Annotated in this window: 41 protein-coding genes; 23 read left to right on the top strand and 18 right to left on the bottom strand. The window is 68.8% G+C overall.

The genetic code is table 11. The features are described 5' to 3' along the window. A partial coding sequence (locus tag Amac_RS47060; protein ID WP_155360959.1) for an MFS transporter occupies positions 1–616 on the bottom strand: 616 nt, incomplete at its 3' end. A 283-nt stretch (positions 617–899) separates the two neighbouring features. Continuing rightward, positions 900–2,597, bottom strand: a complete 1,698-nt coding sequence (locus Amac_RS47055) for a WD40 repeat domain-containing protein (RefSeq protein WP_155360958.1) — start codon at positions 2,595–2,597, stop codon at positions 900–902. 494 nt (positions 2,598–3,091) lie between these two features. On the opposite strand from Amac_RS47055, the gene Amac_RS47050 reads away from it, so the two are divergent. After that, complete coding sequence (locus Amac_RS47050) at positions 3,092–4,177, top strand: questin oxidase family protein (RefSeq protein ID WP_155360957.1); 1,086 nt, start codon at positions 3,092–3,094, stop codon at positions 4,175–4,177. Between the two features lie 47 nt (positions 4,178–4,224). Here Amac_RS47050 and katG read toward each other — a convergent pair whose 3' ends face one another. Continuing rightward, complete coding sequence (gene katG / locus Amac_RS47045) at positions 4,225–6,456, bottom strand: catalase/peroxidase HPI (RefSeq protein ID WP_155360956.1); 2,232 nt, start codon at positions 6,454–6,456, stop codon at positions 4,225–4,227. Between the two features lie 34 nt (positions 6,457–6,490). After that, the gene (locus tag Amac_RS47040) at positions 6,491–6,928 is read right to left on the bottom strand and encodes a Fur family transcriptional regulator (RefSeq protein WP_155360955.1); all 438 of its coding nucleotides are present in this window, start codon (positions 6,926–6,928) and stop codon (positions 6,491–6,493) included. Positions 6,929–7,146: 218 nt separating this feature from the next. Here Amac_RS47040 and Amac_RS47035 point away from each other — a divergent pair, with 218 nt between their 5' ends. From Amac_RS47035 to erm, 3 genes are all read left to right on the top strand, one after another. Next, positions 7,147–7,899: a hypothetical protein gene (locus Amac_RS47035; protein ID WP_155360954.1), complete on the top strand. Its 753-nt coding sequence runs from the start codon at positions 7,147–7,149 to the stop codon at positions 7,897–7,899. Between the two features lie 106 nt (positions 7,900–8,005). Continuing rightward, the gene (locus Amac_RS47030) at positions 8,006–8,353 is read left to right on the top strand and encodes a DUF6247 family protein (protein WP_155360953.1); all 348 of its coding nucleotides are present in this window, start codon (positions 8,006–8,008) and stop codon (positions 8,351–8,353) included. Positions 8,354–8,644: 291 nt separating this feature from the next. Continuing rightward, complete coding sequence (erm, locus tag Amac_RS47025) at positions 8,645–9,457, top strand: ErmE/ErmH/ErmO/ErmR family 23S rRNA (adenine(2058)-N(6))-methyltransferase (RefSeq protein ID WP_155360952.1); 813 nt, start codon at positions 8,645–8,647, stop codon at positions 9,455–9,457. Between the two features lie 34 nt (positions 9,458–9,491). On the opposite strand, the gene Amac_RS47020 is transcribed toward erm, so the two are convergent. The 3 genes from Amac_RS47020 to Amac_RS47010 all read right to left on the bottom strand — a co-directional run bounded on the left by Amac_RS47020 (position 9,492) and on the right by Amac_RS47010 (position 12,400). Further along, entirely contained in the window at positions 9,492–10,856 is a 1,365-nt protein-coding gene (locus Amac_RS47020; protein ID WP_170323012.1) for a cytochrome P450, read from the bottom strand. Positions 10,857–10,972: 116 nt separating this feature from the next. Then, the gene (locus tag Amac_RS57595) at positions 10,973–11,305 is read right to left on the bottom strand and encodes a cysteine hydrolase family protein (RefSeq protein ID WP_344447852.1); all 333 of its coding nucleotides are present in this window, start codon (positions 11,303–11,305) and stop codon (positions 10,973–10,975) included. A 252-nt stretch (positions 11,306–11,557) separates the two neighbouring features. Continuing rightward, positions 11,558–12,400 carry an SDR family oxidoreductase gene (locus tag Amac_RS47010; protein WP_155360950.1) on the bottom strand — a complete coding sequence of 281 codons (843 nt, stop codon included), beginning with the start codon at positions 12,398–12,400 and terminating at the stop codon, positions 11,558–11,560. A gap of 76 nt (positions 12,401–12,476) precedes the next feature. On the opposite strand from Amac_RS47010, the gene Amac_RS47005 reads away from it, so the two are divergent. After that, a complete protein-coding gene (locus tag Amac_RS47005) occupies positions 12,477–13,085 on the top strand; it encodes a TetR/AcrR family transcriptional regulator (RefSeq protein WP_155360949.1) in 609 nt (202 codons plus the stop codon). Positions 13,086–13,142: 57 nt separating this feature from the next. Continuing rightward, positions 13,143–15,128, top strand: coding sequence for a P-loop NTPase fold protein (locus Amac_RS47000; RefSeq protein ID WP_155360948.1), 1,986 nt, complete (start codon positions 13,143–13,145; stop codon positions 15,126–15,128). Between the two features lie 34 nt (positions 15,129–15,162). Here the strand turns inward: Amac_RS47000 and Amac_RS46995 are convergent, their stop codons facing one another. Further along, positions 15,163–16,125, bottom strand: a complete 963-nt coding sequence (locus Amac_RS46995) for a hypothetical protein (RefSeq protein WP_155360947.1) — start codon at positions 16,123–16,125, stop codon at positions 15,163–15,165. 115 nt (positions 16,126–16,240) lie between these two features. Here Amac_RS46995 and Amac_RS46990 point away from each other — a divergent pair, with 115 nt between their 5' ends. The 3 genes from Amac_RS46990 to Amac_RS46980 are packed head-to-tail and all read left to right on the top strand — an operon-like array spanning position 16,241 to position 18,840. Beyond that, the gene (locus Amac_RS46990) at positions 16,241–17,278 is read left to right on the top strand and encodes a hypothetical protein (protein ID WP_155360946.1); all 1,038 of its coding nucleotides are present in this window, start codon (positions 16,241–16,243) and stop codon (positions 17,276–17,278) included. Positions 17,279–17,317: 39 nt separating this feature from the next. After that, positions 17,318–17,983: a hypothetical protein gene (locus Amac_RS46985; RefSeq protein ID WP_155360945.1), complete on the top strand. Its 666-nt coding sequence runs from the start codon at positions 17,318–17,320 to the stop codon at positions 17,981–17,983. Next, entirely contained in the window at positions 17,974–18,840 is an 867-nt protein-coding gene (locus Amac_RS46980) for an inositol monophosphatase family protein (protein WP_155360944.1), read from the top strand. The genes Amac_RS46985 and Amac_RS46980 overlap by 10 nt, the downstream gene beginning before the upstream one ends. Here the strand turns inward: Amac_RS46980 and Amac_RS46975 are convergent. Further along, complete coding sequence (locus Amac_RS46975; RefSeq protein ID WP_155360943.1) at positions 18,739–19,383, bottom strand: DUF1045 domain-containing protein; 645 nt, start codon at positions 19,381–19,383, stop codon at positions 18,739–18,741. The two genes, Amac_RS46980 and Amac_RS46975, sit on opposite strands and share 102 nt — an antisense overlap. A 32-nt stretch (positions 19,384–19,415) precedes the next feature. Continuing rightward, complete coding sequence (locus Amac_RS46970) at positions 19,416–20,624, bottom strand: ArsB/NhaD family transporter (protein ID WP_170323011.1); 1,209 nt, start codon at positions 20,622–20,624, stop codon at positions 19,416–19,418. Between the two features lie 60 nt (positions 20,625–20,684). Between Amac_RS46970 and Amac_RS46965 the strand changes: the two genes are divergently transcribed. After that, positions 20,685–26,375 carry a WD40 domain-containing protein gene (locus Amac_RS46965; RefSeq protein ID WP_155360941.1) on the top strand — a complete coding sequence of 1,897 codons (5,691 nt, stop codon included), beginning with the start codon at positions 20,685–20,687 and terminating at the stop codon, positions 26,373–26,375. 203 nt (positions 26,376–26,578) lie between these two features. Here the strand turns inward: Amac_RS46965 and Amac_RS46960 are convergent, their stop codons facing one another. Next, positions 26,579–27,262: a gamma-glutamyl-gamma-aminobutyrate hydrolase family protein gene (locus Amac_RS46960; RefSeq protein WP_155360940.1), complete on the bottom strand. Its 684-nt coding sequence runs from the start codon at positions 27,260–27,262 to the stop codon at positions 26,579–26,581. A 357-nt stretch (positions 27,263–27,619) separates the two neighbouring features. Here Amac_RS46960 and Amac_RS46955 point away from each other — a divergent pair, with 357 nt between their 5' ends. The 3 genes from Amac_RS46955 to Amac_RS46945 all read left to right on the top strand — a co-directional run bounded on the left by Amac_RS46955 (position 27,620) and on the right by Amac_RS46945 (position 30,216). After that, the gene (locus Amac_RS46955) at positions 27,620–28,735 is read left to right on the top strand and encodes a globin domain-containing protein (protein ID WP_155360939.1); all 1,116 of its coding nucleotides are present in this window, start codon (positions 27,620–27,622) and stop codon (positions 28,733–28,735) included. 96 nt (positions 28,736–28,831) lie between these two features. Continuing rightward, entirely contained in the window at positions 28,832–29,908 is a 1,077-nt protein-coding gene (locus tag Amac_RS46950; RefSeq protein ID WP_155360938.1) for a WD40/YVTN/BNR-like repeat-containing protein, read from the top strand. After that, entirely contained in the window at positions 29,908–30,216 is a 309-nt protein-coding gene (locus Amac_RS46945; protein ID WP_155360937.1) for a ubiquitin family protein, read from the top strand. The genes Amac_RS46950 and Amac_RS46945 overlap by 1 nt, the downstream gene beginning before the upstream one ends. Here Amac_RS46945 and thyX read toward each other — a convergent pair. The 5 genes from thyX to Amac_RS46920 all read right to left on the bottom strand — a co-directional run bounded on the left by thyX (position 30,213) and on the right by Amac_RS46920 (position 36,155). Then, on the bottom strand, positions 30,213–30,923 hold the full coding sequence (gene thyX, locus Amac_RS46940; protein WP_218041705.1) for an FAD-dependent thymidylate synthase: 711 nt from the start codon (positions 30,921–30,923) through the stop codon (positions 30,213–30,215). The two genes, Amac_RS46945 and thyX, sit on opposite strands and share 4 nt — an antisense overlap. A gap of 63 nt (positions 30,924–30,986) precedes the next feature. Continuing rightward, positions 30,987–31,772 (bottom strand): ABC transporter permease, encoded by a 786-nt coding sequence (locus Amac_RS46935; RefSeq protein ID WP_155360935.1) that lies wholly within the window; start codon positions 31,770–31,772, stop codon positions 30,987–30,989. Then, entirely contained in the window at positions 31,769–32,677 is a 909-nt protein-coding gene (locus tag Amac_RS46930; RefSeq protein WP_155360934.1) for an ABC transporter ATP-binding protein, read from the bottom strand. The genes Amac_RS46935 and Amac_RS46930 overlap by 4 nt, the downstream gene beginning before the upstream one ends. A 43-nt stretch (positions 32,678–32,720) precedes the next feature. Then, positions 32,721–33,821, bottom strand: coding sequence for an amidohydrolase (locus Amac_RS46925; RefSeq protein ID WP_155360933.1), 1,101 nt, complete (start codon positions 33,819–33,821; stop codon positions 32,721–32,723). A gap of 201 nt (positions 33,822–34,022) precedes the next feature. Further along, entirely contained in the window at positions 34,023–36,155 is a 2,133-nt protein-coding gene (locus Amac_RS46920; RefSeq protein ID WP_155360932.1) for an anthranilate synthase component I, read from the bottom strand. Between the two features lie 269 nt (positions 36,156–36,424). Here Amac_RS46920 and Amac_RS46915 point away from each other — a divergent pair, with 269 nt between their 5' ends. From Amac_RS46915 to Amac_RS46880, 9 genes are all read left to right on the top strand, one after another. After that, positions 36,425–37,960, top strand: a complete 1,536-nt coding sequence (locus Amac_RS46915) for a CocE/NonD family hydrolase (protein WP_155360960.1) — start codon at positions 36,425–36,427, stop codon at positions 37,958–37,960. 120 nt (positions 37,961–38,080) lie between these two features. After that, on the top strand, positions 38,081–38,278 hold the full coding sequence (locus tag Amac_RS46910; protein ID WP_155360931.1) for a DUF3311 domain-containing protein: 198 nt from the start codon (positions 38,081–38,083) through the stop codon (positions 38,276–38,278). Beyond that, on the top strand, positions 38,275–39,870 hold the full coding sequence (mctP, locus tag Amac_RS46905) for a monocarboxylate uptake permease MctP (RefSeq protein WP_155360930.1): 1,596 nt from the start codon (positions 38,275–38,277) through the stop codon (positions 39,868–39,870). Before Amac_RS46910 ends, mctP begins: the two co-directional genes overlap by 4 nt. 285 nt (positions 39,871–40,155) lie before the next feature. Continuing rightward, on the top strand, positions 40,156–41,298 hold the full coding sequence (locus Amac_RS46900; protein WP_155360929.1) for an AI-2E family transporter: 1,143 nt from the start codon (positions 40,156–40,158) through the stop codon (positions 41,296–41,298). A gap of 434 nt (positions 41,299–41,732) precedes the next feature. After that, positions 41,733–42,371, top strand: coding sequence for a tetratricopeptide repeat protein (locus Amac_RS46895; RefSeq protein WP_155360928.1), 639 nt, complete (start codon positions 41,733–41,735; stop codon positions 42,369–42,371). A gap of 256 nt (positions 42,372–42,627) precedes the next feature. Next, positions 42,628–43,362 carry an ABC transporter ATP-binding protein gene (locus tag Amac_RS46890; protein WP_218041704.1) on the top strand — a complete coding sequence of 245 codons (735 nt, stop codon included), beginning with the start codon at positions 42,628–42,630 and terminating at the stop codon, positions 43,360–43,362. Between the two features lie 14 nt (positions 43,363–43,376). Further along, positions 43,377–44,213 (top strand): ABC transporter permease, encoded by an 837-nt coding sequence (locus Amac_RS46885; protein ID WP_170323010.1) that lies wholly within the window; start codon positions 43,377–43,379, stop codon positions 44,211–44,213. 66 nt (positions 44,214–44,279) lie between these two features. Beyond that, positions 44,280–44,405: a hypothetical protein gene (locus Amac_RS57590; RefSeq protein WP_281356412.1), complete on the top strand. Its 126-nt coding sequence runs from the start codon at positions 44,280–44,282 to the stop codon at positions 44,403–44,405. 48 nt (positions 44,406–44,453) lie between these two features. Beyond that, on the top strand, positions 44,454–46,250 hold the full coding sequence (locus Amac_RS46880; RefSeq protein WP_155360925.1) for a serine/threonine-protein kinase: 1,797 nt from the start codon (positions 44,454–44,456) through the stop codon (positions 46,248–46,250). Positions 46,251–46,469: 219 nt separating this feature from the next. Here Amac_RS46880 and Amac_RS46875 read toward each other — a convergent pair whose 3' ends face one another. Together Amac_RS46875 and Amac_RS55660 are read right to left on the bottom strand one after the other, a co-directional pair. Beyond that, on the bottom strand, positions 46,470–47,915 hold the full coding sequence (locus Amac_RS46875) for a WS/DGAT/MGAT family O-acyltransferase (RefSeq protein ID WP_155360924.1): 1,446 nt from the start codon (positions 47,913–47,915) through the stop codon (positions 46,470–46,472). A 10-nt stretch (positions 47,916–47,925) separates the two neighbouring features. After that, positions 47,926–48,972, bottom strand: a complete 1,047-nt coding sequence (locus Amac_RS55660; protein ID WP_218041703.1) for a peptidylprolyl isomerase — start codon at positions 48,970–48,972, stop codon at positions 47,926–47,928. Positions 48,973–49,208: 236 nt separating this feature from the next. Between Amac_RS55660 and Amac_RS54175 the strand changes: the two genes are divergently transcribed. Then, positions 49,209–49,456, top strand: a 248-nt coding sequence (locus Amac_RS54175; RefSeq protein WP_170323009.1) for an IS110 family transposase, incomplete at its 3' end; no start/stop codon positions are given.

Genomic DNA, 49,456 nt, shown 5'->3' with positions numbered 1-49,456 from the left:
TGCGTTTGCTGGAAAATATCGCCCCCGCGATGAAGCAGGTCACTATGTTCACGCCGAGCAGCCAGGAGAGAGACGACGGCCCATAGCTGGAGGCGATGACGCCGCCAAGCAGGCCGCCTAGTCCGACGCTCACGTTTCTGACGACATTGGTCAGGGCGAACCATCGGTCCAGGTCCTGGCCCCGGCTGATATCGGCCACATACACCGGCCAGGCCGACCAGTACAGCTGATCCGCAATCAGCACTATGGCCGATGCCGCGATCAGTGTGATGACGTCATGGACCCAGAAATACGAGATGTAGCCGAGGGCGGCTACCACATTGTTGGCGACGAGAATGGATGCGGGCCCCCACCGGTCGATTCCGGATCCGGCCAGCAGCGCGGCCGGCATTGCCAGCAGGGTGGCGATCGTGAGGGCTGTTCCGATCCAAGACAGGGAAAGGTCGGTTGAATTGTCGAAGAAAATGATGGAGAAGGGCAGGAACATGCCCGCGCCGATTCCATCGATCAGGACCGCTATGATGACCGTTCTGTAGCCACGCAGCATGGGCAGCCCGGCCGCCGACAGAATTCTCTGCAGACGGGGTAATCTGCCGCGATTGACGGTCCTAGTCACGCCTCATCCCGATCGTGGATACGTTTCAACGGTTTGCGCAGCCTCAATTGCAGGGCATGCGTAGGTTCCTTGTGCACTCGGACGGCAGGCGTCCTCCCATTGGGCAGCCGGCTCTGGGCTCCCCAAGGGCTTATCCAGGAACTCCGGGCCGCGGAGGCTGGCACGCAATTGGACGTTCTCGCGGTAGGCGATGGCCACAAGATCGATCGCCAGGGTCGGCGAAGGCTTATGAGAAGCCTCTTGGGCTCATCTGTACGCGCAGCTACGCGAGATCCGAGACTCGCTACCCGCTGGTGACGGGGACGGCACACTCGTATGCCTGCCCGTCATACGAGCTGCCAAGGAACACATCGTGCCGGGGGTCATACGCCAGCGAGCTGATGCCAGACGCGGTTGGGCGGGTGAGCGCCGCCCACGTCCCCGTGATGCGGTCGAAGATGCCGATGTGACCGTCGTAGGTTCCGGTTGCGATCCAGCGAGCATCGGCGCTCGCCGCGATGCACTTGATCGAGTGCGTGTAGGGCGTGTCGATAACGGTCGCAGTGAAGTCGGCTGACCAGATGCGTAGCTTCAGGTCCCGGCTGATGCTGGCGAACTCTCCACCGCCCAGGCCGACACAGCCGTTCGCTATCTTGTCGTGGGCACGGTGGATCGTCTTCACCAGGGTGAGATCGTCCTTGTCGAACCAGGTACAGCTACCGTCCGCACTGACCGAGAAGATGTAGCGACCAGACGAGGCGACGCCTTTTACCGCGTTGTCGTGGAGTTTTAGTTCGGCCACGTAGTCGATGCCGTTGTTCGATCTGCAGAAGACAAGCCCTTCACCGGTGTAAGTGCCGACGATTACGTGGTCGAGATCGTCTCTCTTGAAGGAGACTCCACAGTTCAATGGTGATCTGTGCTGGTGGATCGGCAGTCCGGTGAGCACGTCGAAGATTATTCCCAGCTGTCCACCCGTGATGAGCCGATCGGCGATGGGAGCGAAGAAGTTGCAAAGACTGCCTGGCCGTGACAGCTCTTGGTTGTCTCGCCACACTATACCGGCATCACCCACGGTGATTCGCCCGCTTTCATGGGCGTATATGGCATTTAGGCCGTAGGTCGGCGCTACTTCTCTGCCGATCCACCTGTCCTGCTGGTAGTCGTATGATTGATACGTCGAGCCGAATGTGCCGAGGACTATGGACGAGTCACCGGCGAAGGCACAGGACCGGGGCCAGACCTCCGCGGGAAGATTCGTCGAGACTTTCGGACGTGGAAAACCGGAACTGATATCCCAGATACGCATGGTTCTGTCATAGCTCAGGCTGACCAACAGGTTCTTTTCGATGCCGATCGCGAGACGTTTGATGCCGGCCGCATGCGCGTCCACCTTCGTGACCGATTCTCCATCGAGCACGATTAGCTGCCCGTCGTCGTTTCCCGCGTAGATCACTCCATTCGGGTGGATCGCGATGGTGTCCGTCTCGACTCCGCCCAGGTCGATGTCCTGCACCAACAGGCCGCTCACGAGTGACCAGCGCTTGATCGTCCCGTCGTCGCTGGAGCTGATGACCTGGTCCCCGCCATGGTTCCACTGAACGCTGATGACGTCCGCGGTGTGGCCGGTAAAGCAATGGAGCAGCTCGCCGTTGTAATCGAATACACGTACCCGGTAATCACGCGAAGCGGTCGCGACCATACGCTCCGTCGGGTGGAAGACCGACATTTCGACGTCGTCTTCGTGATCTCCTAGCACTGCCATCAGCCGGAGGTCTGGCACCGACCAGAGGCGAGCAGAGTAATCGCTGGACGATGATACAAGCAGCCTCCCGTCAGGACTGAAAGTGCACTGGTTGGCAAGGTGATCGTGGATGACACGGGACACCGCTTCGCCCGTCTTCTGATTCCACAGGATGACCCGATTGTCGTAACCCGCTGTCGCGATAAAGTCATCCCCATAGGCAGAGATACCGCTGATCGGGCCAGCGTGTCCTATCATGATAAACTCCTTCTGAGCGGATTATCCACACCTTCGGTGGATGGGCATGACAGAAATCGGGATGGCTATGGCATAACCCGGGTTTCCTGCAGGGAGTTGTTGAGTGAGGATGCGCGCGACATCTTCGCGTCTATGTTCCGACGCGTCTTTCGCGGTTAATCGCGGTGCGGTCCGTTATGTCTCTACTGCTAGGTTTACTCAGATTTAACCACCTCATGACAGAGGCTGCAATATGCCGGATCAGCAAGATCAATTCGGGCATTACGGCATCCCGATGCCCAGACAGTGATGGTCGGGTATATATACATATAGACCCGCCATTCGGAAATAAGTACGGACCCGGGTGAACCGTTCTCACCACTTCACGCCGGGCGCCACGACCGTGGAACCCGCAGGCGGACCAGGGCGCTGACCTGCTCCTGGCAGGCCGCAACCTGACGGCCGGGCCGGCGATCAATACGGCAGGGCTGTTGATCTTGTCTTAGTTTGGACCTATGGACATCGCAGAAGGGCACGTGGCCGATCGTCATGAGCCACCGGATCGACTGCTGGACGCCCTGGATCGGCTCCGGGGTACGGGGGTGGAGTTCGCGGGGTTTCTTGCCAACCATGGGCCGATGGCCGCCGAAGCGCTGATAGCCATGGGCGCGGGCGACGTGGTTCCGGACTGGGTTGACGCGTATCGTGCCAAGCTGGAGCCGGAGCCACCGGCAGGGCGGCCGATCAAGGCTGACGAATGGCGGTCCGCGACCGGGGACATGCGGCGGCTCGGGGATTGGGTGGCCACCTTCCGGCGGGAGCTTGGCGAGGCCCCATGGCGGCAGGTCCTGGTGACGTGGTGGCCGAGGCTACTGCCCGGGATGGCTGCCAGCGCTACGCACGGTGTCATCCGGACCGCGCACATCGTCCGGGTGCTCTCCGCCGCCGGCGACCCTCCCCCATGGCCGCTCGTCGACGAGTTCGCGCACGGCCTCGCGTTCTGGGCCGCGCGTTACCAGCCGCTGCCCGGCTCGCCGGCTCTGAACGGCGCCTTCGGCCCGGCTGACTCGATCGCGCGCCTGCCCCGCATGGACTCGGCGGAGCCTTCGTCCGGGGCCGGCATCGGCGGACGGCTGGCCGCGCTTGTCCGAGTCCCGCGCTTCGCTGAAGGGCTTGACGCCTACGGCGCCCCCGCCGATCCCGACGTGGCCCTGGATCGGCTCATCGCGGCGGCCGCGCGCGTCCTCTGGACCCGTCCGGACGCGCCCATCGCCTTCTGCCACGCGGTCACCGCTCCGGCCGCCGCCCGGCTCGTACTGCCGTCACTGCCGGTCGAGCTCCATCGGCCCACGATCGCGGCAAGCTGGCAGATCATCGGCGCGATCATCACGGCGTTCGCCGCGGACGCGGCAGGCGACGGTCTCTACCGGGAGGACCCGCCCGACACTCCCGACCGGGCGGTGCTGCTCCGGCGCGCGGTCGAGCACGGCGACGAACACGTCATCAAACTCACCGAGGCGGCCCTACGCGAATACAGCCGGACCAGGGACCCGGTCCTGCTCCATGCCGCCGAGGCCTTCGTCAAGCGAATGCCCCGTTGACAAGGACGTCCAGGCCGGCCGGTACCGGGCCGGCCTGGACGTCGTGATCAGACCAGGTCGAACCGGTCGAGGTTCATGACCTTGGTCCATGCCGCGACGAAGTCGTTGACGAACTTCTCCTTCGCGTCATCGCTCGCGTAGACCTCGGCGAGCGCGCGCAGCTCGGAGTTCGACCCGAAGACGAGGTCGGCGCGGCTGCCGGTCCACTTGACCTCGCCCGTGGCGGCGTCGCGACCCTCGAAGACGTTCGCGTCCCCGGACGTCGCCTGCCACGTCGTGCCCAGGTCGAGCAGGTTGACGAAGAAGTCGTTGGTCAGGGACCCCGGGGTCGTGGTGAAGACGCCGAGCGGCGACTGCTGGTGGTTCGCGCCCAGGACGCGGAGGCCGGCGACGAGGACCGTCAGCTCGGGGGCGCTCAGGGTCAGCAGGTTCGCCCGGTCGATCAGCAGGTACTCAGCCGGGAGCCGGTTGCCCTTGCCGAGGTAGTTGCGGAACCCGTCGGCGGTCGGCTCCAGCGCGGCGAACGACTCCACGTCGGTCTGCTCCTTCGACGCGTCCGCGCGGCCCGGCGTGAACGGGACCTCGACGTCGAAGCCGGCGTCCTTGGCGGCCCGCTCGACGGCCGCGCTGCCGGCGAGCACGATCAGGTCGGCGAGCGAGACCCGCTTGCCGCCGGTCTGGGCGTTGTTGAAGGCCTCCTGGATCCCCTCCAGGGCGCGCAGCACCGTCGCCAGCTGGTCGGGATCGTTGACCTCCCACCCGCTCTGCGGCTCCAGGCGGACGCGCGCGCCGTTGGCGCCGCCGCGCTTGTCGCTGCCGCGGAAGGACGAGGCCGACGCCCACGCGGTGGACACCAGCGCGGACACCGGCAGGCCCGAGGCGAGGATCTGACCCTTGAGCTCGGCGATCTCCTCAGCGCCGACGAGTTCGTGCGTCACCGCGGGGAGCGGGTCCTGCCACAGCAGCGTCTCGGCCGGGACCTCCGGGCCGAGGTAGCGCACGATCGGGCCCATGTCGCGGTGGGTCAGCTTGAACCACGCGCGGGCGAAGGCGTCCGCGAACTCGTCGGGGTCGGCGAGGAAGCGCCGCGAGATCTGCTCGTAGACCGGGTCCACGCGGAGCGCGAGGTCGGTCGTCAGCATCGTCGGGGCGTGGCTCTTCGACGGGTCGTGGGCGTCGGGGACGGTGCCCGCCCCGGCGCCGTCCTTCGGCTTCCACTGGTGGGCGCCGGCGGGGCTCTTGGACAGCTCCCACTCGTTGCCGTACAGGATCTCGAGGAAGCTGTTGTCCCACGTCACCGGGGTGTTCGTCCATGCGCCCTCGAGGCCGCTGGTGATCGCGTCGCCGCCCTTGCCGGTGCCGAAGGCGTTCTTCCAGCCCAGGCCCTGCGCCTCGATCGGGGCGGCCTCGGGGTCGGGGCCGACGTTCTCCGCCGGGCCCGCGCCGTGGGTCTTGCCGAAGGTGTGACCGCCCGCGATCAGGGCGACCGTCTCCTCGTCGTTCATCGCCATCCGGCGGAACGTCTCGCGGATGTCGCGGGCCGCGGCGAGCGGGTCCGGGTTGCCGTTCGGGCCCTCCGGGTTGACGTAGATGAGGCCCATCTGGACCGCGGCGAGCGGGTTCTCCAGCTCCCGGTCGCCGGTGTAGCGCTCGTCGCCGAGCCAGGTGGACTCGGGACCCCAGTAGACGTCCTCGTCGGGCTCCCAGACGTCCGCGCGACCGCCGGCGAAGCCGAAGGTCTTGAAGCCCATGGACTCCAGGGCAACGTTGCCGGCGAGGATCATGAGGTCGGCCCACGAGAGGCTCTGGCCGTACTTCTTCTTGACCGGCCACAGCAGGCGGCGAGCCTTGTCGAGGTTGCCGTTGTCCGGCCAGCTGTTGAGGGGGGCGAAGCGCTGCTGGCCGGCCCCGGCGCCGCCGCGGCCGTCGCTGATCCGGTACGTGCCCGCGCTGTGCCACGCCATCCGGATGATGAACGGGCCGTAGTGGCCGTAGTCGGCCGGCCACCAGTCCTGCGAGGTCGTCAGCACCTCCGCGATGTCCTGCTTCACCGCCGCGAGGTCAAGGCTCGTGAACGCCTCGGCGTAGTTGAACTCCGCGCCGAGGGGGTTGGCCACGGCGGGGTTCTTGGCGAGGATCTTCAGGTTGAGCCGTTCCGGCCACCACTGGCGGTTTCCGCCGCCCTGAACCGGGTGCGGGGCGCGCCCGTGCGCGACCGGGCAGCCCTCCGCGCCCTCCGTCTTCGCGTCTACGACGATTGCATCATGGTTATCAGACATGAGAATCCTTCCGGGACTAGGCCGACCGCGGTGCTCAGGCGCTGCGGGCGGTGGAACAGTCGGGGCATAGGCCCCAGTAGACGACCTCTGCCTCGTCGATCACGAAGCCGTGGTCGTTGGACGCGGTCAAGCAGGGCGCGTGACCGACCGCGCAGTCGACGTCGGCGACGACGCCGCACGACCGGCACACGATGTGGTGATGGTTGTCCCCGACGCGTCCTTCGAACCGGGCCGGGCTGCCGGGCGGTTCGATACGGCGCACGAGTCCCGCCGCGGTGAGCGCGTGCAGGGCCTCGTACACGGCTTGAAGCGAGATGTGGCCCAGGCGGTCACGCACCCCGGAGGCGAGCGCCTCCACGTCGAGGTGGTCACCGTCGCGGACGGTCTCGAGCAGGGCGACGCGGGCGGCCGTCACCCGCAGGCCGGCACCGCGCAACTCTTCGGCGGTGGTCGGGATCCTGGATGCGGTCATGGCGCGCAGCCTGCCTTCATAAACACGAACAATACAAGATAACGAACACTCCAAGTCTAGTACCTCTTCAGGCGACGTTGTCCCGCCCCCACCTCTTGACACACACCTGCCGCCTCGCCGAGGCTCACGGGGAGCAGGTGTCGCGACCTCGGCGGCTATAAGGGGCTGTACGGGCTGAAACGTCGACTCTTCACGAAGGGAAGACGTGGATGCACCCCATGCTGCGACGGCTGGACGATCTCGCCGCCCATCTGGCCACGCGCGGTGACGTTCTCGCGCTACTCGGCGTCGGTTCGGCGGGTTCCGAGCACGACCGGCTCGACGAGCACTCCGACCTGGACTTCTTCGTCGTCGTCGAGGACGCCGCCAAGCCCCGCTATGTGGATTCCATCGACTGGTTGCAGGCGCCCTGCCCAGTGGCGTACAGCTTCGCCACCGACCAAAACGGGCGCAAGGCGCTGTTCACCGACGGGATCTTCGTCGAGTACGCGATCTTCACGGTCGACGAACTACCCAAGATCCCCTTCCACGGCGCGCGAGTCGTCTGGCAACGCGACGACGCCCCCACCGACCTGGCGAATCGCGGCGCACCACCCTCTGGCCCGCAGTACGACACGGTCGAGTTCCACCTGAACGAGGCCCTGACCAACCTCTACGTCGGCCTCCACCGCGAACTGCGCGGCGAGCGCCTGACCGCAACCCGCTTCATCCAGTCGTACGCCATCGACCGAGTGATCGCCCTGCTACACCTCACCTCCGCCCACCCTCACCCCCGCCGCGACCCGTTCGAACCCAGCCGACGCGTAGAGCAGGCATACCCACCGGCCGTGCTGCCACTGGCCGAGATGGCCCCCGGCTACGAACACAACAGACAGGCCGCCACAACCACCCTGACCTGGCTAGAGAAACACTTCACCGTCGACCCCGTAATCGCCAACGCCATCCGAGAACTCCTATCCGACCCTCAGTAAGCCCCCTGCGATTACCTTGATCACTAGAAGTTCCGCCTAGCCGACACGTCACACCAGTGAATTGACGTAACCTCTGAATCGGGCCAGCGAAAGGGGGGACTGCCTCATGACCGCGCAACCGCATGAGCCGGTGAACGTGAGCGCACCCGTGCTGGATAAGAACTTGGGTTCGATCCGCGTGGCGTTGACCGTGCCGCAGGACCGGGAGGCTTTCGACGCGGGCCTACGCATGGCACTGGATGAGGTGCGGGCCACGCTCGATCTCGGCAAGCTGAACGAGTTCATCCATACCTGGTGGCTGATCGCCCACGACTCCATGCACGACCGCGCAGGTCGCGAACGCATGTATGAGCACGCCGCGCGAGTACAAGAACTCGCCGACCGCGGCCAAGCAGTGCCCCGTGGAGACAGAACCTGGCGCGAACTACTCGCCGAGCGTGGAGTGCAGGCATAGGTGTACGCGGCGAGGTCTACATCGTCCGCGTTCAGTGGCTCTCGATCGCATAGCACGCTGACAGGTGGACGATTGACCAGGCCGTGAGCCACTTTCGGTGACGGTCACGGACGCACCGTTCCGGAAAATACGTCGCGATTTCAGGGGATCCTTCGTAGGGTGATCCGCATGTACTGCATCTGTTTCATGCGTATGCGCAGCAGCCGGGCTCTGGCTCGCTAGCTTCGCGGGACGCGAGCCCAGGGCCCGTCGAGATTCCATTCATCTCGAGGACCCGAAAGGGCTTTTGCTGTGGCGCAGGACTTCGCGCACGGGAACTATTCGTATACCCAGAAGAAGGCCAGGAAAAGTGGTGGCGGTCGCACGCCCAGGGATCGGGCGCGGCGGGAGTTCTCGCAGAACTTCCTGGTCGATCGGCATGCCGTAGAGCAGGTGGTCAAGGCGGCGCGGCCGAGTGGTCTCGTGCTTGAGCCCGGGGCCGGAGAGGGAGTGCTCACGATGGCGCTGGCCAGGGCGGGCGCCACGGTCGTGGGGTACGAGATCGATCCGCTGCTGGTGGCCAAGCTCAGAGCCAAGACCAAGCTTAGGATCGTCAAGGGTGATTTCACCGCGGTACGGCCGCCGGGCGAGCCGTTCGCGGTTGTGGGGAACATCCCGTACTCGATCACCTCCAAGATCGTCGACTGGTGTCTGCGGGCGCCGGAGCTGACCTCGGCCACGCTGCTCACCCAGGTGGAGTACGCCCGCAAGCGCAGCGGCGACTTCGGCAGGTGGAGCCTGGTGACGGTGGAGAGCTGGCCGTGGTTCTCGTGGGAGCTGCTCGGCAGGATCGGCAGGGAGAGCTTCCGGCCCGTTCCCTCCGTCGACTCGGCGATCCTGCGGATCGAGCGACGGCCCGAGCCGCTCGTCGACGATGGCCACGCGTGGCAGGAGCTGGTGGAGCTGGGCTTCTCCGGCGTCGGCGGCTCGCTGTACGCCTCACTCAACCGGCATTACGACGGAGTGGGCGCGGCCTTCGCCCGGGCGGGTATCGCGCGTGGCACGGTGGTGGCGTTCGTTCATCCCGACCAGTGGGTCACGCTCTTCACCGCACTGCACCGCTGAGACGAGCTTGACCGCCGCCCGCGCAGGACGGCGGTCAACCGGCTGATGACCGGTTCCACAGCTTGGTGACGGTGCCGGTGACCGGCCCGGGGGCGGAGGCGTTGCCGCCCGTGCTGACCATGATCGGCTTCTTTGGGAACGCGGTCGCGCCGGATTTGATGCGGTAGTCGACCTCGGTGGTGAGCAGTTGTGGTCTGCCGGAGGCGAGGATGAGGGCGAGTGTCGTCCTGATCTGCAGGTCCGCGAAGGATGCTCCGAGGCAGCGCCGCTGGCCGACGCCGTACGGCAGGAACGCGTACGGCGAGGGGCGGGCGTCGGTCCAGCGCGACGGGCGGAAGGCGCCGGGATCGGGGAACGCCACCGGGTCGCGGTGTTCGAGCAGCGGGGCCGTGAAGGCCAGCGCGCCACGCGGGATCGGCGGCGCCCCGTCGATCTCGACGTCCCGCGTCACGCGTCGCGGCAGGGAGAGCGGCACGGTCGGGATGAGCCGCTGCGACTCCCTCACGACGGCGTCCAGTTGTTCCTCGCTGGAGACCTCCAGGTCAGGTGTGCCGAGGATGGTCAGCAACGCCCACGTCATCGACATCGCGGTGGTCTCGAACCCGGCCGCGAACAGGCCGTGCAGTTCGCCGGCTATCTCCGGCGTGGTCAGCGAGTCGCCGTTCTCGTCGGTGGTGTGGCAGAGGATGGACAACGCGTCCGGGCGGGGTTCCTCGGCGCGCTTGCGCTCGATGATCCCGGCCAGCCGGTCGTAAACGCCGGCGACCTGCCGGGTCCACTTGCCGTACGGGGTCCAGTCGCGTTCCTTCTGGTACATGAAGACCATCGGGTTCAGCGTGGCCTGGAGCAGCCGGTGGACGGCGTGGGCGAGGGCGACGTTCTCCTCGTCCGGTTCGAGGCCGAGCAGGCAGGTGAGCATGTTGGCCCGGGTGACGTCGAGGAATTCGGCCGCCATGTCGAACGGCTCGCTATCGGACGCGGCGAATCTGGTCCGCTTGAAGGTGTCGGCGAATACCACCGCGTAATGCTCCATCGCGCTTTTGTGCACGACGGGCATGAGCAGCTTGCGCGCCCGACGATGCCGCTCCCCGTTGAAGGTGATGACGGCGTCGAACATCCGCGACCAGGGCCGCCCTTCCGGCAGCGTGAAGAGGCCATCGCTCAGCCGATGAAAGGTGTCGTTGTCGGTGAAATACCGCCGGATCGCCTCCTCGCCCCTGAGCAGGACGACCGACCCGTTCCCACCGGTCAGCGGTACGACCGGCCCGGGAAACTTCGGTGCGACCCGATCCAGCGCGTACCAAGCGGAATGCCGTAGAAAACGAAGATTATTAAGGATGGGAATCCCACCAGGTCCCGCCGCGTCCATCCGCAGCGCGGTGTCGAACATTTTTGCCATGCCGCACGCATCCGTTCCCTCCTGCGGAGCGTAAGCGCACGGCAATCCCCCATCAAGAACGCTCCGTGTTGCTTCTCCCTCACATTCTCGTCCCCGCATTATGAGATCGGTCACCCTCAGAGCAGCGTGAGGATCTGATCGGTGGTGCCGGTCTCGCCCAGTACGGGGAAAACCCTGGTCACGCCGCGTTCGTGCGCCCCAACGTCGAGGTCGGTTATCGCGTCCAGGGCGATCGTCACGTGATAACCGGCGTCGTAGGCGTACCGGGCCGTGGACTCGACGCCGAAACTGGTCGCGATCCCCGCGATGACGACCTGCGTGACGTCCCGCTCGGCGAGCCGCGCGTCGAGCGGGGTGCCGGCGAACGCGCTCCATCCCCGCTTCGTGATCCTGATGTCCCCGGGCTGCGGCGCGAGCCCGGGAACGATCTCGAGCGCGTCCGCCGGAATCGGCGCCCTGGGCCGGCCAAGCTCCGTACGCCCCGGGGGGCGGGTCGTTCAGGTCGGCGCTGACCAGAGCCACCGGGAGGCCATGGCGGCGGAACGCCGAGGCGAGCCGGGCGGCGTTGGCGACGATGCCGCCGATCGGGTGGACGGTGGGGTTGCTAACGGTGGCGTGCTGGAGATCGATCACGAGGAGTGCGGTTGTCGGGTCCAGTGCGCTGATGGGCATGGTCACGTCTCCTGTTGTCGGGTACGGGGTCAGCTCGCGGCCATCGACAACGCGGTGTGGCCGGTGGACACGGCGGCCACGGCGCCGCCGTCCACGAGGAGGTCGGTGCCGGTGATGAACGAGGCGGCGTCCGACAGCAGGAACGCGGCGGCGGATGCGATGTCGTCCGGAGAGCCGAGGCGGCCGGTGCCGGAGCCGTCGACCATCGCTCTCATGAACGCGCCGGAGGGTGAGGCCAGCTCCTGCCGGCCCATCGCCGTGGAGATGACGCCGGGGCTGATGGTGTTGACGCGTGCTCCCTTACGGCCCCACTGTGTGCTCGCGGCGCGGACACGCACCTGATTGGCCCGCTTGGCGAAAGAGTAGGCATGGCCGGGGGACGCGAACGCGCCGGGGGAAGCGGCGGGGAGGTTCAGCAGCTCGCCGGTGGGGGTCGTCGCGAGCTGGATCTCCACCTCGGGGGGCAGGGGCGGCATGAGATGCCCGGACATGCTGGCGATGACCAGACCGGCCCCTCCCGGGGAGACGACCTCGGCGAACTCGTCCAGCACGAGCGCGACGCCGAGCAGGTCGACCCGCAGGATCGCCTCCACGGGCGCCTGCGCCGGGGAGAGCCCAGCCGTGTGGAGCACCTGCGTGACCGGGCCGAGCCGAGCCGCGGTACGGGCGAGCTCGTGGACGGACTCCCCGGATGAGACGTCCACGACCTGAGTCGTGACGTCGTGCCCTTCGTCGCGGAGCGCGCCGGCGACCGCGTCCAGCGCCGCCTCGTTGAAGTCGGCGAGCAGAACGCGCTTTCCGGGCCCGATCCTGCGCGCCGCCGCGACGCCCATCCCGCCGGTTCCGACCACGACCAATACTCCGTACGCCATGTCTGTGACTCCAATCCGAGATTTCGAGACGACACGTCTCGTAATGGAGACTACCGGAGGTGCCTACGCTGGTGTCATGTCAAGTGGCCGCAAGCGCAGCGAGGCTTCGCGGCTGGCGATTCTCGAAGCGACCCGGTTCCTGCTCGCGGCTGTGGGTTACGAGCGGTTGACCATCGAGGGGATCGCCGGCCGGGCCGGGGTGGGCAAGCAGACCGTCTACCGCTGGTGGGGTTCGAAGAGCGCCGTGGTCGCCGAGGCGGCGTTGAGCGGGGGCCTGTCGCAGCAGGTGGAGCCGCTCCCCGACACCGGTCATATCGCCAACGATCTGCGCGAGTGGTCGCGCGCCTGGGTGGCACGGCTGACGTCGCCGGAGGGCTCGGGCCTGGTCCTGGCCCTGACCGCCGCCACGGTGGACAACCAGGAGGTCGCGGATCGTCTGTACCGGCACTTCACCGAGCCGCACGAGACGTCGCTGCTCCAGCGGCTGGCAAGCGCCCAGCGGGCCGGGCAGATCGACTCCGACGCCGACCTGCCCACGGTCGCCTCGACCCTGGTGGGCTCGCTGCTGTACCGCGTTCTCGCCCGGCAGCGCCCGCCCACCGCCGACGACGCGAACGCACTGGTCGCCCTCGTGCTGAAGGGCTGCGCACCCCAGCACGAGGGCGCTGATGCCGTACGGCGCTGACGCGCGAGGCTGAGCCACGCCATCCTGTCGGAAGGACGTGGACAGGAGGCTTCAGGGATGGTCGCCGATGAGCGCAGCCAGGAGTTCGATGAGCTCGTCAGGCGGGTCCTGGAGGAGCCGGAGTTCACTGTCGCCATGGCCGGGGAGCACGCGCCTTCGGCGGCTGACCTGCGGGCGGCGGCGCTGGCGCAACGAGGGGCCCTGCTTGGCCACGCGCGCGCCGCGGAGCAAGAGTACCGGGAGGCCGCCGGCCGGGCGCAGAGCGTATGGAGCCGGCGGCGGCGAGTGCGGGTGATCTTCTGGGCCGGTGGGGCGTTCGCGCTGCTCGTCGCGCTGGCGGCCATCATGACGGGGGCGTGGAATGACGAGTTCAAAGCGGCACTGATCGAAAATCGGCCGGTGTCGATGATCGGGGTCGTGGGCAGCGGCATCGGCCTGCTGCTGACCTCGATCGTCATCGCGGCGGTGGCGGGGCGCGTGGCCTTCGCCCTGTTCTCCCTCTTGCCGCGGGTCCGCGCGGGGAACGAGTCAGCCCGCTACTCCTGGAGTGCCGACGTCGCGTTGTTCGTGATGACCGCCCTCGTGGTCGCGGGGGCCTCCGCCGCGGATCAGCTTTTCTGGCAGATGGCCCACAACCGTCCGGCCGGGGATGATGACGGCTACGCCTGGGGCACGCCGGTCAGCCTCATCGTCGGGGCGCTGTTCGTCGCGCCATATCTGCTGTTCTTGCAGGCTTCAGAAGGCGCGGGAGTTCAGGTGTGGCGCCGCGGGCTGCTGGCCCCGGACAACCAGGACGCCGAGCGGCTGCGCGCGGCCTGGTGGGATTCGGTGGCCGAGGCGCTGCGCGGGTTGCTGCGCGCCCAGATCGGCGCCCACATCACCCGCCGCCACGCTTTGACGCTGCACCTCAAACAGACCCCCGGCCTGCGCCAGGTCCGCGGCCTGGCCTTCCACGTCTCGACCGCCGCCGAGGAGACGCTGACGGTGGTGGCCAACGGCATGGACGGCGGGAGCATCGCGCTGTCGGGCCCGCGCGGCGTCGGCAAGACCGACCTGCTGCACGCCTTCTGCGGCGACGGCTCCGAGCGGCTGGGCCTGGTGATCTCCGCGCCGGTCGTCTACGAGCGACGCGAGTTCATGCTCGGCCTGTTCGCCCAGCTGTGCCGGTCGGCGATCGCCGCCGAGCTCAAGACCGCCGCCGGGGCCGCCGCCAAGCACCTGGAGTGGATCCACTACCTGCAGACCCGCACCAGCGAGGCCAGCATGAACGCGGGCTGGCAGGGCTTCGGCATTTCGGCCAAACGCGGCGGCAGCCGGGCCCGCCAGCCGCTCACCTACCTGGAGATCGTCGACGCCCTGAAAGGTTTCCTGCACACGCTGGCCGACGAACTCACCACCACCGGCCTCAAACCCCGCGGCCTGGTCGTCGGCATCGACGAACTCGACCGGATCGAGCCGGCCGCCCGCGCCCGCGACTTCGTCAACGAGCTCAAGGTCGTCTTCGACGTACCGAACTGCCTGTTCCTGCTGTCGGTCTCCGACGAGGCGCTGCGGGAGGCGGATCTGGCCCCGGTCGGCCGCCGCGACGCCTTCGACAGCGCGATCGACGAGATCATCCGGGTCGAGCCGCTGGATCTGGCCACGGCGACGCGGCTGCTCGACACCCGCGCGGTCGGCCTGCCGGTGCCGTTCGCGGCGTTGTTCCACTGCCTGTCCGGCGGCATGCCCCGCGACCTGTTGCGTACGGCCCGGGCAGCGGCGGCGCTGATCGTGCCCGATCGTCCCCGCACGCTGCCGGAGATCACCGCCGCCCTGCTCACCCGCGAGTCGGCCCGCCTGGCCGACGATCGCGGCTTCCTGCGCACCATCGAGCAGATCTTCACCGCCGAGCTGACCCTGGACCGGCTGACGCGCGCCTCCGACTCGGGGTTTCCCGGCTCGTTCGACGCGCTGGCGCGGGTCCGCCGTGACCTCGGGGTCGCCGACGAGCGCGCCGGCGAGGCCCTGCGGGAGATCAGGAAGGCCTGGGATCTGCCCGGGTAGCCGGGTCACGCCAGGGCCTCAGTCGGGGACAGCCCTATTCGTACGGGTTGGCGGACGCGAGGGCGAGTTCCGAGATCTCCTCCAGGTCGGCGTCCGTGTACGTGTCCGGAAGGGCGACCCCCAGCAGGGAGAACACGCTGCGGACCTCGTCGGCGCTGGGCGAGGCGCTCAGCGGCACGTCCTGGATCTGCTTCATGGGGAGCAGCTTCGACTGGCGGAGGCTGACCGCCAGCTCGGTGTTCCACAGGTCGTAGCTCAGGTTCCCGCTCTCCACGATCGTGGCCGGAAAACTCGGGCCACGCTGCGTGATGATCAGGCATCGGGACGACAACTCGTACCGGTGAATCGAAAGTTTCGACGAGAGGCCTATGTCGATATCGAGCATTTCGTACCGCTGCTGGTACCAGCAGGCCGCCAGAATTGTCGCGAACAGTTCGCGGCGTGTTTCGTCCATCGTCCACGAGTGTTCCGGGCTGTCCGCCCGGGTGGTGAGTCGCTGGTGCATGCGGACGTACCGTTCGCATAATTCCGGGTCGGTGGGATCGAGAATCTCCAGCCGGAAAACGAGCGCCCGCCTCGACAGCCGCGCGTGGTCGACGCACTCCGGCAGGGTGACCGCGCGCACGTACGTTCCGGTCGCGCCCTTGAACAGCCACCGGTCGGTGGACTGCCGGGCGGCGGCCAGGACCTTGCCGAACTCGAGGCCGATCACGAAGTAGACCCCTGAGCTGCGGTCGATTCCGTCGGCCAGCCGGTCGAGCCGGAGCTGTGTCTCCGCCAGGGCTTCCCGCCAGTCCTGGTCCCGCTGGTCGTTGCGGGCCCGGTCGCGCAGGAGGATCACCGCCAGGACGGCGAGGGTGGCCAGCGTGGCGCTCTCGGCGGGTCCCGCCTTCTCCGAATCCGGCCCGACCACCCCGAGTACGGCGACCACGATGGCGACGGACAACGCGAGGGCGACGTCTGAGTTCGTAACCAGCCAGACAATCCGCCGCTTCATTTCGGTCCTCACCTCAATTGAGATAATTGCCAGGGTGGCGGACATGTGCCTGGACGTACAGACTAGTTATGGGGTAGGGGTAATTCAACTCGTTCACGAATGCGAGAGAAGCTTCATGGCGATCGAGAACGGCGGGGGCGGTTCCGAGCGGAACATGTGGCAACGGTTACGGCTGACCTGGCTGCGTAATGAGCCTGACGCGGGCATTGCGCTCATCATCGCCATCATCGCCATCCTGGTCGACACAATTCCGGGCATACCGGATAGGTTCAAGGATCCGGTCACCAGCAACGGCACGCTGCTCGTGCTGGCGCTGGTGGCGACCACGCTGATCCGCAACCGGATGCTGGCCCAGCCGGCCGAGCTCCGGCAGCTGGCGGCCGATTCCCGGGACGCGCTCGCCACGATGGCCGAGCGCCACGACGAGGTGACCGGGTTGCTCGAGCAGACGCGGCACACGCTGGACCAGGTGTCCGTGGTGTCGCTGCTCGCCGGGTCGCAGGTGCGGGCCGAGCTGGCGGCGGCCTGGCGGGACAGCAACAGCTGGATCTTCAAGGGCGGCACGGGAACGTTCATCCGCGCGGTGACGCTGCGCGAGTGCGTGGAGAACTCCCGGGCGGCCCGCCGCCCGCTCCGGGTGCAGCTGGAGATCATCGACCCGGAGAACACCACCGTCTGCGAGGCGTACGCCCGGTTCCGCCGATCCCTTCCGACCGGCAAGGGCGACCCGTGGACGGCAGAGCGGGCGCGCCTGGAGTCCTACGCGACCATCCTGGCGGCCAGCTGGTACCGCAAGCACAACGACTTCCTCACCATCGCCGTCGGCCTGTCCTCGACGATCTCGACGTGCCGCTGGGACATGGCCGCCTCGCACGTGATCGTCACCCGCGAGGATCCCGCCGCGCCCGCCCTGCTCGCGGCGCACGACAAGCTCTACTACTCCTGGTGCCAGACCGAGCTCAACATCAGCTTCAGCCAGGCCAGGCACGTTCCGATCGACCGCGTGCTGCGGGTGCCGCTCGCCGACGAGCCCGCCCTGGACGAGGTGCGCGATCTCTTCCAGACGCTGGGTCTCCCGCTCGACTCGTTCCGGGACGCCGAGGTCATCGAGCTGACCCGGCGCGCGCTGGCGGCGTCCGACCCATACCTATGAGCCCCTGAGGGAGACCTGGTGCCGACTGAGGAGCGACACATGCGCTACTCGGATCTACAGCTCCACATCGACGAGGGCACGGCCCCGGCCGCCCTCCCCCGCTGGGCGGAATCCGTGCTGCGCGACATCGCGGCGGGCCACCTGCCCCTCACGGCGGTACGGCATCCGCTCGGCTTCCTCTGCCTGCCCGTCGAGCGCAGCGGCGAGCTCGGAGTCTGCATCCACCTGTGGTCGCCCGAACTCGCCTCGGCCGCCAGCAGCACCTCGCAGGTCCACTGCCACAGCTGGGAACTGACCAGCTTCGTCCTGTACGGCCAGATCCGCAACGTGCTCGGGGATCTCCGCGAGGGAACCACCCACCGGATCTTCGAGGTCGTCAGCCACGGCGACGTCGACGAGATACGCGCCTCCGACCGCACGGTCCACTACCTGCCCGGACGGGCCGACGTCCACCGCGGCGGCACCACCTACTCCCTGCCCTCTGGGGTTTTTCACAGCACCGAAGTCGGAGACTCGGGCGAGGCGGCGACGGTCGTCCTCGGCCGGACGGGCGGCTCGCGGCCGGACCTCTCGCTGGGACCGCCGGAGGTGGCCGGCCACACGCTGCCGCGCTCGCGTTGCACGAGCGCGGAGACGATCCAGGCGGCCCGGCTGGCGATCGCCAGGCTGACCCGCGAACCGGGGGGAGACGGCACGTGGACGTGACGGCGGAACTGGGCCTGGCGATCGAGGCGGTCGAGGCAGCGGGCGAACTGCTCCGCGAGGAACCGCAGTGGATCGAGGCCAAGGGGGACGGCGCGGACGTCCTCACCGACCTCGACCTCAGGGTCGAAGAGCTGATCGTCGGCCGGTTGCGCGCCGCCTACCCGCACGACCAGATCTTCGCCGAGGAATCCGGGGCGAGCGGCGCGGACGGCGACCGCGTCTGGCTCGTGGACCCGCTGGACGGCACCAACAACGTCGCGATCGGGCTGCCGGTCTACGCGGTCGGCATCGCCCTGTGCGTCGGCAAGCTCCCCCAGGCCGGCGTCGTCCACGACCCGGTCTCCCGGCGCACCTGGTCGGCCGTCCGCGGCGCCGGCGCGCACGGCCCGGGCCTGCCGCCGGACCCGCCGCCCGGGCGGCGGTCGCTGCTGCTGGCCTGGACCCAGGGCCATTCGGTGGGCCGCGAGGACGCGACCGCGCGCGGATTGCGTACGGCGCTGGAAGCCAAGGCCGGACGGCTGCTGCAACTGTGGGCGCCGCTGGTCGGGTGGACCCTGCTGGCCAGGGGAAAGATCGACGGATTCATCGGCTACCGGGCCGAACTCGTCGATCTCCCGGCGGGGGCGCTGATCGCCCACGAGTCGGGGGTCGAGCTACGCGCCTTCGACGGCGGGCTGTTCGACCAGCGGATCGATCTCCCCGAGGCCGAGCGCAACTTCATCGCCTGCCGGCCCGGCCACCTCGCCGAGATCCGGTCAGCGCTCGCTGGCGAGCTCGAAGGTCTCCACGATCTCGGTGCAGGTGCCGTGCTCGCCCATCACGCAGAGCGCGAGGGTGCGGTAGACGGCGGTGAATGACTCGGGGGGCGGCAGCAGATCGGCCGCGATCTGGTGGCCGCGCTCGCGGAAGCGGGTCATCGTGATGTGCGGCCGGAACAGGTCGCCGATCTCGTCGTAGCCGTACCGGTCGAGGTTGGCGCGGGCGGTCGGCGGGGCGCTGAGCCGGTGGTCGGCGAGCACCCGGCCCACCGGGTCGCGCAGCCGCAGGCCGGTGCGCAGCGGATTGAGCCGCTCGATGATGGACTCCTGCAACCGGGTGACGGCTTCGGTCTTCCGGTAGAACAGTTCGAACATGCCCTGGTCGTTGCCGGAGAAATGGTCCGCCGCAAGGGGGATTTCGGGCATCGATTTGCTGATTAATCGTAGCTCGTCTCGCGCGGAATCGAGGTCGGCGGGCGTGAAGTTGGCCATGTAGAGCGAGATGTGAGGATAGAGTTCACCGGCTTTCAGGGTGAATTCCGCCGGCGTCTGGCTCGCGCACCACTCGCTCAGCCGAATTGACCCCGCATTCACGGCCTCGGGCGGCAGCAGAACGGCGTCATAAACCGGGAGATCCACCATGCGCTTATTGTAGGCCGAACCGCCGGTTTTCGTCAGACAGTCACCACCGCGACCACGGCCGGCACGATACACACCGCCAGGAGAGCGCCGGTCAGCATGAATTTCACGAGCGGGACTTTCACCGCGTGGCGCTGGCACGACTCGAACCAGAGCAGCGTGGCCAGCGAGGCCCACGGGGTGATGACCGGGCCCACATTGGTGCCCACCAGGAGCGACAGCAATTGGTCGTGATTGTCCACCGGGATGACCTGCTCGCCCGCGACATACGCCGGCAGGTTGTTGACCACGTTGGACAGGCCCGCGCCGGCGCCGCCCGCGCGCAGCAGCCCGGCGAACCCGTGGTCGGCGCCGATGATGGAGGTCATCACGTCGGCCAGGCCGTGCCGCATCAGGGTCGGCACCACCAGGAACAGGCCGGTGACGAAGACGAGCAGCTGCCAGGGGATCAGCGAGGGCCGCAGCGACCCGCGATCCCGCACCAGGTAGGCCACGATGGCCAGCGCCGCGGCGGCGAGCGCCGCGATCTCTATCTGGAGGCCGCCCAGAATGGCGGCGATGAACATCAGGCAGGCCCCGGCGGTGACCCAGAACAGCACCCGGTCGCCGATCGGCTCGGGGGCGGCCGGTTCGTAGCGGTCCGCGCCGCGCGCGCCCGCGCGCCAGAAGAACACCCAGAGCAGCACCATCGTGACGGCGATCGAGACCAGCTGGGGCAGCCACATCCGGGCGGCGAACTGCGGCGCGGAAAGGCCCACCTTGTCCAGCGCGAGCAGGTTCGTCAGGTTGCTCACCGGCAGCAGCAGGCTGGCGGTGTTGGCCAGCCAGACCGTCGTCATCGCCAGCGGCAGCGGCGCTATCCGCGCGCGCGGCGCGAGCGCGAGCATCACCGGAGTGAGCAGCACGGCGGTGGTGTCCAGGTTCAGGAACATGGTGGTGCAGGACGCGAACGCCACGCAGAGCAGGAAAAGCATCGGATAGGAGCCGCGGCCCAGCAGCGCCAGCCGGGTCGCGATGACGTCGAACACCTGGGCTTGCTTCGTCAATTCGGCGAGCACGATGACGGCCGCCAGGAAAAGCATCAGCGGGGCTATTCGCTGAAAACTCGAAAAGGCCTCGTCAGCCGGTAGCAGGCCGGTGACCACGCACCCGATTCCGATTGCCAGTAACGCGATGCGAACCCAGTCGAGAGGGGTCAAGGCGGCTACGGCCCGCTTCCAGAGAGGCACAGACCGTTGTCCCATATCTCGTACCAATGAGAACATCAGGGTACCGATCCGGAGTGGCTCAGCGATACTGACGTCATGGAGCGCCCCACCGACATATTCATCAGCTACTCCCCCGCCGATGAACGGTGGGCGACGTGGCTGGCCTGGGAACTTGAGGCTGCAGGATATCGCACAATGCTGCAGGCCTGGGACTTCGTGCCGGGCACCAACTTTGTCGACTTCATGGACCGGGGGGTCAAGGAGTCGGCCATCGTGCTGGCGTTGCTCACCGAGAATTATATGGGGTCGCGATTCGGTCGATTGGAATGGCAGGCGGCACTTCGCGCGAATCCGGATAACCCGGGGAAGAAACTCATCACGGTACGGCTGGAGGATTGCCAGGTCGACGGGCTGCTGTCCACGATCACCTGGGTCGATCTGCTGGGGGTGACCGATCCCGACCATGCCAGAGGGCTGCTGCTGACCCGCATCAGGGAGGCGCTCACCGGCCGGGCCAAGCCGGTGGCCGGGCCGAACTTCCCGTCCGAGGCCGCCGCGCGGACCCCGTCCCCGCTCGCCTTCCCGCAGCCGCGGGTGCTGACCGGCCAGGGCCGGGCGCGCCGGGCGCCGGTGGTCCCGCCCACCTTTCCCGCCGGCTTCCACGCCCAGGGCCAGCGCGGCAGCGTGAGCGTCCTGCACCTGGCCGGGCCGAGGTTCGGCCGGACGCTGGGCCACGAGGCGCCGCTCAGCCCCGAGGCGCTGCAGGCCCGCGTCTTCGCCGAGCTGATCCAGCTGACCGACGGCGGGGTGCCCCGGCCCGAGCTGCTGGTGGTCACCGGCGACCTGACCGCGACGGGCAGCCGCAAGCAGTCGGCCATGGCGATGGACTTCCTCACCGGGCTGCGGGCGCTCGTGGGTCTCGAACCGCAGCGGATGATCGTGGTGCCGGGGGCCAAGGATGTGAACATCGCGGCCTGCGAGGCGTACTTCCACCACTGCCGGGCCGACGACGAGCATCCCGAGCCGCCGTACTGGCCGAAGTGGCGGCACTTCGCGTCGCTGTTCGAGGAGCTCTACCAGGGCCTGGACTCGATCATGTTCGACAGCGCGCAGCCGTGGACGCTGTTCGCGATTCCGGAGATCAAGGTGGTGGTGGCCGGGCTCAACTCGACGATGGCCCTCAGCCACCGCCCGGAGGACGACCACGGCCTGGTCGGGGAGTCGCAGGCCGCCTGGTTCGCGGAGCGGCTGCGCCCGTTCGAACGGGAGGGCTGGCTGCGGATCGGCGCCCTCTACCACAACCTGCGGGCCGGGCAGAGCGACTCGCTCACCGACCGGGCGAGCGTGGAGGCCCTGCTCGGCGGGAAGCTGCACGCGGTCCTGCAGGGCAGCGGCGGCGGCGAGCCGGTCGAGCTCGGTTCCGGGGCGCTGTGCCTGCCCGGCCTGGCGCCCGGGCGGCACCAGGTGCTGGAGTTCACCCCCGGCGGGGTCGGCGTGCACCGGATCGGCGCCGAGGCCCGGCGGGTGGAGCGGAGCTGGTCGTCGGTCAGCGGCGTCTACCCGGCGGTGAGCGGCCCGGCCGACAACGGGATGATGGAGGTGGCGGAACCGCTTCCGATCGCGGCGCCCGACCCGCGCGCGGACCTGCTGGAGCGGATCGCGGAGGCGTGCGAGTCGCGGTTCGAGCGGACCGTGATCAGGACGGTCGAGTCCGACCCGCCGCGCCTGCGGGTGACCTATCGCGAGGAGGACTTCGTCCGGCAGTTCTGGGTGGGCGCGGTGGTGGGCGAGCCCACCGCCGCCGACGTGGACGCGTTCGCCCGGCAGGTGCACGCGGGCAGCATGGAGCAGAGCGCGGAGCTGGTCTATCTGGGCGCCGCCCCGCCGTCCGCGCTGCGCGACGAGGCGGCGCGGCGGGGCGTCCGGCTGCGCAGCCTGGTGGAGTTCCAGGGGCTGGTCGACCTGTCGGAGTACGCGATCCGGCAGACCAACCGGCTCAACGACGATCCGGCCTATCCCGCGCACCTCTACGTGCCGCAGGACTTCCGGGAGCTCGACCGGCCGGAGAGCGGGGTACGCCATGACCTGGCCGGTGAGCTGATCTCGCTGCTCGGCGGCGAGCACGGCCGGTTCATCCTGCTGCTGGGCGACTTCGGCCGGGGCAAGACGTTCGTGCTGCGCGAGGTGGTGCGCCGGATGACCGCCGACACCGCGCAGATCATCCCGATCCTCATCGACCTGCGCACCCTGGACAAGGCGCACTCGGTGGAGGGGCTCATCGCGGCGCACCTGGCCAATCACGGCGAGGAGCACATCGACCTGAAGGCGTTCCAGTACATGCTCCGGCAGGGGCGGATCGTGCTGTTCTTCGATGGTTTTGATGAGCTGGTCACCCGCGTGACCTATGACCGGGCCGCCGATCATCTGGAAACGCTGCTCCAGGCGGCGCAGGATCGGGCGAAGATCGTCGTGGCGAGCCGTACCCAGCATTTCAAGTCCGACCAGCAGGTGTTCACCAATCTCGGCGGGATGGTGGGGGTGCTGCCGCAGCGGCGGGTCCTCAGTGTCGAGGGTTTCTCCAATGAGCAGATCCTGGCCTACCTGGTCAACGCGTACGGCGATCGGAAGCGCGCGGAGGAGCGGCTGCGGCTGCTGGACGGCATCGAGGACCTGAGCGGGCTGGCCCGCAATCCCCGGATGCTCAGTTTCATCGCCCAGCTGGCCGAGGATCGGCTGCGCACCGTCGCAGACGCCCGCCACACGGTCAGCGCGGCCGTCCTCTACCAGGAGATCCTCGACTCCTGGCTGCAGTTCGAGCAGGTGCGCCTGGGGAACCTGCCGGGTGTGCAGGCGGGGCTCGAGGTGGCCGACCTGTGGGCGGCGGTTCACACGCTGGCCATGCGGCTGTGGGAGACCAACGAGCCGTTCCTGCGCCTGGCCGAGCTGGCCGAGGTGGCCGACACCCTGTCGGGGCTGGCCGACGGGCGGATGTCGGGCGAGCAGGCGGCGCACACGGTGGGCACCGCCAGCCTGCTGGTCAGGACCAGCGAGGGTCTTTTCGGGTTCATTCACGGATCGGTGGCCGAATGGCTCGTCGCCCACCACATCGCCGACGAGTTCACGGCGGGGGGCGAGACGCCGAAGGCACTGTCGCGGCGGGTGCTGTCCCAGCTCACGGTCGACTTCCTGTGCGACCTGGCCGAGGCGCGCCACTGCCAGAGCTGGGCCGACAAGGTCCTGGCCGACCCCGCGGCCGAGGACGTCTCGCGGCGGAACGCGCTGAAGATCATCACTCGGTTGCGTACGCCCGCCCGGACCAACCTGCGGGGGGCGCGGTTGCGTGGCGAGGATCTCTCGCACCGCGACCTGCAGGAGGTGGATCTGACCGACGCCGACCTGACCGACGCGCGGCTGGTCGGCGCGAACCTGTCGCGGGCGGTGCTGCGCGGCACCAAGCTGGCGGGCGCCTGGCTGGACGAGGCCCGGCTGACGGGGGCCGACCTGCGCGGCGCGGACCTGTCCAGGACCCGGCTGGCCCGCACCGACCTGCGTGACGCGACCATCGCGGGGAGCAGGTGGTCGCGTGCCATCCTCATCAACGTGCGGGCGGGCGAGCGGCTGCTGAGCGCGCCGGAGCTGCGGGACGCCGCCATCGTGCCGGGCAGCCCCATCGAGGCGCAGCTGGCCCCGGCCACGGTCGGGGTGCCGTACGGGTTCCATCCCGGGACGAGCCGGCTGCCCAACGCCATCGCGTACGACCCGGAGGGGCAGATCTTCGCGGTGGGCAGTGACGACGGCGGCGTGCAGATCTTCGAGGCGCCCTCCGGGCAGCCGCTGCGCACCCTGCACGGGCACCGGGACCGGGCCTACGCGCTGGCGTTCGGCTCGCAGATGCTGCTGGCCTCCGGCTCGGCGGATGGGAACGTGCGGATCTGGGACACCGCGACCGGCCTGTGCACGCACATCCTGAAGGTGCACCCCGAGGGGGTCTGGCCGCTGCTGTTCAACGAGGGCGGCACGCTGCTGGCCGCGGGCTCGGCCGACGGCGTCATCCGGGTCTGGCACGCCCATTCCGGCGAGCTGCTGTGCTCGCTCCCCGGGCACACCGCGCCGGTCTACACGGCGGTGTTCGGGCCCGGCGGCGACACCCTGATCACCGGGGACGCCTCGGCCACGGTACGCGTCTGGGATCTGACCACCGGCGAGGTGCGCAGCGTGCTGTCGGAGGGCACGGGGCCGGTCTACCGGCTCGTGCTCAGCCCCGACCGCGTGCTGCTGGCGGCGGGCGACCAGTACGGCCTGGTCCGCGTCTTCGAGACCGCCACGGGCGCGATCCGGCACGAGCTCCAGGGCCACCCGGGCCGCGTGTACGCCGTCGACTTCCACCCGGCGGGCCATCTGCTGGCCACCGGCGACACCGAAGGTGTCATGCGGATCTGGGATCTGCGCGCCCCGCACACCCCGCGGCAGCTCGCGGGGCACACCGGCGCCGTCTACCAGGTGTCGTTCACCCCCGACGGCAAGACGCTGATCAGCGCGGACAGCAACGGCTCGCTGCGGCTGTGGGACGCGGAAACCGGGCGGCCGAGCAAGCGGCTGGCCGGGCACCGGGGCTCGATCTGGCCGTTCGCGATCCGCCCCGACAGCAGCCAGCTCGCCACGACCGGGAACGACGACTCGATCCGGCTGTGGGACCTGGGCACCGGGCAGGTCACCCGGACGCTGCGCGGGCACGGCCGCCGGGTCAGCTCGGTCGACTTCAGCCCTGACGGTTCCATGCTGGCCAGCAGCGGGAACGATGGGATCGTCCGCATCTGGGATCCGCATTCGGGCCGCCTGCTGGAGAAGCTCACCGGCGTCGGCGACCAGCTGACCTCGGCGGTCTTCAGCCCCGACGGCGAGCGCATCGCCACCGCCACCAACGACGGCGGCGTGCACCTGTGGCAGACCGGCGGCCGGTGGCCCTTCGAGCGCGAGCTCGACATCGACACCGACTACGTCTGGGCGCAGGCGTTCAGCCCGGACGGCATGGTCCTGGCCACCGCGAACGACGACGACTCGGTGCGGTTGTGGTACCGGACGAGCAACAAGCTCATGGTCAATCTGGCCGATCACCGGGGCCGGGTGCGGTCCATCGACTTCAGTCCCGACGGCCATCTCGTCGCGACGGGCTGCGACGACCGGGCGGTCCGGGTCTGGGACGCGGCCACGGGCGAGTGCCTGCGCGTCATGCGGGGCCATGAGGACCGCGTCTACAAGGTCGTCTTCAACCCCGCCGGCACGGTGCTGGCCAGCATCAGCAATGATGGCCGGGCCCGGATCTGGGACCACGCCACCGGGGCCGAGCTGCATGTGCTCGAACGGCACGCCGGGCGGCTGTGGACCGGCGCCTTCACCCCCGACGGCGCCATGCTGGCCACCGCGGGCGACGACCTCGTCATCCGGTTGTGGGACGTACGCACCGGCGAGCACCTGCACACGCTGCCCGGCCACGCGCGCCGCGTCTTCTCCGTCGTGTTCTCCCCCACCGAGCCGCTGATGGCCTCAGCCGGCGACGACGGCACGATCATCCTGTGGGACCTCAGCACCCCCGAACCCACCCGCAAGGTCACACTCCTGGGCATCCCCGACGGCTGGGCCGCCTTCGCCCCCGACGGCCGCTACAAGCAGGAAGGCGACGTCCACGGCGAATTCTGGTACGCCATCGCCATGTGCCGCTTCGAACCCGGAGAACTCGACTCCCACCTCGGCGCGGTCCGCCGTCTCGTCGCCGACGAGGAGTTCTGACGAAACGGTGGTTGTTCCCACCCGCCCAGCCCTTTGATTACCCTCGGGCTCCGCCCGCCCCCGCCGTCGCCGTGGCACCCGAACGGTGGCTGTTCCCACCCGCCCAGCCCTTTGACTGCCCTCGGGCTCCGCCCGCCCCCGCCCACACCGTGGCACCCGGACGGTAGGGCACCGAACGGTGGCAGCGCGTTCCGCGTTGCCCGTTAAGGGCGGGCCGCGTCGATCAGGGCTTCGATGAGGCGGTTGTCCTCGGTGCGTTCGGGGTGCCATTGGACGCCGACGGCGAAGCGGTGGCCCTGGAGTTCGATGGCCTCGACGATCTGGTCGTCGGCCCAGGCGACGGCCAGGAGGTTGGTGCCGAGGCGTTTGACGGATTGCTGGTGGGGGCCGGTGACTTCGGCGCGGTCGCCGATGGCTTTGCCGGTCTTGCTGGAGACGCTGACGGTGATGGTGTGGCGGGCGGTGGCGTGGCGGTCGTGGTGGACGACCTCGGGGAGCCAGGGGATGAGGGTGCCGCCCTGGGCGACGTTGAGCATGTGCATGCCGCGGGAGATGCCGAGGAGGGGGAGGCCGGCGGCGATGGCGGCGCGGGTGAGGGCGAGTTCGAAGCGGTCGCGGTGGGTCTGGGGCTCGTCGACGCGGGAGTCGCGGGACTCGCCGTACATGCCGGGGTCGAGTTCGGCGCCGCCGGCGAGGAGGAGGGCGTCGAGGCCGCGGAGGTGGTCCTCGGCGCCGGCGGGGCTGAGGGGCGGGAGCAGCACCGGCAATCCGCCCGCCTTCTCCACCGCGCGCGCGTACGCCTGCGGGGACAGCACCGCCTCCCTCACCCAGGCGCCCCAGCGGGCGGCCTCCAGATAGGTGGTGATGCCAACGAGCGGACGGGGCATGGCGTTCTCCAGGGGGTTCTTCGCGACGGCAAGCCCATCATGGCGTACTCGATTTCGGTTTTGTCACGTATCCCACGTATCAATGGCAGCACTCCCGATCAACGTGAAGGCTCCTCACCTTCATTGTCCGAAATAAGCCCATCCATAATCACGGAGGATGACTTTCCCATTACTCAGGGTATGCTTTCGCACCACCTTGTAGGGAAACAGTTGTGACGCCCGAGTGCGAGTGGAACACTCCGAAATGAGTGTCCGGTTGAGCCGGGGCCGCTGGGCGCTCATCACCCGGAGCCGTCAGGGAGGTGGATGGACTAGACCGGAGTCGATTTCCGGTCTCCTAGGGTGGGACTCACGCACATGTCGTTAAATCCGCGCCTCGTCAAAGAGAGTTTCTCGGCCATCGAGCCCGTTGCGGACAAGGCCGCCGCGTACTTCTATGGGCGCCTTTTCGCGGAAAATCCACATTTGAGGGGAATGTTCCCTCCGGCCATGGACGTGCAGCGCGACCGCCTGTTCGGCGCGCTCACCCGAATCGTCTGGATGCTCGACAGCCCGGGCAGCCTGGGGGGGTACCTGGGACAGCTGGGCCGCGATCACCGCAAGTACGGCGTCATGGCCGAGCACTACACCGCGGTCGGCAACGCGCTGGTCGCCACGATCAAGCGGTTCGCCGCCGAGGCGTGGAACTCCGAGGTCGAGGCCGCCTGGGTGGCCGCGTACACGGCCGCCGCCGATCTGATGATCGGGTCGGCCGACGCGGACGCGGGGGTGTCCCCGGCCTGGTGGCTGGCGGAGGTGATCGACCACGAGTTGCGCGCGCCCGACATCGCCGTGGTCACGCTCCGCCCGGGCCAGCGCCTGGACTTCACCGCCGGCCAGTACGTCAGCGTGCAGACCGCCCGCTGGCCGCGCGTCTGGCGGACGTACTCGATCGCCAACGCGCCGCGGGAGGACAACACGATCCGGCTGCACGTGCGGGCCCTGCCCGGCGGCTGGGTGAGCACCGCACTGGCCCTGCACACCCGGATCGGCGACCAGGTGCTGCTCGGGCCGCCGGTGGGCACGATGGCGCCGACCGACTCGGGCCGCGACCTCCTGTGCGTGGCGGGCGGCACCGGCCTGGCGCCGCTGAAGGCGATCGTCGAGCAGGTGATCGCCTCGGGGAAGCGGCCCAACGTGCACCTGCTGGTCGGCGCCCGCAGGGCCTGTGACCTGTACGACATGCCGGATCTAGTCCGGATGGAGTCGGGGTTCCCCTGGTTGCGGGTGATGCCGATCGTCTCGGAGGAGCCGGCCTTCGACGGCATGCGCGGCCGGGTGCCCGACGTGATGGCGCGGTTCCACTCCTGGGCGGAGCACGAGGTCTACGTCTGCGGGCCGGCCGGCATGGTCAACGAGACCGTACGCCGCCTGCAGCGCGCCGGGATTCCGCTGAGTCGGATCCACCGGGACACGATCCAAGGAGAGCTGTAATCTCACGTCCACCCACACCGATCCCGGCCTGACTGGCAGCATGGGGCCTGAGCCGTCCGCCACGGGACTTCGCCCATATCCCAAGGAGGTCTCCATATGGACGCACTGCTCGCGATCGGCACCCGCAAAGGGCTGTTTCTCGCCCGATCGTCCGGCAACGGCCCGTACAAGATGGATCCGGTGCATTTCGCCAACGTGGCCGTGCACGCGGTGACGATCGACACCCGGACGGAGACGCCGCGGGTGATCGCCGCGATCGAGTGGGGGCACTTCGGGCCCTCCGTGCTCTGGTCGGACGATCTCGGCGCGACCTGGCAGGAGGCGGAGCAGCCGCCGGTGGCCTTTCCCGAGCGGACGGGCACGACGCTGGAGAAGGTGTGGCAGCTCCAGCCGTCGCCGACCGAGCCGGGCGTGGTCTGGGCGGGGGCCGAGCCGGCGGCGCTGTTCCGCTCCGAGGACGGCGGCCGGAGCTACCGGCTGATGGAGGGGCTCTGGGATCACCCGACCCGGCCGCAGTGGGTGCCGGGCGGGGGCGGCATGTGCCTGCACACGGTGATCCCGCACGCCACCGATCCGGCCAGGATCGGGGCGGCGGTCTCCACGGCGGGCTTCTTCCGGAGCGAGGACGGCGGCGGCACCTGGGAGCCCGCCAACCGCGGGATCAAGGTGCCGTTCAACCCGGAGGGGAGCCAGTATCCGGAGTTCGGGCAGTGCGTGCACAAGGTGGCCAACCACCCGGCGCGGCCCGAGCGGCTGTTCCTGCAGCACCACTGGGGCGTCTACCGATCCGACGACTTCGGCACGAACTGGACATCGATCGGCGACAACCTGCCGTCGGACTTCGGCTTCCCAATCGTGATAAATAACGATAAGCCGGACACCGCGTTCGTTTTCCCGCTCCATGGGGATATGGATCGCAGCCCGGTCGGGCATCGGTATCAGGTCTTCCGCACCGACGACGCGGGCGACAGCTGGCGGGCCCTCGCCCAGGGCCTGCCGGACGAGCCTGTCTACTCCTCGATCCTGCGCGACGCCATGACCGCCTCCGCCGCCGGGCTGTTCTTCGGCACCCGGGACGGCGAGGTCTACGGCTCCGCCGACGAGGGCGAGAGCTGGAACCTGATCGCCCGCCGCCTGCCCGACGTCTTCACCACGCGAGCGGCGGTGCTGTAGTGGCCAAACCGGTCACGCTGGTCACGTTCGTGCTGCCGAGCACGCTCCGCCACTGGGTCGGCGACCTCACCGAGGTCAAGGTGTTCGCCGTCGCCGCCTCCGACGACGACCTGCCGACCCTGGGCGGAGCGCTCGACACGCTCCGCCGCACCCACCCGTCGCTGGAGGAGCGCCTGCGCGACGAGTACGGCAGCCTGCGCCGCCACATCAGCATCTTCGTGTGCGGTGAGAACGCCCGCCGCTTCGGCGGCCTGGACTGCGCCCTCCCCCCAGGGGCGGAGGTGTACGTCCTCCCGGCGTTGAGCTAGGGCGCTACTCGCCCGTTGCCGTTGAAGGCCTCGTGGGTGAGCGGCATCAGCTCGGCCCAGAGCGCCTCCATCTTCTCGGCCACCATCTCGATCTCCCGCTGCGGGAAGGACGGCACCGCGGCCCGGTCGTCCTTGGTGCGCAACGACAGGAAGTGCATCAGCGCCCGGGCGTTGCACGTCGCGTACATGGAGGAGAACAGCCCCACCGGGAGCACCGCGCGGGCCACCTCACGCGCGATCCCGGCCTCCAGCATCTCCTGGTAGGCGGCGTACGACTGCCGGTAGGACGCCTCCATGACCCGCTCGACCAGCGCGTGCTGCTCGTCGGTGCCGTCGGCGAACACGTACTTGCCGGGCCGACCCTCCTGCACGAGCTTGCGGTCCTTGCCCGGCACGTAGAAGACGGGCTGCAGCTCCCGGTAACGCCCGCTCTCCTCGTTGTACGACCAGACCCGGTGCCGGTGGAACTCGCGGAACACGAAGATGGGCGCGCTGATGAAGAAGGTCATCGAGTTGTGCTCGAACGGGCTGCCGTGCCGGTCGCGCATGAGGAAGTTGATCAGGCCCTTGGACCGCTGCGGATCCTTGTGGACCTCTTCCAGTGACTGCTCCCCCGCCGTCGAAACCCGCGCCGCCCACAGCACGTCGCTGTCGGACGCGCTGTGCTTGACCAGTTCGACGGTGACATCACTCTGGATCTTTACCATGACCTTCAGCTTAGAAGAAGATCGCATGCCGGTACGGCACCGCCGTACCGGCACGCGTCAGGCTCAGGTGATGTCGCGCTTGGTCGTGGTGAGGTTGGCGACGGCGGCGAACAGCACCGCGTAGCCGACCAGAAGCAGCGCGCCGCCCCAGGCGGGGAGCAGGTCCGGCCGGCCGAGGCCGGTGTCGACGTCGATGCTCATGAGCGCCTGCGAGCCGCCGCCGGGCAGCCATTTGCCGACGACCTGCAGGGCCGGGATCGCCGCGAAGATGGACTCGATCACGTAGGCCCAGACGATCGCGCCGATCAGGGCCGCGATCTGGTTGCGGATCAGGGCGCCGAGACCGATGCCGAACATCGCGTAGAGGGCGAGGCTGGCGAAGACGCCGATGACGATCTGCGGCACCCGGTTGCCGGTCAGGCTGACCTCGCCGCCCGCGATCAGGACGGCGGTGACGCAGACCGCGCCGACGACCAGCAGGGAGATCACCGCGAACAGCATGCCGACGAGCACGCCCGCGCCCAGCTTGCCGGCGATGACCCGGCCCCGCTGCGGCGTGGTGAGGAAGGTGCCGGTGATGGTCTGGTACCGGTACTCGCTGGTCATCATGATGACGCCGAGGATCATCGTGAAGATGGTGCCGCCGGAGGCGGTGGACAGGCCGATCGGCAGCCAGGCCGGGTCGTCCAGGGCGGGCAGCCCGGGTGCGCCGTTCTGGGCGGGGTCCCCGGCGAAGATCACGATGAAGGTCAGGCTGAGGCCGGTCAGCAGGAGCATCACGATGAGCATCGCCCACCAGATGCGGGTGCTGAAGAGCTTCTGCAGCTCGGCGCGGATCAGGTTGCTCATTTGACGCCCTCCGCCGCGACCGGGGTGTCCTCGGTGAGTTCGAGGAAGACCTGCTGCAGGTCCGAGCGCTCCTGGGTGACCTCGGTCAGCAGGACCCGGTTGTCCAGGGCCAGCTGGCCGATGGCCTCGGCGTCCAGGCCGTACACCCGGAGCAGGCCGGGTTCGACCTCGTCCACCCGGGCGCCGGCCGCCTCCAGCGCGGGCCGGAAGTCGGCGGCGGTCCTGACCCGGACGGCGCTGTCGCCGTTCTGGGTCAGAGAGGCGAGCGAGCCCTGCCGGACCAGCTTGCCGCGCGCGATGATCACAACGTTGTCCACGGTCTGCTCCACCTCGGACAGCACGTGGCTGGAGACCAGCACGGCGGCCCCTCGCTCGTGGGCCAGGTGGCGCAGGAAGCCGCGCAGCCACTGGATGCCCGCCGGGTCCAGGCCGTTGGCGGGCTCGTCCAGAATGAAGATCTTGGGTTCGCCCAGCAGGGCGGAGCCCAGGGCCAGCCGCTGGCGCATGCCGAGGGAGAAGCCGCCGACCCGCTTCCCCGCCGCGTCCGCCAGGCCGACCGTCTCAAGCGCCTCGTCGGCCCGGGTGGCGGGCAGGCCCGCCGCGGTGCACATGATGCGCAAATGGTTGCGGGCCGTGCGGCCCGGATGGAAACTCGTGGCCTCAAGGACGGCGCCCACCTCGGTGAGGGGGTGCTCGAGTGAGGCGTATCGCCGCCCGTTCACCAGGGCTTCCCCCGCGTCGGGGGTCACCAGGCTGAGCAGCGAGCGCAAGGTCGTGGTCTTGCCCGCACCGTTGGGCCCGAGGTATCCGGTGACGGTCCCGGCCTCCACGGTGAAGGAGACATCGTCGACGGCTCGGACGAGCCCGAACGATTTCGATAGGTTTCTAATCTCAATAGCACTCATCAGGGGAGATTATCCGCCCAAGATCCACCTCTTGTCCTCCTACTTAAAGACGATATATACGGCGCGCGTTTGCGGACCCCAGCATGTGGGCAACGCGAACCGCGTCGGCCACCGACCAATCGCCTGATTCGAGCCGGTCGGCGATCACCCGGCCCAGGCCGCGCCGGTGATTATGGGCGCCCAAATAGCAGGTTTCGGCTACGCCCGCTCCCCCGGAGCCGAAGAGCAGTTTGTGGAAGGGCACCAGCTCCAGCAGCTCGCCCAGCACCGCCGTCGTGGCCTCACCCACGTACACGTGCGGGAAGGCGGCGGCCAGATGCGCCGCCTGCCGGTGGAACGGGTAGCAGTCCAGCAGGATCACCGGCACGCTGAGCGGCAGCAGCGCCTGGATGAACCCGCTCATCAGCGCCGGATCGCCGCGATGCGGCCGGTCCCCGCCGTTCCCGCACGGAAACTGGATCGGCAGGGCGCGTTCCCGCGCCACGTCCACGGCGATCCAGAGCAGGTGGCGCAGCAGCACGGGGTCGGTGAGCGGCTGCTTGGGGTCGGCCAGCCGCCGCCCCGCCGCCGCCAGCAGCAGCCCCCGGGACGGCCGGCCCGGCTCGAAATCCAGCCCGCACCGGTACGCGACGACCGAGGAGAACCCGACACACCGCGAGGCGCGGACCCCCACCTCGTGCGCCAGCCGATCCAGATAGTCCAGTGACGGCAGCCCGTCCGCCGCGATCTCCTCCTCGATCCGCTCCAGCCGGACGATCTCGTCGGCGGCGGCCCCGCCGAGTCGCCCGGTCTCGGCGACGGACAGCACATCCTGCTCATCCCCGCCGTCCATGAGGAAGGCCACCACCCCGGCCGCCCGCAGCAGCAGCCGGTTCACCTCCGCCGCGCCGAGCTCCAGGCGCCTGGCCAGGTAGACGGCGGGCGGCACGTGCGGCTCCAGGCCGAGCACGGGCGCGCACCAGCGCCGCACGGCCATCCCGATCGGGCTGTCGAAGTGCGTCGTCCCCGGCGGCGCGGGCGTCTCGCTCGCCGCGATCAGCGTCTCGAACGCGGACCTGACCAGGTCGTCACGGCGCACCCCGCGACAGTGCTGATCCACGAGCGGGGCGAGCAGGGCTTCGGCGACCTGATCGGGAAGGTTCATGGGCCTGCCAATCCAGAAGGGCGGCCCGGCCGGACCGCCCTTTCTGTCGATGACGTGCGAGGACACCAGGACTTTAGGAGTCCGTCACCCTCCGTGTCCACCGATCACTCTCGGTTTTGTTAATCAGAAACCCGTCCCATGGCCAGCCGCATGGCCGCCGACCAGGCGACTCACCGCAGCGGCTGTCCAGATCACGACTTTCTAATTAAACCCGCACAGGCGCAGCACATTGGCGATGATCCGGGCGCCCGCGCCGCCCTCGGTGGTCAGGATCGACTCGGGGTGGAACTGCACCGCGAACCGCCGGTTGGGCACGTCCTCGATGGCCATGACCGCGCCGTCGGCGGTGGCCGCCGTGACGGTGAACCCGTGCACGCCCGGGTGCTTGGCGTGCAGCGAGTGGTAACGGGCCGCGGTGAACGCCTCCGGCAGTCCCTCCAGCAGCGCGCTGTCCCCCTCCCGTTTGACCTGGCCGCGCTTGCCGTGCTCCGGGTACGGCAACAGCTCCAGCGTCCCGCCCGCCTGCTCGACCATGGCCTGCAGGCCCAGGCAGACGCCGAAGACGGGCAGCTCCCTGGCGTACAGGGCCTTGATCAGGGAGTCGGTGCCGAAGTCGGACGGCCAGCCGGGGCCCGGCGACAGGACGACCAGGGTGGGCGCGATCTGGTCGACCATCTCGATGGGGAAGCCGTGCCGGAGGGTGACCACGGTGGCGCCCTGCTGGCGGAAGTAGTCGGCCAGGGTGTTGACGAAGGAGTCCTCGTGGTCGATCAGGAGCACGTTGTGGCCGGCGCCCGGCTGCTCGCGCTCGGGTCCCGGCGTGCCCGCCTGGTCCGGCTTGCCGACGGCGGCGAGCGCGCCGAGCAGGGCGCTGGCCTTGAGCTCGGTCTCGCGCTCCTCGGCGTCGGGGTCGGAGTCGTAGAGCAGGGTGGCGCCGGCCCTGACCATGGCGACGCCGTCCCTGATCTGGGCGGTGCGCAGGGTGAGGCCGGTGTTCATGGAGCCGTCGAAGCCGATGAAGCCGACGGCGCCGCCGTACCAGCGGCGGGTGGTGGCCTCGTGGTCCTCGATGAACTGCATCGCCCAGGTCTTGGGCGCGCCGGTGACGGTGACGGCCCACATGTGGGTGAGGAAGGCGTCCAGGGCGTCGAATTCGGGGCGGAGTCGGCCTTCGATGTGGTCGACGGTGTGGATCAGCCGGGAGTACATCTCGATCTGGCGGCGGCCGATGACCTTGACCGAGCCGGGCACGCAGATCCGGGACTTGTCGTTGCGGTCCACGTCGGTGCACATGGTCAGCTCGGACTCCTCCTTCACGCTGGACAGGAGCGTGCGGATGGCCTCGGCGTCCTCGACCGGGTTGGCGCCGCGGGCGATGGTGCCGGAGATCGGGCAGGTCTCGACGCGGTCGCCGGCGACCCGGACGTACATCTCGGGAGACGCGCCGACCAGGTGCTCGCCGTCGCCGAGGCTGATCAGGAACTCGTACGGCGCGGGGTTGCTGACCCGGAGGGACCGGTAGAAGGCGGCGGGGTCGTCGCAGGGCGCGTGGAAGACCTGGCCGGGCACGACCTCGAACAGGTCGCCGCGCTTGAACTTCTCCTTGGCCTTGGCCACCACATCCGCATAGCCACCTTTTTCCGGATTTTTCGGGATCTGGGTGGCTTTGCGGAGAGGGCGGGTGTCGCCGGTGCGCGGCAAGCCCTTGGTGGACGCGCCGCCGAGGGTGAAATCGTAGGAGTATTCGACGCAGGTCTCGCGGACGCGGTCGATGACGACGAGCCGGTCCGGCAGGTGGAGCACCAGGTCGCGCTGGTCCTCGGGGCGGGTCAGCGCGTACCGGATGGGCTCGAACTGGAAGGCCAGGTCGTAGCCGAACGCGCCGTACAGACCGAGGTGCGGGTCCTCGCCCTTGAAGGCGGCGATGACCTCGCGGATCGCGGTGAAGACGGTCGGGCGGCGGCTGCGCATCTCCTCGGGCAGGAACTCGGCCGACTCGGCGACGGCCACCTCGATCCAGTCCCCAGTGCGCTCCCCCACGATCTCGCCGGCCGCGAGCAGGCAGGCCGCCACGGCGGGCAGGACCACCCGGCCGCGCGCGTTGAGCGCCCGCGCGGAGATGTTCCGCCCGCGCGCCACGATCTCCAGGCAGGGATCCACGTAGCCGAACGCCCACCGGCTGTATCGGCCCGGATAGTCCATGCCCGAGGAGAACGCCCCGCCGCGCCGCTCCCCGAGCGCGGTCACGATCTCCTCAAGCGCGGCTTCGGAAACTTCGCGCACGCCGCGCTCGACCTCGACGCCCCCGTCGGTCCTATATCGGGTGATCTCCACCGTTCGCCCCTTGATCCCTTATCGAGCCCCGGAGGCGAACACAAAAAGGCCGCCCAACCGGGGCGGCCAGTGCTTGCTCGCGAATGCGAAACCCTGGGTTCGACTGCCGCCTGTTAGCGGCGCCACCACTGCTGAGGAGTTCGCATGGGGCACACAATAGCCGGGCCGCCGACGATCGGCAATTCAGCAGGTGACATCCGGATGTCCGATATGTTACCAATTGGTACGTGATGTCACGCATTACTGTTCGGCGGGACTTGCGCGTGCCGATGCACGACGGTGTCACCCTCCTCGCCGACCTCTACTCCCCCGTCGGCGTCTCCCGCCCGCCGACCATCCTGATCCGCTCGCCATACGGCCGGGGCGGCATGATCGGCTGGATGTACGGCAAGGGCTTCGCCCGCCAGGGTTTCCAGGTCGTGGTGCAGAGTTGCCGGGGCGGCTTCGGCTCCGGCGGGCTGCTCGACCCGCTCGGCGACGAGCACGAGGACGGCCTGGCCACGGTCGCCTGGATGCGCGCCCAGCCCTGGTATGGCGGGAGCTTCGCCATGCACGGCCCCTCCTACCTGGGCTTCACCCAGTGGGCGATCGCGGCGGAAACGCCCGATCTGCGCGCGATGGCGACCCAGGTGACCGCGTCCTCCTTCCGGGAGGCGGCGTACGTGGGCGGGGCGTTCGCGCTGGAGTCGTCCCTGATCTGGACCACGCTGACGGCCGGGATGGAGAGCCGGATCGGCGGCGCGTCGGCGCTGCTGGCGCCCCGGCGGACCCGGCGCGCGGTGCTGTCCGGACGGCCGCTGGGCGAGCTGGACCGGCTGTCGGCCGGGCGGCCGCTGCCGTTCTTCCAGGATCTGCTGGCCCATCACGGGGAGGTGTCGTCGCCGTACTGGCGGAAGCGGGATTTCTCGGCCTCCGTCGAGCGGGTGGCGGCCGAGGTGACGATGACCGGCGGCTGGTATGACGTGTTCCTGCCGTGGCAGCTCAAGGATTACGCGGCGATGCGGGCCGCGGGGCGGCAGCCGTACCTGACGATCGGGCCGTGGTATCACGCCGACGTGCGGCACGGGCGCACGGCCAACGCGGACGCGCTGGCCTGGTTCCGGGCGCATCTGCTCGGGGATCCGTCGGGGTTGCGGGCCGAGCCGGTACGGATCTTCGTGACCGGCGCGAACGAGTGGCGCGACTATCCGGACTGGCCGGTGCCGGGAACGCGGACGCGGCGGTGGCACCTGCAGCCGGGCTTCAACCTGGGGCCGGAGAGCCCGGGAACATCCTCCCCGGACAGGTACCGATATGACCCGAAATATCCGACACCGGTGCTGGGCGGGCCTGTGCTGATCGGGAACTCCGAGCCGCGTGACAACCGGCGACTGGAGGCGCGGCGGGACGTGCTCGTCTACACCTCGCCGGTGCTGACCGCCGACACCGACGTGATCGGGCCGGTGTCGGCCGAGCTGTTCGTGCGGACCAGCCGCGAGCACACCGACCTGGTGGTCCGGGTGTGCGACGTGCGTCCGGACGGGGTTTCGCGGAACGTGTGCGAGGGCGTACGCCGGCTGACCCCGGCCGATGTCGCGGACGCGGACGGGGTGCGGCGGGTGCTGGTCGAGCTGTGGCCGATCGGGCACCGGTTCCGGCGCGGGCACCAGATCCGGGTGCAGGTGGCCAGCGGGGCGTATCCCCGTATTCCCCGCAATCCCGGCACCGGCGAGCCGCTGGGCTCCGGCGGGCCGATGGTGGCCAGTGACCAGGAGGTCTTCCACGATCCGGCGCGCCCGTCGGCGGTGCTGCTGCCGCACCAGTGACCCCTTCTGACCGTTCGCCGCGCTAACGGCACCGCTCGCCGATCGGTGAGGCCATCTGTGACGCGGGTCACTTTACGCTGCGATTCGACAACTTGTCCGGCCTCCCGGAAGGAAGACGCGATGGACGCTCCCCGCTCCGATCGCAACCCCTGGTACTGGTTGCTGGTCGTCCCCGTCGTGGTGCCGCTGATCCCCGCGCTGTTCAACTCGATCGAGCCGCGCCTGTTCGGGATCCCGCTGTTCTACTGGCTGCAGCTGCTGTTCATCCTGCTCAGCGTGTCCATCACGATCCTGGTGTATCGGCGGACCCGGGCATGAGCGGGCACATCACCGAGATCATCATCTTCACCACGCTGTTCGTGCTGGTGAGCGGCATGGGGTTCGTCGCGTCGCGGTGGCGGCGGGCGGAGAACCTGGCCAGCCTGCACGAGTGGGGGCTCGGCGGGCGGAACTTCGGGTCGTGGATCACCTGGTTCCTGGTGGGGGGTGATCTGTACACCGCGTATACGTTCGTGGCGGTTCCGGCGCTGCTCTTCGGGGCGGGGGCGATGGGGTTCTTCGCGGTGCCGTACACGGTGATCGTGTATCCGCTGGTGCTGCTGATCCTTATCCGGCTGTGGTCGGTGTCGCACGTGCACGGGTTCGTCACGCCGGCCGACTTCGTCCGGGCGCGGTTCGGGTCGCCGTCGCTGGCGCTGCTGGTGGCGATCACGGGGATCGTGGCGACGATGCCGTACATCGCGTTGCAGCTGGTCGGGATCGAGGCCGTGCTGAAGACGATGGGGGTGTCCGGGGATCTGCCGCTGATCATCGCGTTCGCGATCCTGGCGGCCTACACCTACCAGTCGGGGCTGCGGGCGCCCGCGCTGATCGCGTTCGTGAAGGACATCCTCATCTACGTGGTGATCCTGGTGGCGATCATCTACATCCCGGCCCAGCTGGGCGGATGGGGGTCGATCTTCGACGCGGCGCAGGCCAAGTTCGACGCGACGCCCGCGCCCGGCGACGGCATCCTGCTCAACGCCAACAACCAGCTGCAGTACGTGACGCTGGCGCTGGGTTCGGCGCTGGCGCTGTTCCTGTATCCGCACAGCGTGACCGGGGTGCTGGCGTCCAGGAACCGGGACGTGATCAAGCGGAACATGGCGGCGCTGCCCGCCTACAGCCTGCTGCTGGGGTTGATCGCGCTGCTCGGGTACATGGCCATCGCGGCCGGGGTCACCCCGATCGGGCGGGATGTCAACACGGTCGTGCCGCAGCTGTTCGACCGGATGTTCCCCGACTGGTTCGCGGGTGTGGCGTACGCGGCGGTGGGGATCGGGGCGCTGGTGCCGGCGGCGATCATGTCGATCGCGGCGGCCAACCTGTTCACCCGCAACATCTACCGGGAGTATCTCCGCCCGGACGCCACCGACGCCCAGGAGGCCTCGGTCAGCAAGGTCACCTCCCTGGTGGTGAAGATCGGCGCGGTCCTGTTCATCCTGCTCATCGACCCGCAGTTCTCCATCGACCTGCAGCTCATCGGCGGGGTGATCATCCTGCAGACGCTTCCGTCGATCACGCTCGGGCTGTTCAGCCGGTGGTTCCACCGGGTGGGCCTGATCGCCGGGTGGGTCGCGGGCATGTCGGCCGGCATGCTGCTGCTCTACAACATCGCCAACCCCGCCATCGACCACGCCCACTTCGGCGGCTCGGCGTTCCCGCTGGAGAAGCTCGGCCTCGACACCAAGATGACGATCTACGCGGGCTTCCTGGCGCTGATCGTGAACCTGGTCGTCGCCGTCCTCGGCACCTGGATCGCCCGCGCCGCGAAGGTCGCCGACGGCCCCGACGCGACCAGCCCGGACGACTACTACGCCGACGCGAACGACCCCCGAGTCCGGGACCTGGAAATCACCGGCTCCACCTGACATCCCAGGGCCCGGCGAAACCGCTCGGCCCGCAAACGGCTCCACGCGACACCCCTGGGCCCAGCGAAACCGCTCGGGCCGCATAGAGGCCGGAGGGCTTCCGCCAGAGCCCTCCTCCCGGCAAGCCCGGCGGTTTCCCCCCACCGCCGGGCTTGCCCCGCTTAGATACCGCCGGGCGTGCCTAGCGCGAATACCACCGGGCGCGCCTCGCGTAGATCCCCATCGCGCCGACCTGCGATCATCTGCGATCATCTGCGGGCAGATCCTGAGACGAGTGAGGGAGCGATGATGAAACCGGCGAACGCCGAGAACGGAGGAGGCGCCCTTTACCGGGCAAGCCTCACCGCCAAACACATCCTCATCCTGATCGCCCTGGTGGCGGTCGTGCTCTGGGTGCTCTACCAGGTCAGAACCGTGGCCATCACGGTGGTCTTCGCCATCTTCCTCACCGCCCTGATGTATCCCCCGGCCCGCTGGCTCCGCTCCCGCGGCCTCAACCGCACCCTCTCCACCGTGCTCGTCATCGTCGGCGGCATGGCACTGTTCGCCGGATTCATCGCCATCCTGGTCCCCCCGACCATCAGCGGCTTCGGCCAGCTCGGCGCGAGCGTCGACACGGCGGTCGCCGACCTGCAGACCTTCGCCGCCTCCCTCGGCCTCGACCAGGCCCGTCTGGACGAGCTGATCGCCCAGGCCCGCACCTTCATCGAGGAACGCGGCCAGGTGATCGCCACCGGCGCCCTCACCGGCGTGACGATCGCGGGCGAGATCGTGATCGGCGCCGTCCTCGCCGTCATCCTGGCCATCTACCTCGTGCACAGCGGCGACGTACTGCTGCGCTGGGTGGCCGACCTCGCCCCCCGCCCCAGCCGCCCGCACATCGTCAACACCAGCCGCGTCGTCTTCGACGTGGTCGGCCGCTACATCCGCGGCGTGGCCGCGGTCGGCTTCGTCGACGGCTTCTTCATCGGCCTGGCCCTCTGGATCCTCGGCGTCCCCATCGCCCTCCCCCTCGCCGTACTCACCTTCCTCGGCGCCTTCCTCCCGGTCGTCGGCGCCTTCCTGGCCGGCCTGCTCGCCGCCGTCGTCGCCTTCGTCGCCCAGGGCTGGCTGGTCGCCCTAATCGTCATCGCCGTCGTGATCCTCATCCAGCAACTAGAAGGCCACGTCCTAGCCCCCATGATCTACGGCAAGGCCCTGGACCTCCCCGGCGCCATCATCCTGGTCGCCCTAGCCATCGGCAGCGTCATAGCCGGCATCGTCGGCGCCTTCCTGGCCGCCCCCGTAACCTCCGTAATCGTCGCCCTAATCCGCAACGCCCAGGGCCGCTCCCCCGACTCCGGCCCCCCAGTAACCCCACCGCCGGACGACCAGAAACCGGCCGCGCCCGCGCCACCTCCAAAACCGGCCCCCGAACCCGCCACCTAACCACACCAGCAAGAACCACCCCCCACAATTCCCTTTGACCATTTATCGAAAGTTACGAATAGCCCAATAAGAAACGGCTATATGACTGAATCTCCAGCCCAAGAACGCTTTCGCAAGGACAGCTTTAATCTAGCAGAGATAGGACGCCACCTCCGAGAACAGCTTAGCCCCGTAGAAGTTCGCCTTCCCGTGACCTTGATAGAGACGGCCAGAGCCGCCTGGGCACGAGAGGAGTTGGATCCACATTCCGCTGAGACCTTTGAACAAACCCTCATGCGGTCCCTCGCTGGACAGCTCGCACTAATTGGGCTCGTTGCCAGCCAAGACCTGGATCGCGACGGAGACGAATACTTGATTCGACTTAAGTGGGGACAAATTGCCTCGGCATTGTTCGCTGCCGATCTTTGGGATGATCACGAACCTGGAAATCGATAATGCCGGAGGACCCGCTGGAAGGCGAGCGCGTATACAGTCTCATCGACGCGGCCGAAGACGCGTGGAACACGCCGGAATCGGTTCAGGCGTGGCAAGCCGCTCTCGCTGAATGCACCTTGGTCACAAGCCGCTTCAACCGATCGGCGGAGGCACACTACCTGCGTGGCCTTTGTCTTTACCAGCTCTCCACCGAGGAATTCACGCTCCAGGCGGAGGCGCTCAGCGAACTCACCACCTCGCTGGAGTTGGATCCGAGCCACCAGTTCGCGCTTTTCCACGCCATCGCGATCAGGTATGCCAGGGGCGAGCATGCCCAAGTCCTCGACCTGTCCACGCGCATCAGCCGCGACTACTTCGTCGAGCGAGACATCTACTGGCGCCACCTGGTGGTCAGCGAATACTCCACCTGCAGCCTGTTCCATTTAGATCGCCTGGACGAGTTCCGCGCGAGGCTCCCCGAACTGATCGATGGTTTCGTGCGATTCGAAGACAGCCTCGACGAAATACTGGAACGCCCGCATCGTCTTATCAAGATCTACCACGAGCTTCGCACGAGCGGTGATCCGCTTTCCGATTATCTGGAGGGACAACTGGCTCGCCTGATACCGGGCGGCTGGCTATCCCGGGATGAACTCTGAGCCTCACCGAAGTCGCCCGCGTTGACCGCATATTCCTGGGTGAGCGTCCGGTAGATCCTGCCCCAGCTCGTCCACGAAGCTGATCCGAGCACCGCGCTCGGTGGCCTCACCTTCTATCTGGGGGCCGGTCTCCTTCACCCAGATGGTGTTCGCACGCTCGACCGCCCGGCGCATCGGGATCTGCGGGCTTCAGCCGAGTCGCCGGCCGCCTGGAAAACGCGTTGCGAGTGGCAGGGCGAGCGCTCACGCTGGGTGGGTGCTGATTCTTGAGGCGGAAGATCTCGCCAAACGGTTCGGGAACGTTCAGGCCGTCGACGGGATCAGCCTCAGGGTTGGGCAGGGGGAGATCGCGGGGCTGCTTGGGCCCAACGGGGCGGGGAAGTCGACGACCCTGCATATGTTGCTTGGGCTGATCACCCCGGATTCGGGGACGGTTCGTATGTTCGGGCTCGATCTGGCCCGGCATCGGACCGAGGTGCTTAGCCAGGTCAATTTCTCGGCGAGCTATCTGGGCTTGCCTGGCGTGCTGCATGTGCGGGAGGTGTTGGACGCTTTCGCCCGTCTGTACGGCCTGCGCCGCCCCCGAGAACGCGTCGGCGAGATCATCGACCTGCTGGAGATCGGGCCGCTGGCCAGACGCAAGGTGATCGAGCTCTCCTCCGGGCAGCACACCCGCGTGCAACTGGCCAAAGCCCTCATCAACGAACCCCGGCTGCTGATCCTGGACGAGCCCACGGCGGCGCTCGACCCGGACGCGGGCGACCGGATCAGGGGCCTGCTGGTGCGGGTCGCCCGGGAGACCGGAACCGCGTTGCTGATCACCTCGCACAACATGCGCGAGGTAGAGCGCATGTGCGACCGGATCCATTTCGTGTCCGCCGGGCGGATCATCGCCCAAGGCACCGCAACGGAACTGGCGGACGATTTCGGGGTGGACGACCTGGAAGAGGTATTCCTCAAGGTCGCCAGGGAAGGCGCGGTCCCCGCATGACCATAAGTCGCGATATGTCCGTGGATGGTGCGGCGAGTCTCGCGTACCCGCCGTTGAGCATGGCCGCGCGGCGGAGGCGGGTCGGCGGGGTCGTGGTGCGGGACCTGGCGGCGCTGCGGCGCAGCCCGATCCGGGTGTTCGAGATCGTCTTCTGGCCGGTGATCGAGCTGGTCGTGTGGGGTTACCTGACGCTCTTCCTGCAGGCCCAGAAGGTGCCGTTCGTCGTCTCCATGCTGCTGGGCGCGATCCTGCTCTGGCAGGTGCTGCACCGGGCCGCCAACGAGGTCGCGATCGGCTTCCTGGAGGAGATCTGGAGCAGGAACCTGCTGAACGTGCACGTCACCCCGGTCACCCCGGCCGAGTACATGACCGGCCTGGTGCTCTTCTCGCTCACCAAGATCGCGGCCGGGATCACCTTCATGGCGCTCCTCGCCTACGCGCTGTACGGGTTCGGCCTGTTCACCATCGGCATCGGCCTGGTGCCGTTCATGGCCGTCCTGATGGTGATGGGCTGGTCGCTGGCCTTCGTGGCGATCTCCTGCGTGCTCCGCTTCGGCGAGGGCGCCCAGGTCATCGCCTGGAGCCTGGTCTTCGTCTTCCAGCCGCTGGCGGGCGTCTTCTACCCGGTGTCGGTCCTGCCCGAGGTCCTCCAGGCGATCGCCGCGGTCATCCCGGCCACCTACGTCTTCGAGGGCATGCGCACGGTCCTCGACGGCGGCGCCATCCCCTGGGGCTCGCTCGCCGCCGCCGGGCTCCTCGACGTGGCATACGTGGCGCTCGCCCTCTGGCTGTACGGCCTGACCCTCCGCCACGCCCGCACCAAGGGCCGGTTGTCCCGCTTCGGTGAGTAGCCACTCGTATACACAACCGTTATACCGCGCAAACCACGTGGCCCGACGGGGCGTCCACATTCCGGAATGGACGATCCCATCACGACCGAGGACCCGGGCGACGCGGAGCTGCGCGTGCGCCTGGTTCTCATCCACGCCCTGCACACGGAGGCCGAGAAACTTCTGGGCGTGAAAGCCGAGCAAAGTGAATAAACGGGTCTCCTTCGGGTGCGGTAAGGTGCCGCTGGCAAGGAGGAGGCCATGAGTGAGGCGGGCGCCCCGCTGGTGCAGGGCTACGAGGTGCTCGACATCCTCGGGCAGGGCGGGTTCGGCATCGTCTACCGGGCCAGGCAGCTGGCGGTCGGGCGCGAGGTGGCGCTGAAGATCGACAACCGGGTCCTGGTGTCGGATCGGGACCGGCGGCGGTTCATGCGCGAGGTCACCTCGGCGGGCGCGCTGTCCGGGCATCCTCATGTGGCCGATGTGTACGACGCGGGCGTGCTGCCGGACGGGCGTCCGTACATGGTGCTGGAGCTGTGTCCCGGCGGGTCGCTGGCCGACCGGCTGCGGAAGCACGGGCCGCTCAGCGTGCGCGAGGTGCGTGACATCGGCATCAAGATCGCGGACGCGCTGGCCGCCGCGCACGCCACCGGGGTGCTGCACCGGGACGTGAAACCGGCCAACATCCTGCTCAATTCGTACGGGCTGGTGGCGTTGTCGGACTTCGGGCTGGCCACGATGCCGTCGGCGGGTGAGGGCGCCGAGATGTCGGTGACCCGGGAGTCGCTGACGCCCGCGTACGCGCCGCCGGAGGCGTTCGATCTGAGCGAGCCGACCGCGACCGGTGATGTGTACGCGCTGGCCGCCACCCTCTACGCGCTGCTGAGCGGGCGGCCGCCCAGGTTCCCGCAGAGCGGCGTGGTCAACATCGCCGTGATCATGGCGTTGCACCGGCAGCCGATTCCGGACATCGCGGGCGTTCCGGTGGCGCTGGTGGACGTGCTGCGCGAGGCCATGGCCAGCGATCCGGCCCGCCGGACTCCGACGGCGGCGCGTTTCCGCGACGCTCTCACCCTGCTGACCGTGGACGGCACCAGCGCGGGCCCGGCCCCGGCGGCTCTGGCGAATCCCGCGGAACGGCAGCGCGAGTACGCCGCGCAGCCACCTGGGCCTGAGTTCCCGCAAGGGTCGCGCGAGTTCCCGCCGCCCTCGCCAGGATCGCGGGCGTTTCCGCCGCCCGGGCCGGGCAATCAGGCGGGACGTCCCGGCGGCTTCGCGGGACCGCCTCCCGGTCCTCCCGTTTACGCTTCGCCGTCTGGCCCGCCCGCTTACGCTCCGCCTCCCGGGCAAGCCGGATATGTCGCCCATCCTTATGCGATGACATCGCCCGGCGGAAAACATCCCGTAGCGGATGTGCATCGCTCCCCGACCACACCGAAGGTCGTGCCTCCGGCGACGCCGCCTGCCCGGAACTCCTCGATCGTGTTCGCGGTGGTCGCGACGATCTTCGCGCTCGCGCTGGCGGGCGGTATCGCGTACATGGTGCTGGACAAGGAACCGCCCGCGAGCAGTGAGATCCGGTCCACCGGCGATAACCCCGGCATCGGCCAGTCCATCGGCACAGGCCAGGACAAACCGACCATCGAGGTGGCAACCTACACCGAGGGCTGCGCGGCCACGGTCGTCGAGGGCGGGGCCTGCGTCAAGGAAGCCGAATGCTGGAGCGGCATCGTCTCCATCGCGGGCGCGGTAACCGCGCCCCGGGTGGGCTGCGAGGCCCGACACGCCTGGGAGACCTTCGCCGTCTCACCCTTACCTCTGGACGCCCTGACCAGCAACCTCAACGAGCTCGAAGACCACCCCAAGGTCGCCAAGCTGTGCTCGATGAGCGTGCTGATGGCCTCCAGGTCGCCGGCGGCCGCGCGCTACACGGCCGACAGATGGCAGCTGTCGGTGCTACCGCCGTCGACCGAGGAGTTCGCCCGCGGCGTGCGCAGCTACCGCTGTGTCGGCGGGGTCCTCGGCAGAGACGCGCCGGGCACATACTTCGCCAAGTAGACACGCCCCAAGAGTCGACCGAAGCGTTCGCCCGGGCTGTGCGCAGCTACTGCTGTGTCGGCGGGGTCCTCGGCAGAGCCGTGCCAGGCACATGCTTCATCAAGTAGCGCCCAGCCGTTGTTGGCGCGAATGCCCAAGGTCGTCCGCCCCCGGGGCTGGCGAAGCGGTGAAACACCTCGATCGCGCCAACGCACGACGTGCCGGATATTTCTCGATAAGTCAGGGCATCAGCTCGGTCAGGGCGTCCTGCAGGTAGTCGATGAAGTCCCAGATGTCGGGCACCATCTCCCGGTCGGCAACGATTCCGACGTCCAGGAAGCCGTCGTAGGAGAACACGGTGATGTTGATGCCGCCGCTGACGTCGGTGATCACCGAGACGGGGAACTGGGCGAGCACGCGTGCGCCGCAGATGTAGAGCGGCAGCTGCGGTCCCGGCACGTTGGAGATCATCAGGTTCATCACCGGGACGGTCCTGGCGGCCAGGCGGAACGCGGCCCGGTCGGCGAGGCCGCTGAGCGCGGCGGGCATGGCCTGGCTGAACTCCAGCAGCCAGGTCGCCGGGGCGACCGAGAACCGCTCCTTCACGGCGGCCATCGCGGTGCTGACGATCGACAGCCGGGCCACCGGATCGGCCACGTCCGTCGGGATGGTCGTGGTCGCCAGCAGCACCTGGTTGGCGATCGAGTCGTCGTCGGCCTCGCCCCGGGTGGAGAACGGGATGCCCACCACCAGCGGTTCCGCGGGCAGCTCGTCGCGCTGGACCAGCCAGCGGCGGACCGCGGTCGCGCACAGCGCCATCACCACGTCGTTGACGGTGACCCCGTGCGCGTTCTTGACCTTCTTCACGTCGGCCAGCGGCAGCCGACCGAACGCGAACCGCCGGTGCGGGGTGATCGGCCCGGAGAACGGCGTGCGCGGCACGGTCAGCCGGGGCAGGTCGGGCAGTTCCGGTCCGGGTGTGTCGCCGGTCCAGCCGAGCCCGCGGATGAGCCGCGCCACCAGGCCCGCGCCGGGGATCTGCGCGACGACCGGCAGCTCGTCGAGCCGGGGCACCGCGTTGCTCACGAACCGCAGCACGGCGGACGGGTTGTCGAGCAGCCGGGAGAACCCCCGGGTGACCATCTCCGGCAGGTCCGGCGCGGTCTCCAGCGGCTCGTCGTCGGGCTCGACCTCGCGGGGTTCCGGCGTCAGGTCCATCAGCGCGGCGAGCACCTCGGCGCCCTCGATGCCGTCGATGGCGGCGTGGTGGACCTTGGTGTAGATGGCGACCCGCCCGCCCGCGAGGCCGTGGATCAGGTACAGCTCCCAGAGCGGCTTGCGCCGGTCGAGCCGCCGCCCGTGCAGCCGGGCGACCTGCTCGCCGAGCTGGTGGTCGTTGCCGGGCGGGGGCAGCGCGAGCTCCCGCACGTGGTAGTCGAAGTCGACCTCGCGGTCCTCCGCCCAGTACGGATGATCCAGCCCGAACGGCACCTCCACCAGCCTGCGCCGCAACGGCGGCGCGAGATGCGCCCGCTTCCGGAGCAGATCGATGATCCCGGCTTTGGTGACCACCCCGCCGGGGGCGGATGTGGGGTCGAGCACGGTCAGCCCGGCGATGTGCGCCAGATTGGCGGCCGTCTCGAAGTTGAGGAACTGCGCGTCCAGCGCGCTCAATTGCCGTCCCATGAGGCTCACCCTAGTGCCGGTGGACGGCGTCGGGCTGCCGAGGATCGCCGGGATGCTCGAACCCCGGCGACAGCCGCACCCACGCGGCCATCCTGCCCTCCAACCACCGCCCGAACACCTGCTCCCGCCGCGCCAGCGCAAGCTCCCGCCCAATCCCTTCCCGCACCATCTGGTACGGCTTGCGCCCTCCCCCATCAATCCGCTCAACCGTGAGCGTCCACGGCCCCCCAGGCCCGTCGACCGGGCCAACGACCTCTCCTTCGGCCGCCCCAAAGACGGCATCCTCGATCGCCCCGGCAAGCTCACCCCGCCGGATCGGACCGAGCTCCCGCGTCCACCGCGTCTCCGGCACAGCAAACTCATCCGGATTCCGCACGTAATAGCCGGATATTTCGGTTTCGTCCACGTGCACCCCAGCGGTCACCCGCTCAAAGAGCGCACGACCCGCAACGGTCGCGAGCACAGCCGCGGCCACTCCCCCGGTCCGCATCGCGAGGTCCAGGCCGATCACCTCGTCTCGACGGGCGGCTCGCCCCAGATCGCAGGCACTGGCCGCTACTTCTTGCCCGCCCACACCGGCAAGCGCCTCCGCAGCTCGACCGGCGGCTCGCCCCGGTCTACCGACAACGGCCCCACCCGCACCGGCGGGCTCCTCCACGGCTCGATCTACGGCTTGACCGGCGGCTCGCCCTGGTCCGCTGGCAACAGCCGCTACTTCTTGCCCGCCCGCACCGGCAAGTGCCTCCGCGGCTTGACCGTCGGCCTGCTCGACTGGTGCTGTCGCGTTCTGGGCGGGGTCGATCAGCAGCGGGGAATCATGGGCAAAAGCGTTCGTCTCCTGGTGGACGATGAGTTCGGCTGCCATCAGTTGGACCAGCCATCTGCGGAGGTTGCGGCCTTCGGGGCTGTCGGGATGGGGCAGGCGGTCGGCCAGGGGGCCGGTGCGGAGGTGGGTCAGGCGGGTGTTCACCTCGTGGATGGTGATCCTTTGGTGGCGGACGAGGGCGGCGGTGCCGGTCGCCTGGGCGGTGTCCCTTTCGTGGGTGTTCGCGGTCACTAGGGCACCATCCTTCTCACAGGCACCCGTATGGTGCTTGTTGTTGGAACCCGGCGGGAGCCGGGGTGACGGCCTTGTGCGGTCGCTCTTCGAGGGCCTCCATGACACCGCCGCCCCCGGTTCTCGCGGGGCTTGGGACCGGCAACAGGGAGATGCGCCGTAGAGCGCCGGTTAGTGACCACCCGGGAGCAGGCCCCGTCGCCGCCGGATCGTCGCTGCCACCGTCTGGAGTCGCTTTGCCCGTTTCGCTGCCCCCCGCGCAGTTCTTCGCCGGACTGAACTGGGCCACCGAGGTCCACGCCGTCTGCGTGATGGACACCACCGGGACGATCGCCGACCGGTTCACCATCGCCCACACCGCGGACGGGATCGCGATGCTGATCCACCGCCTGGCCAAACTCGCCGACGCCGCCGACGTGCAGATCGCGATCGAACGACCGAACGGCCGTCTGGTCGATCTGCTGCTGGAGGCAGGGCACCCGGT

It is taken from the genome of Acrocarpospora macrocephala (assembly GCF_009687865.1).
Taxonomy (GTDB): Bacteria; Actinomycetota; Actinomycetes; order Streptosporangiales; family Streptosporangiaceae; genus Acrocarpospora; species Acrocarpospora macrocephala.
The sequence above is the reverse complement of the archived record's forward strand: the minus strand, read 5'-3'. Positions and strand labels throughout refer to the sequence as shown.

What these genes read in the sequence shown, in the direction of transcription:
- Amac_RS46985 (WP_155360945.1), top strand. Translation starts at nt 17,318, where the DNA reads ATGCGCTACTCGGATCTACAGCTCCACATCGACGAGGGCACGGCCCCG.
- Amac_RS47005 (WP_155360949.1), top strand. Translation starts at nt 12,477, where the DNA reads ATGTCAAGTGGCCGCAAGCGCAGCGAGGCTTCGCGGCTGGCGATTCTC.
- Amac_RS47020 (WP_170323012.1), bottom strand. Translation starts at nt 10,856, where the DNA reads ATGGCAAAAATGTTCGACACCGCGCTGCGGATGGACGCGGCGGGACCT.
- mctP (WP_155360930.1), top strand. Translation starts at nt 38,275, where the DNA reads ATGAGCGGGCACATCACCGAGATCATCATCTTCACCACGCTGTTCGTG.
- thyX (WP_218041705.1), bottom strand. Translation starts at nt 30,923, where the DNA reads ATGGTAAAGATCCAGAGTGATGTCACCGTCGAACTGGTCAAGCACAGC.
- Amac_RS47030 (WP_155360953.1), top strand. Translation starts at nt 8,006, where the DNA reads ATGACCGCGCAACCGCATGAGCCGGTGAACGTGAGCGCACCCGTGCTG.
- Amac_RS46880 (WP_155360925.1), top strand. Translation starts at nt 44,454, where the DNA reads ATGAGTGAGGCGGGCGCCCCGCTGGTGCAGGGCTACGAGGTGCTCGAC.
- Amac_RS47040 (WP_155360955.1), bottom strand. Translation starts at nt 6,928, where the DNA reads ATGACCGCATCCAGGATCCCGACCACCGCCGAAGAGTTGCGCGGTGCC.
- Amac_RS46935 (WP_155360935.1), bottom strand. Translation starts at nt 31,772, where the DNA reads ATGAGCAACCTGATCCGCGCCGAGCTGCAGAAGCTCTTCAGCACCCGC.
- Amac_RS46900 (WP_155360929.1), top strand. Translation starts at nt 40,156, where the DNA reads ATGATGAAACCGGCGAACGCCGAGAACGGAGGAGGCGCCCTTTACCGG.
- Amac_RS46910 (WP_155360931.1), top strand. Translation starts at nt 38,081, where the DNA reads ATGGACGCTCCCCGCTCCGATCGCAACCCCTGGTACTGGTTGCTGGTC.
- Amac_RS46960 (WP_155360940.1), bottom strand. Translation starts at nt 27,262, where the DNA reads ATGCCCCGTCCGCTCGTTGGCATCACCACCTATCTGGAGGCCGCCCGC.
- Amac_RS46875 (WP_155360924.1), bottom strand. Translation starts at nt 47,915, where the DNA reads ATGGGACGGCAATTGAGCGCGCTGGACGCGCAGTTCCTCAACTTCGAG.
- Amac_RS46970 (WP_170323011.1), bottom strand. Translation starts at nt 20,624, where the DNA reads ATGGGACAACGGTCTGTGCCTCTCTGGAAGCGGGCCGTAGCCGCCTTG.
- Amac_RS47010 (WP_155360950.1), bottom strand. Translation starts at nt 12,400, where the DNA reads ATGGCGTACGGAGTATTGGTCGTGGTCGGAACCGGCGGGATGGGCGTC.
- Amac_RS46995 (WP_155360947.1), bottom strand. Translation starts at nt 16,125, where the DNA reads ATGAAGCGGCGGATTGTCTGGCTGGTTACGAACTCAGACGTCGCCCTC.
- Amac_RS46915 (WP_155360960.1), top strand. Translation starts at nt 36,425, where the DNA reads ATGCACGACGGTGTCACCCTCCTCGCCGACCTCTACTCCCCCGTCGGC.
- Amac_RS47050 (WP_155360957.1), top strand. Translation starts at nt 3,092, where the DNA reads ATGGACATCGCAGAAGGGCACGTGGCCGATCGTCATGAGCCACCGGAT.
- Amac_RS46955 (WP_155360939.1), top strand. Translation starts at nt 27,620, where the DNA reads ATGTCGTTAAATCCGCGCCTCGTCAAAGAGAGTTTCTCGGCCATCGAG.
- Amac_RS46885 (WP_170323010.1), top strand. Translation starts at nt 43,377, where the DNA reads ATGTCCGTGGATGGTGCGGCGAGTCTCGCGTACCCGCCGTTGAGCATG.
- Amac_RS47000 (WP_155360948.1), top strand. Translation starts at nt 13,143, where the DNA reads ATGGTCGCCGATGAGCGCAGCCAGGAGTTCGATGAGCTCGTCAGGCGG.
- Amac_RS46990 (WP_155360946.1), top strand. Translation starts at nt 16,241, where the DNA reads ATGGCGATCGAGAACGGCGGGGGCGGTTCCGAGCGGAACATGTGGCAA.
- Amac_RS46930 (WP_155360934.1), bottom strand. Translation starts at nt 32,677, where the DNA reads ATGAGTGCTATTGAGATTAGAAACCTATCGAAATCGTTCGGGCTCGTC.
- Amac_RS46895 (WP_155360928.1), top strand. Translation starts at nt 41,733, where the DNA reads ATGCCGGAGGACCCGCTGGAAGGCGAGCGCGTATACAGTCTCATCGAC.
- Amac_RS57590 (WP_281356412.1), top strand. Translation starts at nt 44,280, where the DNA reads ATGGACGATCCCATCACGACCGAGGACCCGGGCGACGCGGAGCTGCGC.
- Amac_RS46975 (WP_155360943.1), bottom strand. Translation starts at nt 19,383, where the DNA reads ATGGTGGATCTCCCGGTTTATGACGCCGTTCTGCTGCCGCCCGAGGCC.
- Amac_RS47035 (WP_155360954.1), top strand. Translation starts at nt 7,147, where the DNA reads ATGCTGCGACGGCTGGACGATCTCGCCGCCCATCTGGCCACGCGCGGT.
- Amac_RS47055 (WP_155360958.1), bottom strand. Translation starts at nt 2,597, where the DNA reads ATGATAGGACACGCTGGCCCGATCAGCGGTATCTCTGCCTATGGGGAT.
- Amac_RS46965 (WP_155360941.1), top strand. Translation starts at nt 20,685, where the DNA reads ATGGAGCGCCCCACCGACATATTCATCAGCTACTCCCCCGCCGATGAA.
- katG (WP_155360956.1), bottom strand. Translation starts at nt 6,456, where the DNA reads ATGTCTGATAACCATGATGCAATCGTCGTAGACGCGAAGACGGAGGGC.
- Amac_RS46925 (WP_155360933.1), bottom strand. Translation starts at nt 33,821, where the DNA reads ATGAACCTTCCCGATCAGGTCGCCGAAGCCCTGCTCGCCCCGCTCGTG.
- Amac_RS46950 (WP_155360938.1), top strand. Translation starts at nt 28,832, where the DNA reads ATGGACGCACTGCTCGCGATCGGCACCCGCAAAGGGCTGTTTCTCGCC.